The following is a 54,493-nucleotide window of genomic DNA, read 5'->3' as shown; positions in this document are numbered from 1 at the left end:
GCAAGAAACCCGTCCCGCTGGCGAAAGGCGTCACCGCCTCGCTTTCGGGCCAGACCATCGAAGTGAAGGGCCCCAAGGGCACCCGCAGTTTCACCGCGACCGACGATGTCACCATCGCGATCGAGGGCGAAGAGGTGAAGGTGACCCCGCGCGGCCTCTCGAAGCGCGCGCGCCAGCAATGGGGCATGACCCGCTCGATGATCGAGAACCTCGTGACCGGCGTCACCACCGGTTTCAAGAAAGAGATGGAAATCTCGGGCGTCGGCTATCGTGCCGCCGTTCAGGGCAATGTCCTGAAGCTTTCGCTTGGCTTCTCGCATGAAGTGAACTTCGAAGTTCCCAAAGGCGTCACCGTGACCTCGGCCAAACCGACCGAGATCACCGTCGAGGGGATCGACGAGCAACAGGTCGGCCAGGTCGCGGCGAATATCCGCGAATGGCGGCGCCCCGAGCCCTACAAGGGCAAGGGGATCCGCTACAAGGGCGAGTTCATCTTCCGCAAGGAAGGCAAGAAGAAGTAAGGGGCGCAACAATGGCTTTGAACAAAAGAGAGCTGTTCCTGAAGCGCCGCCTGCGCGTTCGGAACAAGATCAAGGCGGCGAATGCCGGGCGTCTGCGCCTGTCGGTCCACCGCTCGTCGAAGAACATCAGCGTCCAGCTGATCGACGATGTGAAGGGCGTGACGGTCGCGGCGGCTTCGACCTTGGAAAAAGAACTTGGTGTGGTCGGCAAGAACAATGTCGAGGCCGCAGCCAAGGTGGGTTCGGCCATCGCCGAACGCGCCAAGGCGGCCGGTGTCGAGAGCGTCTATTTCGACCGTGGCGGCTTCCTCTTCCACGGGAAGATCAAGGCGCTTGCCGATGCCGCCCGTGAAGGCGGCCTGAAGTTCTGATCCCTGCGGGTGGCGCGGCTGGTCCGCGTCGCCCCGATGATCCGGGGGCGGGTTTTCGGACCTGCCCACCAGGATTGGCCAATACGGGCGCGGATGCGTCCCCACGAAAGGAATGCCTCATGGCAGAACGTGAAAACCGCCGGGATCGCCGCGAAAGCCGCGAAGAGACCCCGGAATTCGCCGATCGTCTCGTTGCGATCAACCGCGTCTCGAAAACCGTGAAGGGCGGCAAGCGTTTCGGCTTTGCGGCGCTTGTCGTGGTGGGGGACCAGCGCGGCAAGGTCGGCTTCGGCAAGGGCAAGGCCAAGGAAGTGCCGGAGGCCGTCCGCAAGGCCACCGAACAGGCCAAGCGCTCGATGATCAAGGTGCCGCTGAAGGATTCGCGCACCGTTCACCACGATATCGAGGGCCGTCACGGCGCCGGCAAGGTGGTGATGCGGACCGCCGTCCCGGGGACCGGCATCATCGCCGGCGGCCCGATGCGCGCCGTCTTCGAGATGGTGGGCATCCAGGATATCGTGGCGAAGTCGATCGGGTCGCAAAACCCCTACAACATGATCCGTGCGACCTTCGAGGGTCTCAAGAAGGAAGCCTCGCCCCGCTCCGTGGCCTCGCGCCGCGGCAAGAAGGTGGCCGAGATCCTGAAGAAGCCCGAGGCTGAAGCCGCGCCGACCGAAACTCCGGCAGAGGGTTGATCCATGTCGAAAAAAACCATCGTCGTGAAGCAGGTGGCTTCGGCCGCCCGTCGCCCCGAGATCCAGACCAAGACCCTGATCGGTCTGGGCCTGAACAAGATGAACCGCACCCGTGAGCTGGAGGATACCCCTTCGGTGCGCGGCATGGTCGCCAAGATCCCGCATCTGGTGAAGATCATCGAAGAGCGCGGCTGAGATCGGCCCGCTTTTGCGAAAACCAGACGCCCCGGTTCCGCCGGGGCGTTTTGCTTTGGGCGGCGCCAAGAATGTTGCGGCCTTGCCCCGCTGCCGTTAACCTTTCGTTAAGGATTTTGACGGGAGAATGGTGATGCGGAATATGCGCGTTCTTTGGATCGGGGCCTTGGCTTGGGCGCTGTCGGTCGCGACTGTGGCACAAGTCGCGGCGCATGGCGGGGGCTGCCGGAAAAGCTCGCCCCCGGGCCAATGCTGCCACATGGACAATTCGGTCGGGCGGGTCCATTGCCACTGATCCGGCTGCGCGCGGTCTTGCCGGGGTGAGGCCCCGGCTTCTCCCGGCGAGTGCGGTCGCGCGGCCCTTGCCCGCGCCTCGGGCTCAGGGCGCGGTGCTGCCGGGGCGTTGCAGGTTCAGCATTCTGATCTCGACCGTATAGCGGCGCGGCGCCTCGCCCATGTCGGGTGAAAAGGCCGGACCGGGCGAGGCGGCGCGGAACTGCTCGATCGCGATGCCGTCGGCCACCGGATTGCCGGAGCTTCCCGCCACGCGGACCTCGGAGATCGTGCCGTCGCGGGCGATGGCGAAGCTGACGAGCACGCTGAAATCGCCGAGGATGCCGTAACGCTCCAGCGCCGCGCGGTGGTCGGGCTGGGCGGCGATCCAGGCAAGCAGCGCTGCCTGGTATTCCGTCTCGTTCGCCGCATCCGCAGGGGCGGGGGCTTCGGGAACAGGGGCCTCGGGAACAGGGGCCTCGGGGGGCAGATCCTGCGCCCGCAGCGCGGGGGAGGCCAGCAGCGCGAGGCCGGTGAGGAGAACGGCCGAAAGGCGGGCTCGGGGCAGGGGTGCGGCGGCAAGCCGGAACGCGGACATGGTCGGACCTTGATCAGGGGAAGGGGGCGGCTTGCCAGAGGGGTGGCCGTGGTCTATAGGCCCAAGGTGGCCCAAAGGGCCGCGACTCACAATCAAGAAATGCCGTGTTGGCCCCATCCGTCGCAGGCGGGGTCGTTCCGGCCAAGGAGATGCGACATGAAACTGAATGAATTGCGCGACAACGCCGGCGCGGCGAAGAAGCAAAAGCGCGTTGCGCGCGGCCCGGGTTCGGGCAAGGGCAAGACCGCCGGGCGCGGGATCAAGGGCCAGAAGTCGCGCTCGGGCGTGGCGCTGAACGGTTATGAGGGTGGCCAGATGCCGCTCTACCGCCGCCTGCCCAAGCGCGGCTTCACCAAGCCGAACCGCAAGGAATACGCGGTCGTCAACCTGGGCCTGATCGAGAAGTTCATCGGCCTGGGCAAGCTGGACGCGAAGGCCGAGATCACCGAGGATCTGCTGGTCGAAGCGGGCCTGACCTCGAACAAGCGCGACGGCATCCGCGTGCTGGCCAAGGGCGAGATCACCACGGCGGTCACGCTGAAGGTCACCGGCGCCTCGGCTTCGGCGGTGGAAGCGGTGCAGAAGGCCGGTGGCACCCTCACCGTCGCGGCCTGAACTTGAAGAACCGGGTTGTGGGCGGCGCCCCCGTCGCTTACATCACCTGAGCAGTTTTTCCTGCGCCGCCGGACCGGAAAACGGGTCCGGCGGCGCTGTCCATGAAAGAGACCGGAAATGGCTTCTGCCGCAGAGCAAATGGCCGCGAACCTCTCCTGGGGTGCGCTGGCCAAGGCGACCGACCTTCGCCAACGCATCTTCTTCACGATCGGCCTGCTGATCGTCTATCGCATCGGCACCTATATTCCGGTGCCGGGCATCGACGGCGACGCGCTGCGGGAGTTCATGCGCCAGGCGGGGCAGGGCATCGGCGGCATGCTGAACATGTTCACCGGCGGCGCGATTTCCCGGATGGGGATCTTCGCCCTTGGGATCATGCCCTATATTTCGGCCTCGATCATCGTGCAGCTTCTGGGCACGATGTACGAGCCCTGGAAGAACCTCAAGAAAGAGGGCGAGCTGGGGCGCAAGAAGCTCAACCAATACACCCGCTACGGCACGGTGCTTCTGGCGATCTTCCAGGCCTACGGGATCGCGGTCTCGCTTCAGGCGGGCGACATGGCGCATGAGCCGGGGCTTTTCTTCATCGCCAGCGCGGTGATCACTCTGGTCGGCGGCACGATGTTCCTGATGTGGCTGGGCGAGCAGATCACCGGGCGCGGCATCGGCAACGGCATTTCGCTGATCATCTTCGTCGGCATCGTGGCCGAGATCCCGGCGGCGATGGCGCAGTTCCTGGCCCAGGGCCGGTCCGGCGCGATCTCGACCCCGCTGATCCTGGGGATCATGGTGCTGGTCGTGGCGGTGATCATGTTCGTCGTCTTCATGGAACGCGCGCTGCGCAAGATCCATATCCAGTATCCGCGCCGCCAGGTGGGGATGAAGGTCTATGACGGCGGCTCGTCGCACCTGCCGATCAAGGTCAACCCGGCGGGCGTCATCCCGGCGATCTTCGCCAGCTCGATCCTGCTGCTGCCGACCACGCTGGGAACCTTCTCGGGGTCCTCGACCAATCCGGTGATCTCGACCATCACCGCCTATCTGGGATATGGCCAGCCGCTGCATGCGCTTCTGCTTGCGGTCATGATCGTCTTCTTCAGCTATTTCTACACCCAGAACGTCAGCTTCAAGGTCGACGACGTGGCCGAGAACCTGAAGAACCAGAATGGCTTCATCCCCGGCATCCGCCCCGGCAAGAAGACCGAGGACTACCTTTCCTATGTGGTGAACCGCATCCTGGTGCTCGGCTCGGCCTATCTGTCGCTGGTCTGCCTTCTGCCCGAATTCCTGATCGCCCGCCTGGGCCTGCCGTTCTACTTCGGCGGCACCTCGGTCCTGATCGTGGTCTCGGTCACGATGGATACGATCAACCAGGTGCAGTCGCATCTTCTGGCGCATCAGTATGAATCGCTGATCGAAAAGTCGCAGCTTCGCGGCAAGCGCAAGTCGGGGCCGCGCGCTCCGGCCCGGCGCTGATCATTCTGGCATCCCCGGGGACAGGGAAACATGGCAAAGAACATCATCCTGCTGGGGCCTCCCGGCGCGGGCAAGGGCACCCAGGCGAAGCGTCTTGAAGACGACCGAGGCATGGTCCAGCTTTCCACCGGCGACATGTTGCGCGAGGCCAGAAGCTCGGGCTCCGAGATGGGGCGGCGCGTGGCCGAGATCATGGACAAGGGCCAGCTTGTCACCGACGAGATCGTGATCGGCCTGATCGCCGAGAAGATCGAGGCCGGATCCGAGGGTGGCTTCATCTTCGACGGCTTCCCCCGCACGCTGAAACAGGCCGATGCGCTTGGCGCGCTTCTGGCCTCGAAGGGCACGACGCTGGATGCGGTGATCGAGATGCGGGTCGATGACGCCGTGCTCGTGAAGCGGATCACCGGGCGCTACACCTGCGGCCAATGCGGCGCGGTCTATCACGACGAGACCCGCCCGACCAAGGTCGCGGGCACCTGCGACGCCTGCGGCAGCCACGACCTGCGCCGCCGCGCCGACGATACCGAAGAGGCGCTGACCACGCGGCTGATGGAATATTACAAGAAGACCTCGCCCCTGATCGGCTATTACTATGCCAAGGGCGATCTGTATCCCGTCGACGCCCTGGCCGAGATGGACAGCGTGGCCCGGGCCATCGCTGCGGTCCTGGACGGCGAAACCGCTTGACAAGGCCCGAATTCCTGCCGGTCGCCCTTGACGGGCAGGTCAAATCCCCATATGGCACGGCGTCCCGGCATGGAATCGGTGTTTTCCGGTTCCGGCCTGGTTTCCCCCGCGGGGAAGATCGTGTTCAGGGCGTTCGCCCTGGACGGTTGTGAGAAAAGGTTCCGGCGCTACGGAATCGCAACGAAAGGAAGATGCGCGTGGCACGTATTGCTGGCGTCAACATCCCTACCCAGAAGCGCGTTCCCATCGCGCTGACCTACATCACCGGCATCGGCCAGCACACCGCTGGCCTGATCTGCGAGGCCCTGAAGATCGAGCCCGCCCGCCGCGTGAACCAGCTTTCCGACGCCGAAGTGCTGGCGATCCGTGAATATATCGACGCGAATTTCACCGTCGAGGGCGATCTGCGTCGCGAAACCTCGATGAACATCAAGCGCCTGATGGACCTTGGCTGCTATCGCGGCCTGCGTCACCGCAAGGGCCTGCCGGTCCGCGGTCAGCGCACCCATACCAACGCCCGCACCCGCAAGGGCCCGGCGAAGCCCATCGCCGGCAAGAAGAAGTAAGGGAGGGCGCTAGACATGGCACGTGATCCGAAAGCCGCTTCGCGCGTGAAGCGCAAGGAACGCAAGAACATCGCCACCGGCGTGGCGCATGTGAATTCGTCCTTCAACAACACCAAGATCCTGATTTCGGACGTTCAGGGCAATGCCATCTCCTGGTCGTCGGCCGGGACCATGGGTTTCAAGGGCTCGCGCAAGTCGACGCCCTATGCCGCCCAGATGGCCGCCGAGGATGCCGGCCGCAAGGCGCAGGAACATGGCGTCCGCACGCTGGAAGTCGAAGTCCAGGGCCCCGGCTCGGGCCGTGAATCGGCTTTGCGCGCGCTGGCGGCGGTGGGCTTCACCATCACCTCGATCCGCGATGTGACGCCGCTTGCCCACAACGGCTGCCGTCCGCCCAAGCGCCGCCGCGTCTGAGGCGACAAGATCAAGGCCGGGCCATGCGTTCCGCATGGTCCGGTTCGCGCGTTTTTCGGTTCGCGCCACTGCAATGAACCGCATGATGACCCTCGGGCGCCCCGTTTCTTCTGGACCATGGAGACGGCGGCAGGAATGGAGGAAATCCATGATCCACAAGAACTGGCAGGAACTGATCAAGCCGACGCAGCTTGTCGTGAAGCCGGGGGCCGATGCCGCGCGTGTCGCCACCGTCATCGCCGAACCGCTGGAGCGCGGCTTCGGCCTGACCCTGGGCAATGCGCTGCGCCGGGTGCTGCTGTCGTCGCTGCAGGGCGCCGCGATCACCTCGGTGCAGATCGACAACGTGCTGCATGAGTTTTCCTCGGTGCCCGGCGTGCGCGAGGACGTGACCGACATCATCCTCAACCTCAAGGGCGTCAGCCTGAAGATGGATGTGGAGGGGCCCAAGCGCATCTCGATCTCGGCCAAGGGGCCGGGCGTGGTGACCGCGGGCGCGATCTCGGAGACCCACGGGATCGAGGTCCTGAACAAGGAACATGTCATCTGCCACCTCGACGATGGCGCCGACGTGTTCATGGAGCTGACGGTCAATATCGGCAAGGGCTATGTCTCGGCCGACAAGAACCGCCCCGAGGATGCGCCGATCGGCCTGATCCCGATCGATGCGATCTATTCGCCGGTCAAGAAGGTCAGCTATGAGGTCCAGCCCACCCGCGAGGGCCAGGTGCTCGACTATGACAAGCTGACCATGAAGGTCGAGACCGACGGCTCGCTGACCCCCGACGATGCCGTGGCCTATGCCGCGCGCATCCTGCAGGACCAGCTTTCGATCTTCGTCAACTTCGACGAGCCGGAAGCGGCCAAGGGCGTCGAGGCCGATTCGGGCCTTGAGTTCAACCCGCTGCTGCTCAAGAAGGTCGACGAGCTGGAATTGTCGGTCCGTTCGGCCAACTGCCTCAAGAACGACAATATCGTCTATATCGGCGATCTGATCCAGAAGACCGAGGCCGAGATGCTGCGCACGCCGAACTTCGGCCGCAAGTCGCTGAACGAGATCAAGGAAGTGCTTTCCGGCATGGGCCTGCACCTCGGCATGGAGGTCGAGGACTGGCCGCCGGAGAACATCGAGGACCTCGCCAAGCGCTTCGAAGACCAGTTCTGAGCCGCCAAGGCTTGACGATTCCGGGGGGCGTGGCTACACGCCCCCCATTCAATGCCCCGGTTGCGGGGGAATCCCTGGGCAATCCCGCCCCAACGACGCCGGTCCAACGCAGGTCGGCAACACAAAGCATAACGATAGGAGACCATCATGCGTCACGCCCGCGGCTACCGCCGTCTGAACCGCACCCATGAGCACCGCAAGGCGCTCTGGGCCAATATGGCCGGCTCGCTCATCGAGCACGAACAGATCAAGACCACGCTGCCCAAGGCCAAGGAACTGCGCCCGGTGGTGGAAAAGCTGATCACGCTGGCCAAGCGCGGCGATCTGCACGCCCGCCGCCAGGCCGCCGCGCAACTGCGCGAGGACAAGGACGTGGCCAAGCTGTTCGACATCCTCGGCCCGCGCTACAAGGATCGTCAGGGCGGCTATATCCGCGTCCTGAAGGCCGGTTTCCGCTATGGCGACATGGCGCCGATGGCGATCATCGAATTCGTCGACCGCGACCCCTCGGCCAAGGGCGCCGCCGACCTCGCGCGTGAGAACGCCGAAGACTGAGAACGCAGCAGTCCGGGGCTTCGATCCCGATGCGATCTTTTCCGAAAAGGCCCGCCCCCGAAAGGCGGGCCTTTTTGTCTTTCCCGCTGCCGCAGCCCATCCCCTTGCGCCAATCTCCTGTCGCGGTCCGAAAAAGAGAATTGAGCTTGCGCTCCCGCCTCCGGGCGCAAACACTCAATCCTGAGTAGAATCGCCCGATTCTGGATCAATCAGCATGTCGGAACGGAAGGCCATCACCTTGCTTCTGGAACAGCTCGCAGTGCTTGCGCCCATGGGTTACACGGTCGGGCTTCATATCCGTTTCGCGACCCCGTTGGTCTATACCAGCTCCTACCCGACCGCCTGGGTGGAGCATTACAACTCGCATTCCTATTATCTGAGAGATCCGCTTGTCTTCTGGGGGGTCGGTGTGGAGGGCACCACCCGCTGGAGCGACATTCCCCTGCCTGACCCATTCGGTGTGATGAAGAAGGCCGCTGCCCACGGCCTGAATTTCGGTGCCGTCAGCTCTTATGGCCCGATCACCTCGCGCTCCATCGTCGGCATCGCCCATGCCGAGCGCGAATTCACCGATGGAGAGCTTGGCCAGCTTCGGGAACTGACGGTGCGGCTTCATATCGAAGCCAAGCCGCCCTCGGAACTGACCAGGGCGCAGATCGAGGCGCTGCGATGCGTCGCGAACGGGGATCGGCATTCGGCGGCGGCGGAAAAGCTCGGCATCACGGAAAGCGCCTTCAAGGCAAGGCTTCAGTCGGCCCGGATCCGGCTGGAGGCGCGGACGACCTCCGAGGCGGTCCGTAAGGCAAGGGAATACCGCCTGCTCTAAGAAACCGTTCCCCTTCTATAGGTTAACCCAACCTCCAGAAGGAGAACCACCATGGAAGTCACCACCCTTTCCTACCAGAATCTGCATGTCCACGGCCAGCTTTTCGCCAATATGTTCCGGGCGCGGCACCGCACGTTCATCCAGCAGGCGAAATGGGAATTGCCCCAGGCCGACGGGATGGAATTCGACCAATACGACACCCCCGCCAGCCGCTGGGTCGCGGTCCATCGCCATGGCGAGGTGATGGCCGGGGTGCGGCTGACGCCGACCACGCATCGTTGCGGCATCTACAGCTACATGATCCGCGACGCCCAGCTTGGCCTTTTGCAGACCATCCCCTCCAATCTTCTGCAATTCGAGGCCCCGGTTGATCCCAATATCTGGGAATCGAGCCGTGTCTTCGTCTCGGATCTTGTCCCGGCGGCCGAGCGGCTGCGGGTGCAGATGCAGTTGATCCACGAGATGGTCGTCTCGGCGCGCGAGCTTGGCGCGACCACGCTTCTGGGCATCATCCCGGAAAACAGCCCCCGGCTGGCGCGCCGCGTCGGGCTGGATTGCGTCCCGGTCGGTCCGGTGATGGATTTCGGGGGGGCGGGTTCGGTCTGCGTGTCGATCAGCATGGCGACCAAGCTGCACTGACGCATTTCAGGGGTGGGGTGTGATCTTTGCTGCGATCGGGGCCTCCCCTGCCGGGGGGCCCCTTCCCTTTGGCGCAAAGGCTTGGGGACAAGGCGGCGCTTTTGCTTTTCCGCGGCACAAGGTAATCTGCCGCCATGGCCGATCTTTTCGACACGCCCGATGCCTCGCGCGGCCCCGCGAAAGGGGACAACGCGCCGCGCCCGCTGGCCGACCGGCTGCGGCCGAAGGCGCTGGACGAGGTGATCGGGCAAGAGGCGGTGCTGTCCGCAGACGGCCCCCTGGGCGCGATGCTGGCGGCGGGAAGCCTGTCCTCGCTGATCCTCTGGGGGCCGCCGGGCGTCGGCAAGACCACCATCGCGCGGCTGCTCGCGGCCCGCACCGATCTGGCCTTCGTGCAGATCTCGGCGATCTTCACGGGCGTCCCGGACCTGCGCAAGGTCTTCGAGGCGGCGAAGATCCGGCGCGCGAACGGGCAGGGGACGCTGCTTTTCGTCGATGAGATCCACCGCTTCAACAAGGCCCAGCAGGACGGTTTCCTGCCGCATATGGAGGATGGCACCGTGCTTCTGGTCGGCGCCACCACCGAAAACCCGTCGTTCGAACTGAACGCCGCGCTGCTGTCGCGCGCCCAGGTCATCGTGCTGGAGCGGCTGTCGCCCGCCGATCTGGAGCGGCTGGCCCAGCGGGCCGAGCGCGAACTGGGCCGGGCGCTTCCCTTGCGGGCCGAGGCGCGCGAGGCGCTTCTGGACATGGCCGACGGCGACGGGCGGGCGCTTTTGAACCTTGTCGAGCAGGTGGCGTCCTGGCGGCTCGACCATCCGCTCGACCGGGCGGAACTGTCCAGGCGGCTGATGCGGCGCGCGATGCGCTACGACAAATCCGGCGAGGAGCATTACAACCTGATCTCGGCCCTGCACAAATCGGTGCGCGGCTCGGACCCGGATGCGGCGCTTTACTGGTTCGCGCGGATGCTGGAGGGCGGCGAGGATCCCCGCTTCCTGGCCCGCCGCCTGACCCGGATGGCGGTCGAGGATATCGGGCTGGCGGATCCGCAGGCGCATACGGTCTGCCTCGACGCCTGGAACAGCTATGAGCGGCTCGGCTCGCCCGAGGGCGAGTTGGCGCTGGCCAATGCGCTGGTCTATCTCGCGCTGGCGCCGAAGTCGAACGGGGTTTACGCGGCCTACAAGGCCGCCCGGGCCTCGGCGCGCGAAACCGGCAGCCTGATGCCGCCGCGCCATATCCTGAACGCGCCGACCCGGCTGATGAAGGACATCGGCTATGGCGCGGGCTATGCTTATGACCACGATGCCGAGGACGGCTTCTCCGGCCAGGACTATTTCCCCGAGGGCATGAAGCGCCCGGTGTTCTACGCCCCGCCCGAGCGCGGCTTCGAGCGCGAATTGCGCAAGCGCATCGATTATTTCGCCAAGCTGCGCGCCCGCCGCCAGGGGCCGGGTCAGGGTCAGGGGCCTGGGCCGGGACGGGAGGGTGAATGAGCGGGGGCTTTCGCCCGGGCCCCGCTTCGTGCGATAGGGGGAAACCCGCCTTCCGGTCTGATCTCGCCCAAGACTGGCCCGCCCGAATGCCGCCCCACCCGAAGACTCGAGCCCGCCGCCAGAGGCCATCCGATGCTTGACGACGAACTTTCCGACGACATCCATCCGCTGTTCCACGGCGCCCCGAAATCGACCGAGTTCCGCAAGCTGCGCAAGCGGCTGGTCCAGAACGTGCGCGAGGCGATCGACAGCTACGGCATGATCCGCCCGGGCGAGCGGTGGCTGATCTGCCTCTCGGGCGGCAAGGACAGCTATACGCTGCTTGCCGTGCTGACCGAGCTGAAATGGCGCGGCCTTCTGCCGGTGGATCTTCTGGCCTGCAATCTCGACCAGGGCCAGCCCGGCTTTCCGGCGACCGTCCTGCCCGATTTCCTGACCCGGATGGGGGTGCCGCACCGGATCGAATATCAGGACACCTATTCGGTGGTGACCTCGAAGATCAAGCCGGGCGGCACGATGTGCAGCCTGTGCTCGCGGCTGCGGCGCGGCAATCTTTACCGGATCGCGCGGGAAGAGGGCTGTTCGACCGTGGTCCTTGGCCATCACCGCGATGATATCCTTGAGACATTCTTCATGAATCTCTTCCATGGTGGCCGGTTGGCCAGCATGCCGCCCAAGCTTTTGAACGAAGAGGGCGACCTGATCCTGTGCCGCCCTCTGGCCTTCGTCGCCGAGGCCGATTGCGAGCGTTTCGCCCGCGCCATGGCCTATCCGATCATCCCCTGCGACCTGTGCGGCAGCCAGGAGGGGTTGCAGCGCGCCCAGGTCAAGAAGCTTCTCGACGAATGGGAGGCGCGCAACCCCGGCCGCCGCCAGGTGATGTTCCGCGCGCTGATGAATGTGCGGCCCTCGCATCTGGCCGACCCCGGGCTGTTCGATTTCGCCAGCCTGGTGCCGGGCCTGATCCCGGGCCTGGCGCCTGCGCAATCGAGCGCCGGAAATCACCTAGAAGTTGAGCAAAATCCCCCGCAACTTCGCCTGCCGGATTAACGAAGCGATCACCTCTGCCAGCCTTAATCCTGTCCGATGCGGTGCGCTTGCGCCACGGATTGCGAAAGGTTGAAGCGATGTCGTTGATCAGCAGGTCGCCGGGGCTGCGCCGGATCCTGGGCCGTCTTGCCCTGGTGCGGCGGCCGGAATTCCTGATCTTCCTGCCCGCGATCACCCTTGCCGGGTTCTGGGCGGGGGGGGAGCTGGTGCTCCTTGGCCTTGCCATCGGCCTGCCGCTGCTCTTCGCCCTGACCGGCCCGGCGCCGCGTCGCGCGGCCGGGCCCGCGGGGGGCGAGGAGCTGTCGGTGATCGGTCGCGCCATCGCGGTGATGAACCATATCCTGCCGGGGATCGAGCAATCGGGCCGAAACACCGCCTGTATCGTCGTGCAATTCGACGAACTCGACCGCCTTCTGCGCCGCTGCGGCCGCGCGGCCCAGGACGAGGTGCTGTCGCGCTCGGCCGAGCGGATCAAGGGCATCCTGCGGACCGAGGATTTCGTCTCGCATCTGCAGGGCGGCGGCATCGCCATCGTGCTGACGCCGGTGCAAAGGCTGGATCTGGAAACCATGATCCAGCTTGCGGCGCGCCTGCAGGCGGCGGTGGCCGAGCCGCTGTCGCTGGGGGGCGGCCATATCCATGTCACCTGTTCGGTGGGCTTTTGCATCGGCGGGCGGTCGGATGCGCGCACCGGACGCTCGCTTCTCGATGCCGCCCAGGCGGCGGCGGATGAGGCGCTGCGCCACGGACCCGGCGCGATCCGGGCCTATTCCGCCGATATGGCGCGCCGCCGCGCCGCGCGCGACGCCCTGCGCGACCGGCTGGAGGCGGCGCTTGGCGCGGGTGAGATCCGGGCGCATTTCCAGCCCCAGGTCTCGACCGACAGCGGCGAGATTTCGGGGATGGAGGCGCTGGCGCGCTGGTATCACCCCGAGCGGGGCCTGCTCTCGCCGGGAGAGTTCCTGCCCGCGATCGAAAGCAGCGACATGCTCGACCGGCTGGGCGGGGTGATGCTGGTCAATGCCTTGGCCGCGCTGGCGGAATGGGATGCGGCGGGGCTGCATGTGCCCTCGGCCTCGGTGAATTTCTCGGCCTCGGAACTGCGCAATCCGCGCCTGCCCGAACGCATCCGCTGCGAGCTGGAGCGGTTCGACCTCGCGCCCGCGCGGCTGACCATCGAGATTCTGGAAACCGTGATCGCCCAGACCGACAATGACGTGATCGTCTCGAACATCGCGCAACTGGCGCGGATGGGCTGCGGCGTCGATCTGGACGACTTCGGCACCGGCCATGCCTCGATCGCCGCCATCCGCCGGTTCACCGTGCGCCGCCTGAAGATCGACCGCAGCTTCGTCACGCGCTGCGACACCGACCGCGAGCAGCAGCGCATGGTCGCGGGGATCGTCGCGCTGGCCGAGCAGCTCGGCCTCGCCACACTTGCCGAAGGGGTGGAGACCGCGCCCGAAAACGCCATGCTGTGCCAGATCGGTTGCGGCCATCTGCAAGGCTATGGCATCGCGCGCCCGATGCCGCTGAAAGAGGCGGGCCAGTGGATCTCGCGGCATCAAACCCGCCCCGACCGCATCCCCCGGATCGGAAGGCGGGGGCCCTGAGCGAGGTGGCCAGGAGCTGCAGGGGGGAGCGATTGCGACGGCAGCTTCGAGGCTGCCGGTTCGAAGACGCGGCCAGGAGCCGCACGGCGGCCCGACTGCAACCGGATCGGAGGGCGGCGTGTCTAGGCGGGTCGCGGGAAAGTGTTCTTCGGCCTCTATCGCGTGGACATTCCGCCTCGATGGGGCGAACGGGCCGGAAACCCGCCGATTTCCATTTGTTTTCGGATCGTTCCTCCGCTTGCCAACACGAAGCCATGCCGCCCCCAATTTCTGGCGGCCTGTCGGCGCAATGTCTGCCACTCGACAGTGTGCGGCCTGTTGGCGACGATGACACTGCCTTGGGGATATGGCCGGGTGTGCACCGCGAGGCGCGCGCCGCGGCCTGGCGGTGTGTCGCCCTGATGGTATGCCGGTCTTGCGGTGTGCCGACGTGGTGGGGGTGCGGGTCTGCTGGACTTCTCGCCCCGCCGGGCGATCTGGCCGGTCGCCCGCTGCCGCGATCCTGCACCGGCCGGGCCGAGGCCTCCGGCGCGGCCGGAGACCGGCATGGGTCGCGGGCGGGGCAGGGCGGAACGCCTCCGGCGGCGGCGGCGGGCGGGCCCTTCCGGCCTCGTGCAAAGCGCGGCCCGGGGCCGATCGGGGGGATTCCGCTTGACCTTTCACGCCCCCTTCTGTTGAAGACCGCTGATCCCTTCCCAAGTTTCGGCGGCTGCGCAGATGGACGACAACAACAACAAGAACCTGATCCTTGCCATGGTTCTCAGCTCCATGGTTCTCGTGGTCTGGTTCCTGCTTTTCCCGCCGCCCGAGGCGCCCGTCCAGCTCGACACCACCGAGCTTGCGCTGCCCGAGACCCCGGGCGCCGCCACCCCCGGCAGCACCGCCGCCGCCGAGGCGCTGGCGGGCTTTGCCGAAAGTCCGCGCCTGCGCATCGACACGCCCGCGCTGGAAGGTTCCATCGCGCTGGTCGGCGGCCGCATCGACGACCTGTCGCTGAAGAACTACCGCGAGACCATCGAGGACGGCGCGCCCATCGTGCGCCTGCTCTCGCCCGAGCTTCAGGCCGATCCGTTCTACGCCCTGTTCGGCTGGACGCCGCGCGGCTCGCTCGGCCAGGCCGACGTGCCCGGCCCGGACACCGAATGGACCACGGCGAGCGCCCGGCTCGCCCCGGGCCATCCCGTCACGCTGAGCTGGGACAACGGCAAGGGCCTGATCTTCACCCGCGAAATCGCGGTGGACGAGGAATATATGTTCTCGGTCACCGACAGCGTGCAGAACACCACCGGCGGCGACGTGACCCTGGCGCCCTATGGCCAGATCCGCCGCCATGGCCTGCCGCAGGACCTGAAAGGCTTCTTCATCCTGCACGAGGGCGCGATCTCGCGCCTGGACGGCACGCTGAGCGAGACCTCCTACAGCAATATCGAGGATCTTCCCGAGGTGGCGGGCGAGGGCAATGCCGAACTCGTCCAGACCTCGACCGGCGGCTGGACCGGCTTTACCGACCATTACTGGATGTCGATCCTGATCCCGCAGGCCGGGCCCTTCACCGCCGTCACCCGCTATGTGCCGGGCGCCTCGGTCTATCTGGCCGAGGTGCGCCAGCCCGATCTGGTGGTGCCCGCCGGGGGCACGGCCTCCAGCACCAACCAGCTTTTCGCCGGCGCCAAGGAATGGGAGACCATCCGCGGCTACCAGAACGAGCCGGGCTGGTTCTCGCGCCTTCTGGGCGAGCGCGCCGATCCCGACCGCGCGCCGATCCCCGGTTTCGTCGAATCGATCGACTGGGGGTGGTTCTCCTTCCTGACAAAGCCGATCTTCGCCATGCTGCACTGGATCCACGGGCTGATCGGCAACATGGGTCTTGCGATCATCGCGCTGACCTTCGTCCTGAAGCTGATCGTGCTGCCGCTGGCCTACAAGAGCTATGTCTCGATGGCGCGGATGAAAGAGCTTCAGCCCGAGATGGAGGCGCTGAAAGAGCGCGCCGGCGACGACCGCCAGAAGCTGCAAAAGGAAATGATGCAGCTTTACCGCGACAAGAAGGTCAATCCGGCGGCGGGCTGCCTGCCGATCCTGATCCAGATCCCGATCTTCTTCTCGCTCTACAAGGTGATCTTCGTCACCATCGAATTGCGCCATGCGCCGTTCTTCGGCTGGCTGCGCGACCTGTCGGCGCCGGATCCGTCGTCGCTGTTCAACCTTTTCGGCCTGCTGCCCTGGGCCGCGCCCGAAACCGGCAGCCTGATGCATCTGATCTTCATCGGCATCCTGCCGATCCTGCTGGGCGTCAGCATGTGGCTGCAACAGAAGCTGAACCCGGCGCCCGCCGACCCGACCCAGGCCACGATCTTTGCCTGGATGCCCTGGGTCTTCATGTTCATGCTGGGCGGCTTCGCCTCGGGCCTCGTGGTCTACTGGATCACCAACAACGTGATCACCTTCGCGCAGCAATATGTCATCATGCGCAGCCATGGCCACAAGCCGGACCTGTTCGGCAACATCAGGTCGGGGTTCAGGAAGAAGCAAAAGGCGCTGGCCGCCAATTCCGACCAGGCCCCTGCCGCCAAGACGCCCGCCGCGAAGACCCCCGCCGCCAAGGGTCCGGCGAAAAAGAAATGACCGGAGCGCTGGCGCATATCTACCGCCATCCGATCAAGGCCCACGGACGCGAGGAACTCGCGTCCGTTGTGCTTTGCGAAGGCCGCGCTCTGCTCTGGGACCGGCATTGGGCGGTGGCGCATGAGCTGTCGAAATTCGATCCCGCCGCCCCGGCCTGGGCAGCTTGCGCGAATTTCCAGCGCGGCGCGCGCACGCCCGCGGTGATGGCGATCACCGCCCGCTGGCGGCCCGAGGAATCGCGTCTGACCCTGTCGCATCCCGAATTGCCGGATCTGGACTTCGACCCCGAGGTCGAGGGCGCGCGGCTGATCGACTGGCTGGCGCCGATCAGCCCGCAGGAAAGGTTCCGCCCGGTGGCGCTGGTCCGCGCGCCCGGCCGGGCGATGACCGACAGCGCCTATCCATCGGTCTCGATCAAGAATCATGCCTCGAATGCCGCGCTTTCGGCCCATATGGGGCTGGATCTGTCGCCGCATCGCTGGCGCGGCAACCTGTGGCTGTCAGGCTTCGCGCCCTGGGCGGAATTCGACTGGATCGGGCGCAGGCTGCGCATCGGGGCCGCCGTGCTTGAAGTGACCGAGCGGGTGGGGCGCTGCAAGGCGACCACCGCCAACCCCGAGACGGGGCGTGTCGATGCCGATACATTGGCTGCGCTGCGCGAGACGGTCGGGGCGCAGGATTTCGGAGTTTTCGCCACCGTGATCGAGCCCGGCCCGATCGCGCGCGGCGACAGGGTGGAGCTTTTGCCATGACCATGACCTTCACGCTTGCCCCCGAGGCCGAAGAGCCCGCCCGCGAGGCCGGGCGGCTGCTGTTCGCCGGGCCGGTGGATTTCGTCAAGGGCGTGACCACGATGGCCGCGTTGCCGCCCGACGACCGGCCCGAGGTCTGTTTCGCGGGCCGCTCGAATGTCGGGAAATCCAGCCTGATCAATGCGCTGACCGGGCGCAAGAACCTCGCGCGCTCGTCTAACACGCCGGGCCGGACGCAGGAGATCAACTATTTCGCCCTGGGCGAGGCGCGCTTCCTCGTCGACCTGCCCGGTTATGGTTTCGCCGAGGCGCCGGTGGCGGTTGTGCGGCAATGGCAGGCGCTTTTGAAAAGCTACCTCGCCGGGCGGGCCAGCCTGCGCCGCGCCTTCGTGCTGATCGACACCCGCCATGGCGTGAAATCGGTGGATGAAGAGATCATGGCGCTGCTCGACCGCTCGGCCGTGACCTTCCAGGTGGTGATGACCAAGGCCGACAAGGTGAACCAAGCCACGCGCGAGGCCAATATCGCCCAGACCATGGCCGCGCTGCAAAAGCACCCCGCCGCCTATCCCGAGATCGTGGTGACCAGTTCCGAGAAGGGCGAGGGGATCGAGACCCTGCGCGCGATCATCGCCACGCTGGAGTAGCCGACCACGCTGGAATGACCGGCCCGGCCTCAGGCCGCGATTTCGCGCGGCACCACGAAATCGACGGTGATGCCCTGGCCGAAGCGCACCTCGTCCCAGCTTTCGACCGAGAAATCCACCACCAGCGTCGCCCCGGTGGGATAGCGGGTGAACTGGCTTGAGATCGGCGTCTTCGCCACCAGCCGATGCGCGAATTCCGCGATGCCCGGATTGTGGCCGATCATCATCACCACATCGGCCGTGCCGCGCCGCAGGACGGCCAGCATGACATCGGGCCCGGCGTGATAGAGCACGGGCTTCAGCTCCAGCACCGGCGGGCTGGGCAGGGCGGGGGCAAGGCCCGAAAAGGTCTTGCGGGTGCGCAGGCTGTCCGAGCAGAGCACCTCCTGCGGGACATGCCCGCGCGAGGCCAGCCATTGCCCGAGATCGGCGGCGGCGGCCTTGCCTCTTTCGTTCAGGGGCCTGTCGTGATCCGGGGTGGTGGGATCGTCCCAGCTTGATTTGGCATGCCGGGTCAGAATCAGGCGCTTCATCGGTGGGGCTGCCTCATGTGATGGGCCGATTGTCGGGCCATCCTTGCATATCATTCCAAGAGCGGGCAAGCGCGTCGCATGTGGTCTCCGCACCCCCCGGGGGGGGCGCAGCGATTACCGCCTGACGCGGGGTTTCACCCTGGGCTCGGTCGAGCGGATCTGGCTGCCCGCGCCGTGGTCGGTGAAAAGCTCGACCAGCGCGGCATTGGGCAGGCGGCCGTCCAGGATGGTCACGGCGCGCACCCCCTCTTCGATGGCCTTCAGCGCGGTCTCGGTCTTGGGGATCATGCCGCCCGAGATCACGCCCTCGTCGGTCATGCGGCGGATCTCGTCGGGGGTGATCTGGGTCATCACCTGGCCCGAGGCGTCCTTGACCCCCGCCACATCGGTCAAAAGCAGCAGCCGGTCGGCCCGCAGCGCCCCGGCGATGGCGCCCGCCGCCGTGTCGCCGTTGACGTTGAAGGTCTCGTTGTCCCGCATGCCGGTCGCGACAGGGGCCACCACCGGGATGATCCCGGCCGAGTAGAGATCGCGCAGCACCTGCACGTTCATCTCGACCGGGCGGCCGACATAGCCCAGTTCCGGGTCGTCGGCCTCGCAGACCATGAGGTCGTCGTCCTTGCCCGAGATGCCGACCGCGCGCCCGCCCGCGTCCATGATCGCCTGCACGATGCGCTTGTTCACCAGGCCCGAGAGAATCATCTCGACCACCTCGACCGTGGCCTTGTCGGTCACCCGCTTGCCGCGCACGAATTCCGACTTGATGCCCAGCTTCGTCAGCATCTCGTTGATCATCGGCCCGCCGCCATGGACCACCACGGGATGCACGCCGACCTGTTTCATCAACACGATGTCGCGGGCGAATTCGGCCATTGCCTCGTCGTCGCCCATGGCATTGCCGCCGAATTTCACCACCACCACCGCATCGCCGTAGCGCTGCAGATAGGGCAGGGCCTCGGAAAGCATTTTCGCGGTGTTCTGGGCGTCTTGCATGGTCAGGGTCTGCTGCTTCATGGGGGCCTCCGGCGTCTTGCGCCGCATAAGGCTTTTGCGCCCGCATGCCAAGTCTTTCGCCGCGACGCCATGGGCGATTGCGCCGGGGCGGGGTTTTGGGTGTTATCGGGGTCCAGTGCCGCGCCGCCGCGCGGGCCGGATTCGCGGCCCGGCCTGCCGGGGCCCGGCGAAAAGATCGGAGCGGATCATGTCTGAGCAGAAGACCCTTGTCCTGACCGGCGCCTCGCGCGGGATCGGACATGCCACGGTCAAGCGGTTTTCCCGCGAGGGCTGGCGCGTGCTGACCTGTTCGCGCCAGCCCTTCGACCTGCGCTGCCCCTGGCCGGGTGGCGAGGAGAATCACATCGAGATCGACCTGGCCGATCCCAACATGACCATCGCCGCCATCGAGACCATCAAGTCGCGGGTCGAGGGCAAGGTCCATGCCCTGGTCAACAACGCCGGGATCAGCCCCAAGGGGCCGGGCGGCAAGCGGCTGAACACGATGGAGACCGACCTGCGCACCTGGGGTCATGTCTTCCACGTCAATTTCTTCGCCAGCGTCATCCTGGCGCGCGGGCTGAGGGACGAATTGACCGCCGCCCGGGGCTCGATCGTCAATGTCACCTCGGTCGCGGGGGCAAGGGTGCATCCTTTCGCGGGCGCGGCCTATGCCACGTCGAAGGCCGCGCTGGCGGCGCTGACGCGCGAGATGGCGCATGATTTCGGCCCGCTCGGAGTGCGGGTGAACGCCATCGCGCCGGGCGAGGTCGAGACCTCGATCCTGTCGCCGGGCACCGAGAAGATCGTCGAGAAACTGCCGCTCCAGCGGCTTGGCCAGCCGAGCGAGGTGGCCGATGTGATCTGGTTCCTGTGCTCGGACCAGTCGAGCTATATCTCGGGCGCCGAGATCGAGGTGAACGGCGCACAGCACGTCTGACCCCTTGCGGGGCACCGGGCGAAGGAACGGCCACGGAAAAGCCCCCGCAGGCGCGTCCCGCGGGGGCTTTCGGTTTCCGGCGGCCCGGGAGGGCGCGCTTAGTGGCCGAGGATCTGGCTGAGGAAAAGCTTGGTGCGCTCGCTCTGCGGGTTGTTGAAGAACTCCTTCGGCTCGTTCTGCTCGACGATCTGGCCCTGGTCCATGAACACGACCCGGTTCGCCACCGCCTGCGCGAAGCCCATCTCATGGGTGACGCAGAGCATGGTCATGCCCTCTTCCGCCAGTTCGATCATGGTGTCGAGCACCTCCTTGATCATCTCGGGGTCGAGCGCCGAGGTCGGCTCGTCGAAGAGCATGATCCGCGGCTTCATGCACAGGGAGCGCGCGATGGCGACCCGCTGCTGCTGGCCGCCCGAAAGCTGGCCCGGGTATTTAAGGGCCTGTTCGGGGATCTTGACCTTGCGCAGGAAGTGCATCGCCACCTCCTCGGCCTCTTTCTTCGGGGTCTTGCGGACCCAGATCGGCGCCAGGGTGCAGTTCTCCAGGATCGTCAGATGCGGGAAGAGGTTGAAATGCTGGAACACCATGCCGACTTCCGAGCGCACCTTGTCGATGTTCTTCAGATCCGAGGTCAGTTCGGTGCCATCGACGACGATATTGCCGGACTGATGCTCTTCCAGCCGGTTGATGCAGCGGATCAGCGTCGATTTCCCCGACCCCGAAGGGCCGCAGATCACGATCCGCTCGCCGCGCATGACGGTCATGTTGACGTCGCGCAGAACGTGGAACTGGCCATACCACTTGTTCATGTTGCGGATTTCGATGGCGACCTCGTCAGAGACCTGCATCTTGGTTTGGGCTTGTGCCATGATTTTCGGTCTCCTTAACGGTGGTCGGTCTTCAGCTTGCGCTCAAGATACATCGAATAGCGCGACATGCCGAAGCAAATCAGGAAGAAGAGCGTGCCGACAAAGATATAGGGCTCCCAGTAGATGCCCTTCCAGTTGATGTCGGCCCGCACGATCTGGGTGACGCCGCGCAGGGGATCCATCAGCCCGACGAAGCTGACCAGCGTGGTGTCCTTGAACAGCCCGATGAAGGTCGACACGATCCCCGGGATCGAGATCTTAAGCGCCTGCGGCATCACGATCAGCCGCTGCGCCTGCCAATAGTCGAGGCCGAGCGCATCCGCCGCCTCGTATTGCCCGCGCGGCAGAGCGGCGAGGCCGCCCCGGATCACCTCGGCCAGATAGGCGGCCGAGAACAGCGTGGACAGGATGATGACGCGCATGATGAGGTCGAAATTGGTGCGCGGCGGCAGGAAATACTGCAAGAGCAGCGAGGCGGTGAACAGCAGCGTGATCAGCGGCACGCCCCGGATGAACTCGATGAACCCGACCGAGAGCCATTTGATCAGCGGCATGTCCGAGCGCCGCCCGAGCGCCAGCAGGATGCCGAGCGGCAGCGAGGCCGAGATCGCGGTGACCCCGATCACGAAGGCCAGAAGGAAGCCGCCGAACTGGTCGGAGTTGATCGGGATCAGCCCGATATTGGCGATGCCGGTCAGCGCCGCCGTGACATAGCCTTGCAGCACGATCCAGTAGAACACCGCCGCGACAAAGCCCAGGCCGGTGGCGACGACGACGCCGAGCCGGGCCTTCAACAGGCTGTAGACCACCGCCAGCAGGCCGAAGCCCGCAAGCGTGGCGACCGACTTCCAGATCGGGCCGCCCCAGAGCAGGAAGAAGCCGACGAAGGGAAAGAGCAGCGTCACATAGATCAGATGTTTCGGCGCCCGCCAGGCCAGGACGGCAAGCCCCGCCAGGATCACGGTCGAGGCAAGCAGCGGCGCCACCGGCGCGCCGATCAGCAGCAGCGCGACCAGCGTCAGCCCGCCCGCGACGGCGGTCATGATCGCGCCCTTGCGGTCGTTCCAGTAAAGCACCGGCGCCAGGGCCACGAACATCAGCCCGAAGGTCAGCACCGGGCGCCAGTAAAGCGCGTTCGGGTAGAAGCCGAACAGATACTGGTGCCAGCGCGCCTTGATCACCGCCCAGCAGGCGCCGCTTTCGGCGCCCCTCGCCGCGACGATCTCGCGGCATTCGCCAAGCGAATTGGCGTTCCAGACCGAATTCCACCACCAGGGGAAGGCGGTCACGACCAGCCAGATCACGATGGCCAGCGCCGCCAGCGTCAGCAGCGTGTTGACCGGGCCCGAGAACAGGTTCTCGCGCAGCCATTTCACCGCGCCGCGTTCGCCTGCGGGCGGCAGTTCGGGGGTCTGCATCGTCTCGCGCACATAGGGACGAAGCGCCTTTTCGATTGCGGGGGCTCGTGCCATATCAGCGCTCCTTCAGTTTCACGGCGGCGTTGAACGCGTTCATCAAGGCCGAGATGATCAGGCTGATGGTCAGGTAGATGAGCATCATCAAGAGCATCGCCTCAAGTTCGCGCCCGGTCTGGTTCAGCGTGATGCCGCCCAGCGTGCCGCGCAGGTCGAGGTAGGAGACAGCGATCCCCAGCGAGGTGTTCTTCGTGAGGTTCAGGAATTGCGAGATCAGCGGCGGAATGATCACCCGGAGAGCCTGGGGCAGGATCACCAGCTTCATGGTGCGGCCCGGGCGCAGGCCAAGCGCGGCCGCCGCCTCGGACTGCCCGCGGGAGATCGCCATGATGCCCGAGCGCACGATCTCGGCGATGAAGGCGCCGGTGTAGAGCGACAGCGCGATCAGAAGCGCGGTGAAGGAATGCATAACCTGGATGCCGCCGCGGAAGTTGAAGCCTTGCAGCGTGGGATATTCCAGATGGAAGCCCATGACGGCCAGCACGATCACCGCCGGGCCGAACAGGATCAGCAGCGATTTCCACCAGGTCGCCGGGCGGACGCCGGTCTCCTCCTGCACGCGGGTCACATGGCCCAGGAAGCGCCGGTTGGCCCAGATCGAGACGAGGAGGACCGCGATCACCAGCACGGCGGAGAGGTTGACCGGAACGGTGGCGATGTCGATCGTGGGCAGGCCGCGTTCCAGACGCGGGGCGGGGATATTGGTGCCCCGGTTGGTCATGGCCACGGAATCGTTGAGCCACATGCTCGCCTTGGGCTCTATCCCCTGTTCCTGCATCTCGGGCGTCACGCGGAAATCGTTCGGCGCGGGCCGGATCTCGGTGGTGACGACGAAGACGAGGATGATCCACAACAGCAGGGGCACGTTGCGGAAGGCCTCGACATAGACCGTCATCAACCGGCTCACCAGCCAGTTCTTCGACAGGCGCAGCACGCCGACCAGAACGCCGATGACGGTGGCGAAGATGCAGCCGAAAAAGGCGATGACCAGGGTGTTCAGAAGCCCGATGATCGCGGCGCGGCCATGGCTGGAGTCGTTGGTGTAGGGGATCAGCGTCTGCTCGATGTCGTAGCCGGCACGCACCCAGAGAAAGCCGAAATTGATGTCCTTGCCCTTGGCCGCAAGGTTCGAGACCACATTGCCGGTCAGCCAGCTGATGAACAGCAAGACAAGGGCCAGCACGACGACCTGGATGGTGACCGAGCGGAACCTTGTGTCGTAGATAAGCATCGATAGGCGGAAGCCGTCCTTGGACGACTCCACCGCGCCATTGGCAAATGCCATGTTTTGACCCCCTGAGCCGCCCGGCTCCGGCTTTATGCCGGATTGTCCCGGCTCTCCGATGCGGAGAGCGAATGCGACCACGATTGTTTAATGGAAACCACGATAGAGGAAGGGCGCGCCTTTCGGCGCGCCCCTTGTTCACTCAGCGGAAGGGCGCGGCGTATTGCAGCCCGCCCTGGGTCCAGAGCGCGTTCAGCCCGCGCGCCAGCCCGATCGGGGTCGAGGAGCCGATGTTGGCCTCGAAGATCTCGCCATAGTTGCCGGTCGCGGAAATGGCGTTCTTGAAGGCTTCGGCCTCAAGGCCCAGCATCGCGGGCAAGTCGCCGTCCAGGCCCAGCAGGCGGCGGATTTCCGGGTCGGTCGAGGTCGAGGCGACTTCCTCGATATTGGCCTTGGTGATGCCCTTTTCCTCGGCGATCAGCAGGGCGTTGAAGGTCCAGCGGACCACATCGCCCCAGACGTCGTCGCCATGGCGGACCAGCGGGCCGAGCGGCTCTTTCGAGATGATTTCCGGCAGGATGACGTGGTTCTCGCTGTCGGCCATCGTCGCGCGCGAGGCCGCGAGGCCCGAGGCGTCGGTGGTGTAGGTGTCGCAGGCCCCGGCCAGATACTGACGCTGGGCTTCCGAATCGTCCTGCACGGTGACGGCGGTGTAGGAGATGTTGTTGAACTTGAAGAAGTCGGCCAGGTTCAGCTCGGTCGTGGTGCCGGTCTGGATGCAGACGGTGGCGCCGTCGAGTTCCTTGGCCGAGGAGACGCCGAGGTCCTTCTTCACCATGAAGCCCTGGCCGTCGTAGTAGTTCACGCCGACGAAGGTGAATTTCAGGTCGACGTCGCGGGTATAGGTCCAGGTGGTGTTGCGCACCAGAAGGTCGACTTCGCCCGAGGCCAGGGCGGTGAAGCGGGTTTCGCCGGTGGTGGGAACGAATTTCACCTTGGATGCGTCGCCGAAGATGGCGGCGGCGACGGCACGGCAGACATCGACGTCGAAGCCGATCCAGGTCCCGTTCGCATCGGGAATGGCGAAGCCGGTCAGGCCGACATTGGTGCCGCAGATCAGCTCGCCCCGGGCTTTCACATCCGACAGCGTGTCGGCGGTGGCCGCACCCGCAAGCATGGTGCTGGCGGCGAGAGCGCCGAACAGGACTGATTTTTTCATTCTAACCTCTTCCTGAGCTGCCCCCGCAGGGATTGCGGCGGCTGTTGTGCCCCACGTTGCCGCAGGTGCGTTTTGGCTTGGAGCGCCGGGGTTTGCCGATGCTCCATGGAGCGTATTTTCCGCGAAAGCAATTTGGATGGTCAAGAGCGCATCTGGCGCTTCGGGAAAAATGCCCGTTTCCTTGGCATTATGTATGGAATCTGATGCTTTAGCGGGCAAGTCCGTGCCCGGGGGGGCGGATTGTCACCGGCACAATGCAAAGAATCGGTCGGCCTGAAGAAAAGCCTCGCGGCGCAGCGCCTCGGCGGCCTCGGCCTCGTCGTCGCGGCCCCATTGCTCGGACTGCCAGTTTTCGTCAAGCCGCGACAGCGCGAAGGCCTCCGGCGCCGAAAGCCGGCCCCGGATCACCGCGAGGGCGAGGACGAGCGAGCCGGAAATCGCCACGAGGTCGTGGAAGGCGGCGAGTTCGAAATCCGACAGCGCCGCCATCGGCGCGGCAAGGCGCGCCACGGCCTCGTGGTCCTGCGCCACCGGCATCAGGCCGACGGTGACGGACAGCCTCGCGCCCAGTTCCGCCTCCGCCCAGTCGAGCTGCGGGTCCCAGGCCCGGGCCTGCCGCGCCGCCAGCGCGGCGGGGGCCTCGACGCGGTAGCACAAAAGGTCCGAGCCGCCGTATTCCGCCAGCATCGCCCGGACCTCGGGCGCCTGCAGCGACAGCTTGTCGATGGCGGAATTGGCGGCGCGGGTGGCGGGCATGGTCTCGGGCCGGATCGGGCCCTCTTGCGCCTCCCATTCGCGGGCCACCGCCTCGGCCATGGCGCGGGTCGGCAGCAGCAGCGCCGCCTTGGCCGGGGTCTTGACCGGGCGGCCGTCGAGACGGACGGTGAACCGGCCCGGCGCCTCGGCAGGCTCGGTCACCTCGACCGCGCTCCAGAACCGTTTCGGTGCCCAATCTGCCATGCCCGGCGCCCTTTCCGTGATCTTCTTTGCGTCTGGGGACGCCCATTGTTCCGGCGACGTCCGCTTCTGCGTCACGCCTGTTCTTCCGCCGAAGCCCGTGCCCTTTGCCGAAAGCCCCTGCCCGGTGTCGCGCGTCCTGACACCCGCGGCAACGCCCACCGCAACGCTTCCCTCAGCGCCCGCCGAAGGCTTCGAACGGATCCTCGGGCACATCGCCCTCCTTCCAGTCGAGCGCCTTCCACGTCCGTGCCATATGTTCGGGCAGGGGGGCGGTGAAAACCATCGGCTTCTTGGTGATCGGATGTTCGAACCCGATGCGGCGGGCGTGAAGGTGCAGCTTTTTCGAGATGTCGCCGCCGATCGCCGCGCCCCAGCCGTCGCCCTGGTTCTCGGCCCCGCCGCCGCCGTATTTGCCGTCGCCGAGGATCGGATGGCCGATCTCGGCCATATGGGCGCGCAACTGGTGGGTGCGGCCGGTCACCGGCTCCAGCGCCATCCAGGACAGCCGGGTGCCAAGGAACCACAGCGTGAAGAAATCTGTCTGGCTGCGCTTGGCCTCGGGGTGGTCCTTGGCCTTGGCGGGATGGATGCAGACCATCTTCTCGCCTTCGCCGCCGCGCCCGTGGCCGGGGGCCTTCATCAGGTGGAACTTCACCGAGCCCTGCCTGGGATGGGGCACGCCCGCCACCACCGCCCAGTAGATCTTGCGCGTCAGCCGGTGGCGCAGCGCCTCGGAGAGCGCGCGGGCGATCCGGTCGGTGCGGGCCAGCAGCAGGATGCCCGAGGTGTCCTTGTCCAGCCGGTGGACCAGCTTGGGCCGGTCCTTGTAGCCGAATTTCAGCGCCTCGGTCAGGCCGTCGACATGGCGGTCGCCCTGGCCCGAGCCGCCCTGGCTGGGCAGGCCCGGGGGCTTGTTCAGGACGATGATATGCTCGTCCTTCCACAGGACGCAGTCCTGGATCATCTTGGCATCCGCCGGGCGGATCCCTTCGGCGCGGGCGGGCGCGGGGGCCTCGGCATCGGGCAGGGGGGGGATGCGCACCGTCTCGCCGGGGGCGATGCGGTCGGCGGCCTTGGCGCGGGCGCCCTCGACCCGGATCTGGCCGGTGCGGCACATCTTCTCGATCTGGCCCTGGGTCAGTTGCGGAAAGCGGCGCTTGAGCCAGCGGTCGAGCCGGCTTTCGCCTTCGTCTTCCGAAACGGTCAGGATCTGGACGCCGCTCATGGCAGGCTCCTTGCGATTGCGACGCCAAGGGTGACGGCGACCAGGGACAGGGCGACCGATCCGCCCGCGTAAAGGGTGGCGGCCAGCGGGCGGCCCGCCTCCCACAGCCGCAGGCTGTCGAGGGAAAAGGCCGAGAAGGTGGTGAACCCGCCCAGAAGGCCGGTCATCAGCAGCGGCGAAAGCCCCGGTCGGCCGGAAAGCGGCACCAAGAGTATGCCGATGGCGAAACTGCCGCTGACGTTGATCGCTATTACCGCCCAGGGGGCGCCGAAGGCCGAGACGGCCAGATGGCGCAGGACCGAGCCGATGGCTCCGCCGAGGGCGACCTGAAGGAAGGGGGCGATCGTGGACATGGCGCCGGACCTATGCAGCCGGGGGCTTGCTGTCAACGGCAGCGGTTGCGGCAGCGGTCGCTGGGCCGTGGGGCGCGCGGGGACCGCCCGCTCGCGGCTGCGCCGCCGCCGTGGCGGCCGGGGGCGGGGCGTCGGCCTTCGGCAGGGGCGCGGCGCGGGCGGCGTCATGCGCCGGGTCGGCGCCCGGAACCGGGTCATAGCCATGGCCGCCCCAGGGGTGGCAGCGGCAGAGCCGATGCGCCGCCAGCGCGCCGCCGCGCAGCCCGCCGTGACGCTCCAGCGCCTCAAGCGCATAGGCCGAACAGGTGGGCTGGAACCGGCAGCCATGGCCGACCCAGGGCGAAAGCAGCAGCCGGTAGGCCCGCACCGGCAGGGCAAGCAACCGGGCGAGCGGGCTCATGCCTTGGCCTCGGCGCCGGGGGGCGTGGCGACGGGCGCGCGTGTGGCGTTCCCGCCGGGCGCCTCGGCGCGGTTCGGGGGCGTGCCGCCGGATGCGGTGGCGCCGTGGGGACCGCCGCCGCCGCCCTGCCTGCCGCGTGGCCCGCCGGATTTCGGCCCGCCCTCGCGGTGGACCGAGGCCAGGGCCAGCGCCAGATCGGCCAGCAATTCGGCGAAGGGCCGGGTGACCGTCGCGCCGGGCCGGGCCACCAGCACATAATCCCAGCCGGGCCGTGCGAGGCCCGGCAGCACCGCCCGGGCCACCTCGCGGAGGCGACGACGGGCGCGGTTGCGCATGACCGAATTGCCGACCTTCTTCGAGGCGGTGAAGCCCATGCGGATCCCGGCGGAGCCGTCCTGGCGGTCGCGCCCCTGCAACAGGAAAGAGCCGGTGCCCTGTCTGCGCGCCGAGGCGGCCTTGAGGAAATCGGCCCGTTTGGGAATCACCGGAATGCGGGGGCGGGCGGCTTGAGGGCCCGGGGACGCGGCTGTCGAGGCCCGGTGGGATTCGCATCCCGCCCCTGAAGCCGTCCCCGTGCCCGTCCCGGACTCCGGATCCCTGAGAGGGCCGGATCCGGCGCCGGATACCGGACCGGAGTCGCGGCCGGTTTCAGGGCTGGAATCTGAGGCGGTATTAAGATCGGGAACAGGCCCTCCGGCCAGACACGTCGCATCTGTCCCGGTCGCCGCCGTTCCCGTCCGCGCGGCCTTGGCCATCGGCCCCTCACTCGCCGTCGCTTCGCCCGCCCGTTCCCCGGCGCGCGCGCAAACGGAAACCGCCGGAGGCCCCGGGGGCGCTTCGGCGGTCTGCCTGTCGCTCCTGGCTTCCGGCGGCGTCATATCGGTCTCGCCATGACGGGGCGCGCGTATCTGGCCCGCGTCCGCAGGCCGGTCGGTCGCGCCCGAAAGCTCAGGCCGAGAGAACCTTGCGGCCCTTGGCGCGGCGCGCGGCCAGCACGAGGCGGCCGCCTTTGGTCGCCATGCGGGCACGGAAGCCGTGACGCCGCTTGCGGACCAGCTTCGAGGGTTGGTAGGTGCGCTTCATCGCGGCATTCCTTCTTGGTTTCGGGGGCCGGAGACTCCGGCCGTCTTCTGGGCGACCGGTCTTGCGACCGGCCCTAATCCGGCTGCCCGAAACCCATGCCGAAGGACCGGCCGGACTCGAGGGCGTTGATCTGAAGCCCGCCCTATAGGGGCAGGCGCCGCGCAAGTCAACGTATCGCGATTGCGCGGAAGGCGGAAAACCGACCGGGGCGGGACGGTGGCCTCGGCAGGCCGGGCGGAGCCGCCCTGGATCCGGTTCCCATCCGGGCCGCGGCGCATTCCCGGCCCGAACCCCGGACAGACGAACCCGGACAGACGGACCCCGGACGGACGGGCCCCGGACGGACGGGCCCCGCACGGCACAGGCATCGAGGCCCGACCGCCGCGTGCGGCCTGCGGCGCGGATGGGCGGGATCGGCGAAAATCCGGCGGGTTGGGGATGTTTCGGCCCGGGTTGCGCTGTCCTTTCCTCTCGGCCCTGTGATAAGTCGGGGGAGGGCGATCGGTCGCGCCTGCGGGCGGGCCGGGCGAGGGCGCCGGGCCGAGCTTTCGATGGATTCGGATTCGGGTGGCGAGCGACGGAAACCGCGACGGGCGACGTTGATCCCCACCGGGCCCACTCTCTCCGGCCTGGCCGGTGGCAGTCCGGAATCGGGGCGGGAACCGGAGGCCGGTGCGCGGCGTTGCTGGTTCCGGGCCGAGAGCCGGAGGGGCCGGATCTCGGGTGCCGGACCTTCGGGGCGAGGCGCGCGGACAGGTGCTGATAAAGGGACGGAAGGGTGCCACAGACGACCGACCCGAAAACGCCGACCCGGCTGGGAAGTCTGGACCGGCCCGAAGGTTTGGACCGGCCAGAAGGTTCGGACCTGACCGAAAGCCCGGCCCGGCCCGCAGGTGGACAGGCGACCTCGGGCCGCGCTCCCAGGCCGCCGGGCCCGGGCCCTTCAGTGGCCGTTTCCTCCTCCTCGGCCCAGCCCGCTTCCGGCCCTGCCGCCCCTGGCCCTGCCGCTTCGGGCCCCTCTGCTTCCGGCCGCGCCGACCCCGGGCACAGGGCGCCAGGCCGCCGCTTCCTGCGCACCCTCTCGGGCCGGTTGCTGTTGCTTGTCGTCGCCTTCGTCCTGCTGGCCGACGTGCTGATCGTCGTCCCCTCGATCGCGCGCTACCGGGCGGATTTCCTGCTTGAGCGGCTGCGCCAGGCGCAGATCGCCGCGCTGGTCCAACTTGCCTCCGAGACCGGCGTCACCCCCGCGCTGGAGGCCGAGCTTCTCGCCAATGCCGAGGTCTACAACATCGTCCTGCGCCGCGACGACATTCGCGAACTGGTGCTGTCCTCGCCCGTGCCCGCGCCGGTGCATGCCGATTACGACCTGCGGCTGGCCGGGCCCTGGCAGTTGATCCGCGATGCGGTCGCCACGCTGGTCGACCCCGAAAACCGGGTGGTCCGGGTGATCGGCAGCCCGGTGCAGGAGGGCGGGCAACTGATCGAGGTCACCATGCAGACCGAGCCCCTGCGCCGCGCCATGCTGCAATACGGCTCTCGCATCGTGATCTTCTCGGCGCTGATCTCGGCGGTGATGGCGGTGCTGCTGTTTCTGGTGGTGCAACGGCTGATCGTGGTGCCGATCCGCCGCGTGGTCCTGCATATGAACGCCTTTGCCGATGCGCCCGAGGATGCGCGCAGCCTGATCCGCCCCTCGGCCCGGGTGGAGGAACTGCGCCAGGCCGAAGAGGTGCTGGCCTCGATGCAGACCCAGCTTGCCGGGGCGCTGCGCCAGCGCGAACGGCTGGCGCAGCTTGGCGGCGCGGTGGCCAAGATCAGCCATGATCTGCGCAACATCCTGACCACCGCCCAGCTTTTCGCCGACCGGATCGAGGGTAGCGCGGATCCGGCGGTGGCGCGGGCGGCGCCCAAGCTGGTCGGTTCGATCTCGCGCGCGGTCAGCCTGTGCGAGGCGACGCTGGCCTTCGGCAAGGCCGAGGAGCCGCCGCCGCGCCTGACCCGATTCGCGCTGGCCGCGCTGGTGGGCGAGGTGGCCGAGGGCGAAGGGCTGGACAGCCCCGATTCCGGTGCCGCGCATGATCCCGTCACCTGCCTGATCGACATCGCGCCGAACCTGTGGGTGCGCGCCGATCGCGAACAGCTTTACCGTGTGCTGTCGAACCTTCTGCGCAATGCCCGCCAGGCCATCGCCGCCACCGGCCAGCCCGGGGTGATCGAGGTCTCGGCAGGCGAGGACGAGGGCGGCTGGTGGATCCGTGTCGGCGACACCGGCCCGGGCCTGCCCGCGCGGGCGCGCGAGCATCTCTTCGCCGCCTTCCAGGGCGGCGCGCGCAAGGGGGGGACGGGGCTTGGCCTCGCGATCTCGGCCGAACTGGTGCGCGGCCATGGCGGGCGGCTGGAGCTTTTGCGCTCGGACGGCGAGGGCACGGAGTTCCTGATCCACCTGCCCAAGGGCGCGATCCGCACCGAAGAGCGCGAGGGCTGAGCGGGGCGGGGCGCAGGTGCCGGCAAGCCGCCTCAGAAGCCATGCGGATCGTTCCCGGCCGAGCTGGCGCGCGGCCCCGACCTGTCGGATGCGATCTCGAAGCGGTCGACTGTTCGGGCTGGGGATAAAGGAGCCGCACTCGCCGTCGGCGTCGTCGCACCGGGTTGGAAACGGTCTCCCACCCGAGCACCGACAACATTTCGCGGATCGTTCCCGAATGCCACGGAGAGCATACATGACGGGAAATCCGTTCGGTCTTGCGCCGAAAGATGCGGTTTCGGTGGGGTTTCCTTCGATGCCGGGGAAGATTTCCGTCCCAAGGCAACCGCAAGATGCTTTTTCAGCAACATGTTAGGGGGCAGGCCGTGACATCCGGGGCGAGGCCGGGCGCATTGTCGTCTTGTCGGCGTAGCCCGCATGGAAGGCTTTGCCGCCGCGTCCCGGGCCCTGGCGGAGACGGATGGCTGGGAACAGGCGGGCCGAACCGGTGAGGGCCACAGGAAAGATCCCCGAACGAAAGGCCCGCATAGAGGCCCACCTGAGGAGGGTTTCGAAAGTTTTGCCGCCTCGCGTTCTTTCGCCCTTGCAAACCCCGGCGGGCGCCGCTACATCGCCCCCACGACGGACCCGTAGCTCAGCTGGATAGAGCATCAGACTACGAATCTGAGGGTCGGGCGTTCGAATCGCTCCGGGTCCGCCACTTCAGTCCCTGAGTGGGCACTGAGTTTACGCCACCTCCCGCCACAAGCGTCTGTAGCAGTCGGGACTTCGATCCCATGATGCGAACCTCGCCGTCTGCGACCTCGACACGCTGCGCGAGCGCGCGCAGGTGGTCGCGGCGATAGCCGCCGCCTTCCAGCCGGATACGTTCGCGGGCGGTCGTGGCGAATTTGCGCAGCATTTGCGGCGTCACCGCCTTCTGCCCCGAGTTCTGGAGCATCGCCTGCGCCCGGTCTGCATCGGCCTTGGCCTGATCGCGGATGGCCTTGAGGCCGTCGATGCGGTCTTTCAGCGCCGGGTCGTCCAGATCGGCAACACCTGCCTCGATGGCGTCATAGAGCCGCTTGAGGCGCAATTCCGATTCAGCGGCGCGCTTGTTCAACTCCGCGATATGCTCGCGGCGGCGCTCTGAATGTTCTTCCCTGCGGTCGAGCGCGGCGGCAAGAACGGTCTCCAGCCGCTCGGGCTGGAGAAGCTGACTCTCAAGGTGATCGGCGACCAGATCGTCCAGCTTCTCCATCGGCACGGCCATGCCCTCGCAGGCGGTCGGCCCCTGTCGCGCTTTCATTGAGCAAGCGTAATAGCGATAGCGCCCGCCCTTGCCGGTGCGGATGGTCATGGCCCCGCCACACTTGGCGCAATGGATCAGCCCGGTCAGCATGGACGGGCCGCTGATGACGCGCGAAGGCATGACCTTGGGATTACGGGCCTTGAGCAGCTTCTGAACTGCCTCGAACGTCTCCCTGTCGATGATCGGCGGAACCGGGACGGTGACGATCTCGGTCTTGGGTTTGAGTTCCTTGGTCTTGGTCCGCTTGTTGAACTCGTGCTCGCCCATGTAGGTGCGGCGGGTCAGGATGCGGTGGACCTGCCCGATGCCCCAGCGCCCGCCGTCGCGGGTGAAGATACGGCGGCTGTTGAGATATGAGACGATGTTCTTGACGCCCATCTGGCCGGTGGTGCCGTCGCCTTCCAAGGCAAGGCGATAGATCAGCCGCACCGTGTCGGCGTGGAGCGGGTCGATCTCCAGCTTCTTCTTGGTCTTGGCTCCGCGCTGCTCGGCGGCGACTGTGCGATAGCCGATAGGAGGAAGCGAGCCGTTCCAGAAACCTTGCCGGGCGTTCTCCTTCAAGGCCCGCATGACGTGCTTGGCGTTTTCCTTGGACTGGTATTCATCGAACAACGCCATGATCTGTCGCATCATGACGTGCATGGGGTCATCCCCCATTTCCTGTGTGATCGAGACCAGCTTGACGCCGTTCTTCGCCAGCTTGCGGACATAGAACTCAAGCTCGAAGTGATCGCGGAAGAACCGGCTGAACGAATGGACCACGACCACATCGAAGGGCGCAGGCTTGCTGGTCCCAGCCTCGATCATGCGCTGGAACTCGGGGCGGCGGTCATTGGTGGCCGATGCGCCGGGTTCGATAAAGGTTTCGACCAATTGCAGGTTTCGGGCCTCGCAATAGGCTTCGCCCTGCCGCTTCTGATCGGGGATGGAAACGTCATGCTCGGCCTGCCGCGCCGTCGAGACACGCAGGTAAAGGGCGGCGCGCTGCATCACCCGATGCTGAGATTCGCCATTGCTCGAAGTTGTCATGGGGCTTCTCCCGACAAAAGGCGCTGTGCGGTCGCAACAGGCAGATACAGGGTATTGGGCCGGTCAGTCAGCGGCGTGAAGCCGAAGGCCGCGTAGAAGGCTGCGGCCTTCCCGTCGATGGCGTCGGCGAATATGGCGTGAGCGCCTATCGGCGCTTCGGCGACGGTCCTGATCGCGTCGAACAGCAGCGCCTCGCCTAGCCCAAGCCCGGCATAGGACTGGTCGCGACCAAGCCAGCCGACCAACACCGCCGGGACAGTCGGGTAGCGCGGCAACCGGCTCGCCAGCGGCTCGGGCACAGCCATGAGCGGGACGTTGCTCGATGACAGTGTATAGAACCCTGCGATCCGGTCCCCTTCAAGGTCACGGGCGACAAAACAGGTCGCGTATCGGCGCTTGATATCCTGCGTGACCGCCTCGCGGAAATAGCGGTCTATCCGCTCGTTGCCGCACGAGAACGTCTTGCGCTGGTGGGCCTTGGTCAGCGCCTCTATCGCGAACCTTGCACTCACCGGGGAGTGATCAGGTCTGCATGGCGCTTCGCTGCGCGGGCCAGACGGGCGTTGGGCGCGGGCGGGTCGATCAACGCCTTGGCAAAGCGCACCTGATCCTCGGCAGCCAGACGCAGCACGTCGGCTTCCTCGACCGTGCGGCGGGCGTCCTCGCCTGCCGTGGCGATGAGATAGCCGGTCAGCGTCATGCCGCGCAGCCGTGCGGCGCGCTGCATCTGCTCATAGACGTTGACAGGGACGCGCGCCTCAAGGCGGGCGGTTTCCACTTCACTTGCGGGTCTGGGCATGGCCGAACTCCTTTTCTTCGTTACATACGGCATATTGCCGGATTTATCAAGGATCGGATGAGCCGAACAATTCATCGAACAGGTCGCCGAACCATCGCTCGAACACCTCGATCTCGGCTTGTGTGACAGGAACGGGATCGGGCCAGTCGTCGGTGACGGTCCATGTGCTGAGGTCATGCTTGGGGGGCCTGCCGGGGAAGGGCCACGGATAGCCCAACAATTCCTCAAGCTGCTCCGACGCCGTGGGCGGTCGTTTGGCGTGCCGGGGACGAGATGCCGCCTCCGGCTTGTCGTCGTCCCTGCGGTCAGAAGTCATCGAGGAAGTCGAATTCGTTAAATGAACGTTGCCGCCATCCGGCAGGGTTGGCGACCCAGCGGTTGATGTCGGATTCCTTCCATCCCGCGCCGTTGGTGCTGATCTTGATCTGGGCCGGGAACGTGCCTTCGGCGATCTTGCGGTAGATGGTGGACCGGGACAGGCCGGTGCGGGCGAGAACGGTTTTCAGGCGGACGATACGATCTGGTTGACGCATGGCTGCGCTGCCTTCTGCTGGTTGTTTCTGACGATTGCAGGAACCAGACAAGGCAACGATTTATCGTTTTGTAACAATTATTTAAGTGCCGTAGTAGTATGGCGTAGAAACGGCGGTAAATAGGATGGTTCTACGTCCTACAACCCGATGCCTCGGCCTCTGCCAAGGCCGTGACTGAGGGCGAGTTGCCGCCCGAGCCTCATCCCTGAGTCGAACTCCATGCTGATGCCGAGTTGCTTCTTTCGGCCTTCGAGCAGGGATTCCATCTGCGGATCGCGTTCGAGGCTCATCGCCATGTTGCCCATCTCCGCGCGCGCTGACCTGTAGCCGGAATAGTTGCCCGCCGCATATTGGCGCTCGCCGGTCTGTTTGAGGTCGCGAAAGCGTTCGACAAAGCGGTCGGCTCGGCGCTCCGGGCTGGTGCGAATCTCGGTTTCCAGTTGCAGGGCGCGGATGGCGCGATTGACCTTGCCCGATCCCGCCTCATGGGCAAGGCTCTCATCCTTGGCATAGGCCGCTTCCGCGTCCTGCCAGCCAAAGGGGCGCACCTCATCGAACGCCTTACGGGAATCGACCAGTTCTTCCCATTGTGCGGGGCTTGCCTTGCTCCCGGCATCCTCGGCGTTGAAGACCTGGCCAACGGCATGGGCATGACGGATGAGCGCCATTCTGCGGGCGTGGCGCAAGGCATCCTCCGAATCTATTCCGGCGTCCCGCGCCACCGCCTCGATCTCCTGCTTTATCTCCCTGCCGGTCGTCTCTCTTTCCGGCCCTTCTGCACCGTCACGAGACTCGCGCACGCTGAAGATGATGTCGCCGATCCGGTCAACGGCATTGTCCGGGACGTGCTTCTGTTCAACGGCAGCATCACGGGCATGGGCGGTAATGCCGCGCCGCTCGGCATAGTCCTGCGCCGGGTCAATCTGCTGGTCGTAGTCCGATGCCATGTCCTTGGCCCGGTCGCGCGACAGGGTATTCACCAGCCTGCCCTGACTGGCGAAGTCATCACGGCCATAGTGCAGGTCCATACCGTCGCGGTGCCGCGACAGGGCGACATAGCTGCCGTGCGCGTCCATGCCCGGCGTTGCCAGCACATGCGTCCGATCCACCGTCATGCCTTGCGCCTTGTGGAAGCATCAGCAGATGCACCATTCGTAGCATGTTGTTCGCAGCGGCGGGCGTTGCCGCCTTGTCGCTGACCAGCTTTTGCAGGTGCTTGCGTTCCATGTGGGCGACTCTCTTGTCACCATGTTCAGCTCGGAAGCGTTCGATGATGCCGCGATATGTCGCCTTCGTGGAGTCGCTCAGATTGGTGAAATCGCTGGTCTTGTAGAAGCTGACCACAAGCGCAGACACACTGCCTGCAATGGTTTGCTTCACGCCGATTTCCAGCTTCTCACCATTTGCGGCCTTCTCATACGCTGCCATAAACTCTGGCGTCCAAGGCAGGCCCGGCAGTGCGCACCGGGGAAAGCCGGGGCGGCGATAATACCAGCGGAAAGTGCCGTGGCGATCTTCGAAGCCCTGACAGTACCGGGGCGGTTTGCGTAAGAGTTTCATCCTTTCAGTCCCAGTCATTGGTTTCGGGGGCTGAATCGTCCCCGGAAGGGCATCAAACGCCAGATCCAAAGCGCGCACGTCCCAGATTGTCCGGGCATATACGCGCTTGGGGGCGGGCATTTCGCCGGGGCGTTCGGCAAGCTCCCGCGTTAAGCCCATGCCGAAGGACAACTCGGCCCACCATGGCCCTGCCTGGCGGTCGCCGGGGTCTCGGTCGGCGGGCACAGGTCGCATGCCCCCGCATGCCGGGCGATTCCACCCGGGAGGCCACCGCTTTCCCGGGCGCCGCGGGTCGTCCTGCCGCCGTATCCGGCGCGGGCGCCGCAGGGGCGGGCTTTCTCACGATCATTTGTGTCAAGGCGGCTTTTGGCATTTGTGGTCCGCCCGGGATTTCGCTCTAATGCCCCCGGACCACAGAAGCAGGGAGCCCTCAGATGGCCAGTTCCGCCGCCGCCGACACCGCACTCGTGGCCGAGATCGAGGCCCTGGGAGAGCGGCTGGCCGAGGCCCGCGCCTCGATCTCGCGCCGTTTCATCGGGCAGGAGAAGGTCGTCGACCTGGTGCTTTCGGCGATGCTTTGCGGCGGGCATGCGCTGCTGGTGGGGCTGCCGGGCTTGGGCAAGACCCGGCTGGTCGATACGCTGGGCACGGTGATGGGGCTGGACGCCAGCCGCATCCAGTTCACCCCCGACCTGATGCCCGCCGACATCCTCGGCTCGGAAGTGCTTGAAACCGCGGGCGATGGCGGGCGCGCCTTCCGCTTTCTCGAAGGGCCGATCTTCTGCCAGCTCCTGCTCGCGGATGAGATCAACCGCGCCTCGCCGCGCACGCAGTCGGCGCTGTTGCAGGCGATGCAGGAGAAAGAGGTCACCATCGGCGGCCGACACCGCCCGCTGGGGCGGCCGTTCCACGTCCTCGCCACCCAGAACCCCATCGAGCAGGAGGGCACCTATCCGCTGCCCGAGGCCCAGCTCGACCGTTTCCTGGTCCAGGTCGATGTCGACTACCCCTCGCGCGATGTCGAGCGCGCGATCCTGATCGCCACCACCGGCGCCGACGAGGCCGAGGCGGCGCAGGTCTTCGACGCCGGGGCGCTGATCGCGGCGCAATCGGTGATCCGGCGCATGCCGGTGGGCGAGAAGGTGGTCGAATCGATCCTCGACCTTGTCCGCGCCTGCCGCCCGGGCGAGGCCGAGGGGCGCGACCTGGAGGGAAGCCTGGCCTGGGGGCCGGGGCCGCGCGCGGCGCAGGCGCTGATGCTGACGGTCAGGGCGCGCGCGCTGCTGCACGGCCGCCTCGCCCCTTCGACCGAGGATGTCGCGGCGCTGGCGCTGGCCACGCTGGAACACCGCATGGCGCTGTCCTTCGCCGCCCGGGCGCGCGGCGAGACGCTTTCGGACGTGATCGGCCGGGTGACCGAGCGCGTCCTCGGGCTTGAGGCGGCGGCGTGACGCTTGACCTTCAGGCCCGGGCCGAGGCGCTTGGCCAGACCCTGCCGCCGCTGCTGGCCGAGGCCGAGATGCTGGCCGCTACGGTGATGCTGGGCGAGCACGGCCGCCGCCGCGCCGGGCTGGGCGACGAATTCTGGCAATATCGCGCCGCCCATCCGGGCGATCCGGCGCGGCTGATCGACTGGCGCCGCTCGGCGCGCTCGGACCAGCATTTCGTGCGCGAGCGCGAATGGCAGGCGGCGCAATCGGTGACGCTCTGGGTCGATCCCTCGCGTTCGATGGCGTTTTCCGGCAGCCGCGACCGCGCGCCCAAGGCGGATCGGGCGCGGCTTCTGGCGCTCGCGCTGGCGGTCTTGCTCTTGCGCGGCGGCGAGAGGGTCGGGCTTGCGGGCGCGGCGCCGCCGCGCGGCGGGCGCGGCCAGATCCTGCGGCTGGCGGCAAGGCTGGCGGGCGAGGGCGAGGATCCCGCCGATTTCGGCGCCCCCGCGACCGAGGGCATGACCGGCCACGGCCGCGCGGTGTTCCTGTCGGATTTCCTCGGCCCGCTTGAGGCGGTGGAGGCGGCGCTTTCGCGCGCGGCCGACCGGGGCGTGCGCGGCGCCCTGTGCCAGGTGCTGGACCCGGCCGAGGAGGAGTTTCCCTTCGACGGCCGCGTGGTCTTCGAATCCATGGCGGGCGGCCTGCGGCACGAGACGAAACAGGCGGGCCAGTTGCGCGACCGCTATCTTTCCCGCCTGGCCGAGCGCAAGGACCGGCTTTCTACCCTGGCCCGCGCCGTCGGCTGGCAATTCTCGACCCATCACACCGGCAGCCCGGTGCAATCCGCGCTGCTCTGGCTGTTCCGCGCGCTGGAGGGCGGGCGCTGATGTTCATGCTTGGGCCCCTGGGCTTCCTGACCCCCTGGCTTCTCTGGGCGCTGGTGATCCTGCCGGTGCTGTGGCTTTTGCTGCGCGCGGTGCCGCCCGCGCCGGTGCGCCGCCGCTTTCCCGGCGTCGCGCTGCTGCTGGGCCTGAAGGATGAGGACAGCGAGACCGACAAGACGCCCTGGTGGCTGCTCGCATTGCGCATGGCGGCGGTGGCGGCGCTGATCTTCGCCTTCGCCGGGCCGATCCTGAACCCCGAGCCGAAGCAGGAGGGGCGGGGGCCGCTGCTGGTGGCGCTCGACGGTGGATGGGCCGATGCGCGCGACTGGCCGCGCCGGGTGGAGCGCGCGGCGCAGGTGGTGGAAGAGGCGGGCCGCGACGGCCGTCCGGTGGCGCTTTTGCGCCTGACCGAGGATCCGCAGGACGTGGTCTTCCAGACCGCCGATGCGCTGGCCGGGCGGCTTTCGGTGATGGAGCCCAGCCCCTGGGCCCCCGCGCGCCTGGCCGACTGGGCCGAGAAACTGCCCGCCGAGGCGTTCGACACGCTCTGGCTGTCGGACGGCATCGCCCATGACGGGCGCGAGGCGCTGGCCGCCGTCTTCGCCGACAAGGGCGCGCTGACCGTGGTCGAAAGCCCGGCGCCGGTGCTGGCGCTGCATCCGGCGGTGTTCGAATCGGGCCGGATCCGGGTCGCGGTCAGCCGGTTGCACCGCGGCGCCGAGGCCGAGGTCGAGGTTCTGGGCCGCGGCCCCGATCCGGCCGGGATCGAGCGCGAACTGGCGCGCGCCACCGTGACCTTCGCCCCGGGCGAGGCGCGGGCCGAGGCGGTGATGGATCTGCCGCCCGAGTTGCGCAACCGCGTGACGCGGTTCGAGATCGCGGGCCTGCGCTCGGTCGGCGCGGTCAGCCTGACCGACGACAGCCTCAAGCGGCGCAAGGTGGCGCTGGTCGCGGCGGGCCCGGCGGATGAGGGGCTGCAACTGCTGTCCCCGCTGCATTACCTGCGCCAGGCGCTGGAGCCGGTGGCCGATCTGGTCGAGGGCCCGGTCGCCGATGTGCTGGCCGCCTCGCCCGATGCGGTGATCCTTGCCGACGTGGCCCGGCTGGGCGAGGCCGAACATGCCGCGCTGACCGAATGGGTCGAGGCGGGCGGGCTGCTTCTGCGCTTTGCCGGGCGGCGCCTGGCCGCAAGCGAGATCGGGCTTTACGATGAGGATCCGCTCTTGCCGGTGCGCCTGCGCGAGGGCGGCCGCCAGGTCGGCGGCGCGATGAGCTGGGGCGAGCCGAAGGGCCTTGCCCCCTTCCCCGAGGGCGGCCCGTTCTTCGGCCTTGCCGTGCCCGGCGATGTCGAGGTGCGCCAGCAGGTGCTGGCCCAGCCCGACCCCGAACTGTCGGCCCGCACCATCGCGGCGCTTGAGGACGGCACGCCGCTGGTCACCCGCAAGGCGCTTGGCGAGGGATCGGTGGTGCTGGTCCATGTCACCGCCAATGCCGAATGGTCGAACCTGCCGCTTTCGGGGCTGTTCGTGCAGATGCTGGAGCGGCTTGCGGTTTCCACCCGCGCCGCGCGGCCCGGGGCCGCCGATCTGGCGGGCCAGACCTGGGTGCCCGAGGTCCTGCTCGACGCCTGGGGGGCCGAGCGCGATGCGGGCGGCATGGCTGGCGTCGCGGGCGAGGCTTTGGCCGAGGCCTTCGAGGCCGGGCCCGGCCCGGCGCAGCCGCCGGGGCTTTATGCCGGGCAGGACCGGCGCGTCGCGCTGAACGTGATCGGGGCCGCGACCACGCTTTCCCCGGCCGAATGGCCCTCGGGCGCGACGGTCGAGGGGCTGGCGGTGGCGCCGGAACGCTCGCTGGTCGGGCCGGTGCTGGTGCTGGGCGCCGCGCTCCTGCTGCTCGACATCCTGGCGGCGCTGCTCGTCGCCGGGCGGCTGGGGCTGCGGCGGGGCGTGGCGATGCTGGCGCCGGTGGCGATCGCGGCGGCGCTGGCGGGCGGCCTGGCCGCGCCCGCGCCCGCGCAAGAGGCGCCGCAGCCCCAGTCGGCCGGTGACGAATTCGGCATCCGCGCCACCGAGGGCGTGGTCCTGGCCTTCGTCAGGACCGGCGATGCGCAGGTGGACGAGATTTCGGAATACGGTCTTCTGGGACTTGGCGACATGCTTTGGGCGCGCACCGCGGTCGAGCCGGTGATGCCGCTCGGCGTCGATATCGAGGCCGACGAGTTGGCGTTCTTCCCGTTCCTCTACTGGCCGGTGACGGCGGATGCGGCCACGCCCTCGGCGGCGGCCTATGCGAAGCTGAACCAGTTCCTGCGCACCGGCGGCATGATCCTGTTCGACACCCGCGATTCCGACCGGGCGGCCTTCGGCGGCCAGACCCCCGAGGGCGCGGCGCTGCAGCGGATCGCCGCCGGGCTGGACATTCCGCCGCTGTCGCCGATCCCGGCCGACCATGTGCTGACCCGCACCTTCTACCTGCTTCAGGAATTCCCCGGCCGCCAGAACGGCGGCACCATCTGGGTCGAGGCCGCGCCGGAAGAGGCCGAGGCCGAAGAGGGCATGCCGTTCCGCACCCTCAACGACGGGGTGACGCCGGTGGTGATCGGCGGCAACGACTGGGCCTCGGCCTGGGCCACCGACGACAACGGCGTGCCGATGCTGCCGGTGGGGCGGGGCGCGGCGGGCGACCGCCAGCGCGAGATCGCCTGGCGCTTCGGGGTCAACCTGATCATGCATGTGCTGACCGGCAACTACAAATCCGACCAGGTCCATGTGCCTGCGCTGCTGGAAAGGCTGGGTCAATGATCGCGCAACTGGTGTTCAGCCCGCTGGTGGCCTGGCCGGTGCTTTGGGCGCTGGCCGGGGCGGCGCTTCTGTTCCTGGCGCTGGCCTCGTGGCGCGGCCTGCCGGGCTGGGGGCTGCGCGGGCTGGCGGCCGGGGCGCTGCTGGCCGCGCTCTCGGGCCCTTCCTGGCAGGAGGAGGAGCGTCAGCCGCTTTCCGACATCGTCATCCTGCTGGTCGACGAAAGCGCCAGCCAGACCCTGGGCGAACGCGCGGCCCAAAGCGCCCGCGCCGTCGCCCGGGTCGAGGCCGAGGTCGCCGCGCGCGACAATACCGAATTGCGCCTCCACCGTTTCAGCGACGGCAATGATGCCGGGACGCTGGCCATGGCCGCCATGGCCGAGGCCCTGGCCGAAGAGCCGCGCGCCCGCGTCTCGGGCGTGATCCTGGTGACGGACGGCCGCGCCCATGACCTCGATCTCGCGCCCGAAAGCCCGGCGCCGTTCCATGTGCTCCTGACCGGGGCGCGCGACGACTGGGACCGCCGCCTCGTGGTTCGGAACGCCCCCGCCTTCGCCATCATCGGCGAGGAATTCACCCTGGGCCTGATGGTCGAGGATCAGGGCGCGGTGCCCGCCTCGGCCGGGACCGAGGTCGAATTGACCATCTCGGTCGATGCCGATCCGCCGCAAAGCTTCCGGGTGCCGGTGGGGGTGGAGCTGGAACTGCCGGTCACCTTGCCCCATGGCGGCATGAACGTGCTGCGCTTCGAGATCGCCGCCACGGCGGATGAGCTGACCACCCGCAACAATGCCGCCGTGGTCCAGATCAACGGCGTGCGCGACCGGCTGCGGGTGCTCTTGGTCTCGGGCGAGCCGCATGCGGGCGAAAGGGTCTGGCGCAACCTGCTGAAATCCGACGCCTCGGTCGATCTGGTGCATTTCACCATCCTGCGCCCGCCCGAAAAGCAGGACGGCGTGCCGGTCGACGAGATGAGCCTGATCGCCTTCCCGACGCGCGAGCTTTTCGTCGAGAAGATCGAGGAATTCGACCTGATCATCTTCGACCGCTACCGGATGCGGGGCATCCTGCCGATGAGCTACATCGACAATGTGGTCGAATATGTCAAAGGCGGCGGCACGGTCCTGGTGGCCTCGGGGCCGGAATTCGGCGCGGTGGATTCGCTCTACCGCTCGCCCCTGGCCGAGATCCTGCCGGTCGCCCCCACCGCCCAGGTGGTCGAAGGCGGCTTCACCCCCCTGATCACCGAACTGGGCCGCCGCCATCCGGTGACCGAGGGGCTGGAGCGTTTCGCCCCCGCCTCGGAAGACGACACCCCCGGCTGGGGCCGCTGGTTCCGGGCCATCGAGGTGGAGCAGCTCTCCGGCCAGACCGTGATGGAGGGGCCGCAGGGCCTGCCGCTTCTGGTGCTGGACCGGGTGGAAGAGGGGCGGGTGGCGGTGCTGGCCTCGGACCACGCCTGGCTTTGGGCGCGCGGCTACGAGGGCGGCGGCCCGCAACTTGAGCTGCTGCGGCGGCTGGCGCATTGGATGCTCAAGGAGCCCGAGCTTGAGGAAGAGACCCTGACCGCCACGGCGAGGGGCGATGTCCTGACCATCACCCGCCGCAGCGTCGAGGAGGTGCCGCCGGGCCCGCTGACCATCACCGGCCCCGACGGGACCGAGACGGTCCTCGGTATGACCGAGGTCTCGCCCGGCCGCCATGAGGTGATCTGGGAGGCGCCGGAACAGGGGCTTTACCGTCTGGAGCAGGACGAGCTTGCCCGGGTGATCGGGGTCGGCCCCGCCGCGCCGAAGGAATTCGAGGAGACCATCGCCTCGGCCGAGGCGATGGTCGCGGCGGCGCGCGCGCCCGGCGTCTCGGTCAGCCGGATCGAGGAGGGGCTGCCCGACATCCGCACGGTGGCCGAGGGCCGCCCGGTCGCGGGCCGGGGCTGGATCGGGGTGACCCCGCGCGAGGCCTATGTGACAACCGAGGTCCGCCAGGCGGCGCTCCTGCCCGGCTGGGCCTGGCTTTTGCTGGCGGCAGGCCTGTCGGTTCTGGCCTGGCTGATCGAGGGGCGGCGGGGCGCGAAGCTCTGAGGGCATTCACTTCCCCGACATTCCGGGCCCTAGATCCGGCGAAATCCGGGTCCGGGGTTGCACTTTTGGAACATTCCCACCTGAATGGCGCCTGTCGGCGCTGTGACGGCCAGCCCTGTGAAAGCCAGTCCAGTTCCGCTTGGCCCAAGTTCCGATTTGCCCGATGCCAGCCCGCCAGTGCCAGCCCGCCAGTGCCGGTCAGCCCTGTTCGGTGCATTGCGGCCAGGCCTTGGCCGATTCCTTCAGCAGGGTCACGAAGGCCTGCACCTTGCGGGTGCGGTGCAGGTCGACATGGGTCACCACCCACAGCGGCGAATCCCACTCCGGCCGCGGCGCCATCACCTCGACCAGATCGGGGTCGGCCATCGCCTCATAGGCCGACATGAAGCCGATGCCCGCGCCCTGGCGCAGGGCCTCGTTCCAGGCGGAAACCTCGGTGGCGCGGAAGGCGAGTTGTTCGGGCGCGACCCGCTCGCGCAGCCAGCGATAGAAGCCCGCCCGGCTGCCCTCGCTTTCGGCGACGATGAAGCGGTGGTCGGCGAATTCCGCTTCCGAGGCGGGGATGCCATGGGCCTCGATATAGCTGCGCGCGGCATAAAGCCCGGTGCGGATCCGGCTCAGTGGCTGGACCACGTTGTCGGGCTCTTCCGGCGCGGCCCCGGCGCGGATCGCGACATGGGCCTCGCCGTAATCCAGCCGGAAGATCCGCATGTCGGTCAGAAAGCGCACGATCACCGCCGGATGGCGGCGCTGGAATTCGGCAAGCACCGGCACCACCAGATCGGAGAAGCCCGAGACCGAGGTGATGACGAATTCGCCCTGCACCGTTTCGCCCTGGCCCTTGATGCGCGAGGACAATTGGGCGAACTGCTCTTCGGTGGTCTGGGCGACGGTCAGCAGGTCGCGCCCGGCCTCGGTCGCGGTATAGCCGCGGGCGTGGCGCTGGAACAGCTTGCTGCCCAGCCGACGCTCCAGCGCGTCGATATGGCGGATGACGGTGGCATGGTGGACGCCGAGCACCTCGGCCGCGCCCGATACGGTGCCAAGGCGCGCGACCTGATAGGCGGTGCGGATTTCGTCCCAGTTGTCCATGGTGGCAGCCCTTTCGCGGCTTCGCTTCGCGGCCAGAAAAGGCGCAAACGCCGCCGGGTTCAAGGCCGTCCGCGCGGTTTTTGCCGCGCCTGGCGGGTGTCGGGTTCGGGGTGGGGCGAAGGTTTCTGCGCGCTGGGGCCTGCGGTCCAGGCGGGGGCGGTGGCGCTACAGGTCCGCGCCGGTTCCGCCGCAACCGCGCGCCGCGACCGCAAACAGGTTTTGGTCGGGCGGAATTCTCTGCTAAGAAGGGCGCGCGTCTGTCCCGCGCCTGTCGAAACCCTCGCCTGCCGAGACCCCAGCCTGAGGCCCATCTCCGCCCCTTTCCGTAACCGACCCGCCGTGATCAACCTGCCGTGACCGCCAAGCCCCCGCATTCCCGCATCGCGAGCCAGATCCTTCGCCTGCGCCATTCGCGCGACCTGCCGCTGGCGGGGCGGCCATGCGCGCTCGGCCTGGTGCTGGGGGCGGTGTTCTTCGCCGCCTCGCTGACGCCTTCGATGATTCCCCGCGCGGGCCTGATGCAAGGCGTTCTGGGCGGGATCTGCTTCGCCGCGGGCTATCTGATCGCCCATCTGGCGCTTTCGCTGTGGAACTGGATGACCGAGGCCCCGCCGCCCGCGCCCCGGAAGCTGACGCGCAACCTGCGCTGGTCGGTGCTGATCGCGGTGTTGACGGCGGGCTGGGGGCTGTGGAACGCCACCGGCTGGCAGGCGGGGATCCATGCGGTGATGCAACTGCCGCCGGTCGAAAGCGCGCGGCCCTGGACCATCCTCATGGTGGCCTCGGCGGTGGCGGTGGCGCTGGTCCTGCTGGGGCGGATCTTCCGGCGGCTGATGCGGCTGGTGGCGGCGCAGCTTGAGGTCGTGGTGCCGCGCCGGGTGGCGGCGGTGGCGGGGATCTTCGCCGCGGCGCTGCTGTTCTGGTCGATCGGCAACGACGTGGTGCTGGGGCGGCTTCTGGCGCTGATGGACGACACCTATGCCGCGCTGGACGATCTGATCCCGGCCGAACAGGCCGCGCCCTCGGATCCGCTGAAATCGGGCAGCGCGCAATCGCTGGTGGCCTGGGACGACCTGGGCGCGGCGGGGCGCGACTGGGTGCTGTCTTTGCCCGATGCCGGGGATATCGCCGCCATCTCGGGGCAGGGGATGGAGCCGCTGCGCATCTATGTCGGCCTGAATGCCGCGCCCGATGCCGAGGCGCGCGCGGCGCTGGCGCTGGAAGAGGCGATCCGCGTCGGCGCCTTCGAGCGCGAGGTTCTGGTGATCGCCACCCCCACCGGCACCGGCTGGATGGACCCGGCGGCGTTCCGGCCGCTCGACCATCTGACCGGTGGCGATGTGGCCACGGTGGCGGTGCAATATTCCTATCTGCCAAGCTGGCTTTCGCTGTGGGTCCAGCCCGAATACGGCGCCGACAGCGCCCGGGCGCTGTTCCACGCCATCCACGGCCACTGGCGCGAACTGCCCGAGGACAGCCGCCCCCGGCTTTACCTCTTCGGCCTCTCGCTGGGCGCGCGCAACGGCGAGATCTCGGCCACGCTGCCCGATCTGGTGGCGGCGCCGCCGCAGGGCGCGCTCTGGGTCGGGGCGCCCTTCGCCTCGTCGAGCTGGCAGCAGGTGATGGAGCTTCGGCGCATGGACAGCCCGGTCTGGGCGCCGCTGGTGGGCGACGGCTCGATGATCCGCGTCACCACGCAGGAGAACCGGCTGGACCGCGCCGCCGCGCCCTGGGGACCGATGCGGGTGGTCTATCTGGAATATCCCTCGGATCCGATCGTCTATTTCTCGCCCTCGGTGCTGTGGCGTGCGCCGCAATGGCTTGCGCCGCCGCGGGCGCCTGATGTCTCGCCGGGGCTGCGCTGGTTTCCGGTGGTCACCTTCCTGCAACTGGCCTTCGACATGGCGACCGCGACCTCGGCCCCGCCGGGCTATGGCCATGTCTATGCCGCGCGCGACTACCTGACAGCCTGGGACGAGGTTCTGGGCAGCGAGACCCCGCCCGAGCGGCTGGAGCGGCTGCGCCGCATGCTGGACGCCGACGGGATCTGAAGGCGCCGCAGGGGCCGTGCGGACCCCTGTCGGCTTTCGCCTTGTTTCATTGGCTCTTCGTTGAGTCAAACTGAACCGTTTGGTTTTACTGCTGCGGCGATCACGAGAAAGGCAAGGCCTCGTCACATCTTTTTGCTGTTCACAAGCGCACATAAACCGACCGTTTGGGCGAGTTTAACGGTTTTATGAATGGGCTTAGCTTCCTCCCTACAGACGGCGCAGAACCAAGGGCCGTCGCAATCATCTCGCCGGGAAAGGCCCGGCGACCTTTCGGAGGAAGACGTCATGTCCATCAAAAATATCGGTTTCGCTGCCCTGATCACCATCGCCTCGGTGGGCTCCGCCATCGCCGCAGGCGCCGGTTCGGACGGCAAGGATCAACTGGCCCGCATCCTGGGGGTCGATGCCGATCAGTTCACCACCGCACAACTTCTCCAACTGCAGGACGCCCGCCGCGAGAACGACGCCGAGCGGTTCAACTTCATCCTTTCGCAAGCCGGTGGCGCCACCGCTTCGGCCGGTGCGTCGACCTCGGCGGGCAATGTGCAGCGCGCCCTGGCGCTCGGGGTGGAGCCGGGCCGCTTCACCGCCGCCGAACTCTCGCAGCTTGAGGTCGCCCGTCGCAACGGCGACACCGAGGTGGTGAAATTCATCCTCTCGGGCGACAATCGCAAGCCCGCCGCCGAGGCCGGCGTCGTGACCGCGGGCAAGGCCCAACTGGCGGCGAGCCTGGGCGTGAACCCCGCCGATTACACCCTGGCCGAACTGACCCGCCTGGACGCCGACCGCCAGGGCGCCGACAACTGAGCCCGGCGGGCTTGGCGTGATCGCGGGCGGGGGATCTCCTGCTGCCCGCCCGCGGTCGCAATCCGCAAGACTGTCCTGCCGTCCCGCCGCCCGAGAGCTTGACTCCCGGGCGGCTTCCTTTTATGCGCGTCGGGAATTCCCCGGAGGCTGAAGGCTTCCGGTCCCATGGGCAAGTCCCGGGATCGCCATCCGTCAGCGCGTCGCGCCCACGGGTGCCTTTCCCCATTGTCCATCGCCGCCGCCTTCCCATATCGGAAAGGCCCCCGCCAGTCCGCGACCCGAAGGAGCGCGCCGATGTTTGAAAGCCTGTCAGAACGCCTTGGCGGCGTCTTCGACCGCCTGACGAAACAGGGCGCACTGACCGATGCCGATGTGGTCGCGGCGCTGCGCGAGGTGCGGGTGGCGCTGCTCGAGGCCGATGTCTCGCTGCCCGTCGCGCGCGATTTCATCAAACGGGTGCAGGAAAAGGCGACCGGCACCGCGGTGACGAAATCGGTCACGCCCGGGCAGATGGTGGTCAAGTTCGTCCATGACGAGCTGGTGCGCGTGCTGGCGGGCGAAGGCCCGGCCGAGGCGCTGAAGATCGACAACCCCCCCGCCGCCATCCTGATGGTCGGCCTCCAGGGCTCGGGCAAGACCACCACCACGGCCAAGCTGGCCCGCCGCCTGAAAGAGCGCAACCACAAGCGCGTGCTGATGGCCTCGCTCGACACCAACCGCCCGGCGGCGATGGAGCAGTTGCAGATCCTCGGCGCCCAGATCGGCGTCGACACCCTGCCCATCGTCAAGGGCGAAAGCGCCACCGCCATCGCCAAGCGGGCCAAGACCCAGGCCGCATTGGGCGGCTATGACGTGCTGTTTCTGGACACCGCCGGCCGCCTGCATATCGACGAAATGCTGATGGACGAGGTCCAGGCCGTGCGCGACATCGCGCAGCCGCGCGAGACGCTGCTGGTCGTCGACGGGCTGACCGGGCAGGATGCCGTCAACGTGGCCTCGGAATTCGAGGCCAAGGTCGGGATCTCGGGCGTGGTGCTGACCCGGATGGACGGCGACGGGCGCGGCGGCGCGGCGCTGTCGATGCGCGCGGTCACCGGCAAGCCGATCCGCTTCGTGGGCCTGGGCGAGAAGATGGAGGCGCTGGAGCCCTTCGAGGCCGAGCGCGTCGCGGGCCGCATCCTTGGCATGGGCGACATCGTGGCCCTGGTCGAGAAGGCGCAGGAGACTTTCGAGGCCGAACAGGCCGAGCGGATGGCCAAACGCTTCGCCAAGGGCCTGTTCAACATGAACGACCTGCGCAGCCAGCTTGAGCAGATGCTGAAGATGGGCGGCATGCAGGGGCTGATGGGGATGCTTCCCGGCATGGCCAAGCACCAGGCGGCGGCGGCCGAGGCCGGGCTGGACGACAGGATGCTGCGGCGCCAGATCGCCCTGATCAATTCCATGACCAAGCGCGAGCGCGCCAATCCCGACATGCTGCAGGCCAGCCGCAAGAAGCGCATCGCCCAGGGGGCGGGGCTTGAGGTGCAGGAGCTGAACCGGCTTCTGAAGCAGCACAAGCAGATGGCCGACATGATGAAGAAGATGGGCAAGGGCGGCATGATGAAGAACATGATCCGCCAGTTCATGGGCAAGGGCGGCCTGCCCGACCCGTCGAAAATGTCGCCCGAGCAACTGGCCGAGGCGGCGAAAGGCATGGGGCAGGGCATGGGTGGCTTGCCGGGCCTGGGCGGCCCGATGGCGGGCCTGCCGCGCGGCGTGACCCTGCCCGCCGGGCTTTCGGGGATGATGAGGAAGAAATGACCGCCTCGCTTCGCCATTCCCCGACCGGCGTCCCGCCTGTTTCCGGCCCGCGCGCGCCCGCCCCGCATCTGGCCGGGGCGGCGCTGTGGCATTTCGATCTGGGGCGTTTCGATCCGGCGGCGGGGCTTTCGGGCGCCCGCCTCCCGGCAGAGGAGAGGGTGCAATGACCGACAGCGCATCGCGCGCGGCCGAACTGCTGGCCGAACATCGCGAATCGATCGACCGGCTGGATGCGATCCTGGTCTTCACCCTGGCCGAACGCTTCAAGCACACCCAGGGGGTGGGGCGGCTCAAGGCCCGCCACGGCCTGCCGCCCTCGGATCCCGCGCGTGAGGCGCGCCAGATCGAACGGCTGGAGAGACTGGCCGAAGAGGCGAAGCTAGATCCAGAATTCGCCAGGAAATTCCTGAACTTCGTCATCAGCGAAGTCATCAGGCACCACGAGAAGCTGCAAGAATAACCCCAAACACCCGAACCACGAACACCCGGGCTCCGGCCCGGATCACAGCCATTCCGAAGGAGAAACCAAAATGGCCATGAAAATCCGTCTCGCCCGTGGCGGCTCGAAAAAGCGTCCGTTCTACGCCGTCGTCGCCTCTGATTCGCGCTCGCCCCGCGACGGGCGCTTCATCGAGAAGCTGGGCACCTACAACCCGCTTCTGGCCAAGGACGACGAAAAGCGCGTCGTGCTGAATGTCGAGCGGATCCAGCACTGGATCGCGCAGGGCGCCCAGCCGACCGACCGCGTCGCGCGCTTCCTCGAAGCCGCGGGCCTGCGCGAGAAGGCCGCCCGCAGCAATCCGAAATCCGCCGTCCCCGGCAAGGCCATGGCCGAGCGCGCCGCCAAGAAGGCCGCCCGCTCCGCGGCCCCGGCCGAAGAAGCGGCGGCCGAGTAATTTTCGGCCTCGTGAAACTGCTGGCGATCCCCCTCGGGGTCGCCGGTCTGCCGGGCTTCGGGCTTTTGCGCCGCCTGGTCACGGTGGGGCTTTGCGCCGGATCCTTCTGGGGCGGAATGCAGGTGCAGCGCCTGCTTGACGTCGCGATATGCCCCGGGCCCGAGGGGCATCTTTCCTCTGCGGCCTGCAAGGGGGGCCAGCCATGACCGCATCCGACCGGATCTGCATCGGCGCCATCGCGGGCGCTTTCGGCGTTCAGGGCGAGGTGCGGCTGAAAAGCTACTGCGCCGAGCCGACCGACATCGCCGCCTATGGCCCTTTGCACACCGGGGACGGCCGCCGCAGCTTTTCGGTGCGGCTGACGCGCCCGGTGGCGGGGGGGCTTGGCGCGCGGCTTTCGGGCGTGACGACCAAGGAAGAGGCCGATGCGCTGAAGGGGGTGGAGCTGTTCATCGACCGCGCCCGCCTGCCGCGCCTGCCCGACGACGAATTCTACCACAGCGACCTGATCGGGCTTGAGGCCCGCGACCCGGGCGGCGCGGCGGTCGGCTCGGTTTCGGCGGTGCTGAACCATGGCGCCGGAGACCTGCTGGAGATCCGCGCCCCGGGCCGGGCGCAGGCGCTGCTGCTGCCCTTCACCCTGGCGAATGTGCCGCTGGTCGATCTGTCGGCCGGGGTGCTGGTGGTCGATCTGCCCGAGGGGCTGGACTGATCGCGGGTCCGGCCGGGCCCTGGGCCGAGGCGGCGTGAAACCCCGAAGGGACACCGAACCTGGTTCTTCGATGTGCGGGGTGCCCCGGCGGCTTCCCCTCGGCGTCGCCGCAGGGGGAAGATTCTTGCGCGCAGGGCTTGGAATCCGGGAAGATGCCGACTCCGGGAAGATGCCGACATGGCTCGACCGGCGACCGATGCGGAAGATCCTCTCGGGCAAGGCCCGGAAACCGGGTTTCCACATTGCTTCGGCCTGTTCGGAGGGGTCTCCCTCGGGGTTGGCGGTCCCGGCCGCGCGCCCCGGTCCGGGCCAGCGCGAGGGGCAGGGCGTTGAGCGGATTGCCTTTTCCGCTCTTGCCGCCACCACGCCATTTTTCCGCCATCCTGATGCGGAACATCCTTTCCGTGGGGTGCGGCCCGCCGGAAGCGGGCGGCCCGGTTGGAAAGGTGCAGGATATGCGGCTTCGGGGTTTACTGGTCCGCGCGGCGATGGCGCTGCTTTACATGGGGCCGCTGCTGGCCGGCATGGCGGGATCCGGCTGGGCGATGGTTCTGCCCTTCGTGCTGCTCTTTTCGCTCTGGCTCTCGGTCGCGCGACCGGGGGAGTGGCCGGAGCGCGGGGAATGGCGCGCGCCCCGGGCCTTTCTGGTGGCGGCGACGCTGATCCTCAGCCAGACCCTGCTGGTCGCCATCTTCTTCGGCATCGGGCGCGGCATCGGCGGCGTGACCGGCCATTTGCCGCTGTTGCATCCCGTGCTGCCGTTGGCGATGTCCGGCCTGGCCATCCCGCTGCTGCGGATGATCTGGGACCCGAGGGCGGACTTGCGCGTCGGCACCGTAACGCCCGCCGCGCAGGGCGATCCGGGCGGGGGGGCCGCTGGCGAGGCCCTCGACAGGCTTCTCGCGCTTTCCGCGCGGCAGGACGAAGGCGCGGATCCGGGTCGGGCGGCGGTCCGGCTGGACCAGGCGATCGGCGTGGTCGGCGCATGGGGCCTGCTGCCCGAACTTTCGACGCTGCTGGCGACGCTGCCCGCCGCGCAGCATGGCGGCCTGCGCCGGGCGCTGATCCGGCGGCTGGGGGCCGAAGCCTCGGGCGCGGCCCCGGCCATCCCGGGCCTGCCGCGCGCGGCCTTCGCCGCCGCCGGGCAGGAGGGCGCGCTTCTGCGCGGGCTCTTGCCGCGCGCCATCGACCTGGCGCTGGCCGAGCCCGCCCGTCGCGCCGAATTCCCGGCGGCGAAGGTGCTGGAGGATCTGGCGAATCGCCTCGCCCCCGCGGGCGGAGAGGGGGATCCGGCCGGGGAGCTGCGGCTGCTCGCCATGCTGTTGCGCGCCGCGCCGGGGCAGGGCGCCGGTGCCCGCGCGCCCTTCCCGGGTGCTGTCTCGCGTTCGGCCGCACTGCGAGGCGCGTGATGCGCCCAGGGGTGACGGCGGGGCTTTCGCGGCCCGCGCCTTGCCGCTAGACCTGCGGCATGAGCGATACCCCCGAAGGCACCCCCCTTTCCCCCCCGGCCGGCCACCCCGAGACTGGTGGCCCTGATGCCGCACCCCCCGATACCGGGCTAGGCAAAAGCCACGGCCGCCTGACCGCGCGGCCCTCGCTGCGCCCGCGCGACCTGATGGAGGAACCTCGCATCCTTCGCGGCTCCTTCGCGGCCAAGGTGGTGACGCTGTTCCCCGATGCCTTTCCCGGCACGCTCGGCCTGTCCCTGACCGGGCGGGCGCTTGATCTGGGGCTCTGGCGGCTGGAGACGGTGGACCTGCGCCCCTTCGGCGAGGGGCGGCACCGCAATGTCGATGACACGCCCTCGGGCGGGGGCGCGGGCATGGTGTTGCGCCCCGATGTGGTGGACCGCGCGCTGCGCGCCGCGATGGCCGAGGCCGCACCCGACCGCGCCCGCTGGCCGGTGGTCTATCTTTCGCCGCGCGGGCGGCCCTTCGATCAGGCCATGGCGCGCCGCTTCGCGGGTTGCGAGGGGATCACGCTGCTGTGCGGGCGGTTCGAGGGCGTGGACCAGCGCGTGCTCGACCATTGGCAGGTCGAGGAGGTGAGCCTTGGCGATTTCGTCATGACCGGGGGCGAGATCGCGGCCCAGGCCGTCCTGGACGCGACGGTGCGGCTTCTGCCCGGGGTGCTGGGCAATGCGGAATCGGCGGTGGAGGAAAGCTTTTCCGACGGCCTGCTCGAACATCCGCAATATACCCGGCCCCCGGTCTGGGAGGGACGCGAGATCCCGCCGGTCCTGACCTCGGGCAATCACGGCGAGATCGCGAAATGGCGCCGCGCGGAGGCCGAGCGGATCACCCGCGCACGCCGCCCCGATCTCTGGGAGGCGTTCCGCGCGCGCCAAGGCCAGTGAGAGGGGGCTCTGCCCCCGGCTCCTGCGGAGCCTCCCCCGGGATATTTGGACAAAGAAGAAAGCGGAAATCCCGCGCCTGCGGCTTTCTTCTTTGCCTAAATATCCCCACCGGAGGGGAAAGAAGAGTGATGCTAAGACATTGAAATCATGTATTCTGCAAGCGCGAGTGCCGCGTGCGATGTTACAGTTGCGCGCCACATGATGCACTGGATTTTGCTGGACTGGCGCACTCGTGGCAAGTGGGTATTTCCGGCGAGCCCGGCCTAGCTCAAATTGGCGTTTAAGAACAAGCTACCTCATGCACCTTCCAGCTTTCGGGCGGGTCACCGGGAATGCCGATTACCTGGCGCACCGACGTGGCAGCCAAGATCATGAAGAAGGTTGGCATGGAGAAGGTCATGTTTGAAGCTGCCGACCCGGAAGTGTTCTCGTGGTACATCAAGAACTACGGGATCGACGTGAACCTCTTCATCGACCACAGTCAGATCACCCAGCTCGAATGTCTGCGTCGCGGCATCTGGGGCGCCAATCCACCTTCGGCAGGATTACCACGTACGGGTAATGACGTTTCCCGCTGTGGCTAATCCAGTTTGAGTTAGACACTGGCCCAACCGCGAGGACCAGAGATGACGCGCGGCAGATTCACCGAAGATCAGATCATCGGCATTCTGAAAGAGCACGAGGCGGGCGTTTCCGTCGGCGATCTGTGCCGCAAGCACGGCGCCAGCGATGCGACAGTCTATAAATGGCAGGCCAAATATGGCGGCATGGATGTCAGCGAGGCCAAGCGGCTGAAGGGTTTGGAAGACGAGAACGCCCGCCTGAA

Annotated in this window: 56 protein-coding genes, 1 tRNA gene and 3 pseudogenes (1 of these 60 cut by a window edge); 39 read left to right on the top strand and 21 right to left on the bottom strand. The window is 67.6% G+C overall.

What is annotated here, in order from left to right:
* The 4 genes from rplF to rpmD form a co-directional block, all read left to right on the top strand.
* A protein-coding gene (gene rplF, locus ABNX41_RS14995) for a 50S ribosomal protein L6 (RefSeq protein WP_438670537.1) crosses the window boundary here: on the top strand, positions 1–521 show its 3' portion. The gene continues 13 nt to the left of window position 1, outside the view; only the last 521 of its 534 coding nucleotides appear in the window; the start codon falls outside the window, past its left edge; the stop codon is at positions 519–521.
* Between the two features lie 11 nt (positions 522–532).
* On the top strand, positions 533–892 hold the full coding sequence (gene rplR, locus ABNX41_RS14990; protein ID WP_438670536.1) for a 50S ribosomal protein L18: 360 nt from the start codon (positions 533–535) through the stop codon (positions 890–892).
* A 119-nt stretch (positions 893–1,011) separates the two neighbouring features.
* A complete protein-coding gene (gene rpsE, locus ABNX41_RS14985; protein WP_438670535.1) occupies positions 1,012–1,587 on the top strand; it encodes a 30S ribosomal protein S5 in 576 nt (191 codons plus the stop codon).
* A 3-nt stretch (positions 1,588–1,590) separates the two neighbouring features.
* A complete protein-coding gene (gene rpmD / locus ABNX41_RS14980; protein WP_438670534.1) occupies positions 1,591–1,782 on the top strand; it encodes a 50S ribosomal protein L30 in 192 nt (63 codons plus the stop codon).
* Positions 1,783–2,161: 379 nt separating this feature from the next.
* Here rpmD and ABNX41_RS14975 read toward each other — a convergent pair whose 3' ends face one another.
* Positions 2,162–2,653, bottom strand: coding sequence for an energy transducer TonB (locus tag ABNX41_RS14975; RefSeq protein ID WP_438670533.1), 492 nt, complete (start codon positions 2,651–2,653; stop codon positions 2,162–2,164).
* Positions 2,654–2,809: 156 nt separating this feature from the next.
* Between ABNX41_RS14975 and rplO the strand changes: the two genes are divergently transcribed.
* From rplO to yihA, 15 genes are all read left to right on the top strand, one after another.
* A complete protein-coding gene (rplO, locus tag ABNX41_RS14970) occupies positions 2,810–3,268 on the top strand; it encodes a 50S ribosomal protein L15 (RefSeq protein ID WP_438670532.1) in 459 nt (152 codons plus the stop codon).
* Positions 3,269–3,385: 117 nt separating this feature from the next.
* The gene (gene secY / locus ABNX41_RS14965) at positions 3,386–4,744 is read left to right on the top strand and encodes a preprotein translocase subunit SecY (protein ID WP_438670531.1); all 1,359 of its coding nucleotides are present in this window, start codon (positions 3,386–3,388) and stop codon (positions 4,742–4,744) included.
* A 30-nt stretch (positions 4,745–4,774) separates the two neighbouring features.
* A complete protein-coding gene (locus ABNX41_RS14960) occupies positions 4,775–5,434 on the top strand; it encodes an adenylate kinase (protein WP_438670530.1) in 660 nt (219 codons plus the stop codon).
* A gap of 197 nt (positions 5,435–5,631) precedes the next feature.
* Positions 5,632–6,000: a 30S ribosomal protein S13 gene (rpsM, locus tag ABNX41_RS14955; RefSeq protein WP_438670529.1), complete on the top strand. Its 369-nt coding sequence runs from the start codon at positions 5,632–5,634 to the stop codon at positions 5,998–6,000.
* A 15-nt stretch (positions 6,001–6,015) separates the two neighbouring features.
* A complete protein-coding gene (gene rpsK, locus ABNX41_RS14950; RefSeq protein WP_438670528.1) occupies positions 6,016–6,414 on the top strand; it encodes a 30S ribosomal protein S11 in 399 nt (132 codons plus the stop codon).
* 148 nt (positions 6,415–6,562) lie between these two features.
* Positions 6,563–7,579 carry a DNA-directed RNA polymerase subunit alpha gene (locus ABNX41_RS14945; protein ID WP_438670527.1) on the top strand — a complete coding sequence of 339 codons (1,017 nt, stop codon included), beginning with the start codon at positions 6,563–6,565 and terminating at the stop codon, positions 7,577–7,579.
* A 147-nt stretch (positions 7,580–7,726) separates the two neighbouring features.
* The gene (rplQ, locus tag ABNX41_RS14940; protein ID WP_438670526.1) at positions 7,727–8,134 is read left to right on the top strand and encodes a 50S ribosomal protein L17; all 408 of its coding nucleotides are present in this window, start codon (positions 7,727–7,729) and stop codon (positions 8,132–8,134) included.
* Positions 8,135–8,348: 214 nt separating this feature from the next.
* Entirely contained in the window at positions 8,349–8,960 is a 612-nt protein-coding gene (locus ABNX41_RS14935; protein ID WP_438670525.1) for a helix-turn-helix transcriptional regulator, read from the top strand.
* 51 nt (positions 8,961–9,011) lie between these two features.
* A complete protein-coding gene (locus tag ABNX41_RS14930; protein WP_438670524.1) occupies positions 9,012–9,599 on the top strand; it encodes an acyl-homoserine-lactone synthase in 588 nt (195 codons plus the stop codon).
* A gap of 134 nt (positions 9,600–9,733) precedes the next feature.
* The gene (locus tag ABNX41_RS14925) at positions 9,734–11,098 is read left to right on the top strand and encodes a replication-associated recombination protein A (RefSeq protein ID WP_438670523.1); all 1,365 of its coding nucleotides are present in this window, start codon (positions 9,734–9,736) and stop codon (positions 11,096–11,098) included.
* Positions 11,099–11,230: 132 nt separating this feature from the next.
* Entirely contained in the window at positions 11,231–12,148 is a 918-nt protein-coding gene (ttcA, locus tag ABNX41_RS14920; RefSeq protein WP_438670522.1) for a tRNA 2-thiocytidine(32) synthetase TtcA, read from the top strand.
* A 77-nt stretch (positions 12,149–12,225) separates the two neighbouring features.
* Positions 12,226–13,761: a putative bifunctional diguanylate cyclase/phosphodiesterase gene (locus tag ABNX41_RS14915; RefSeq protein WP_438670521.1), complete on the top strand. Its 1,536-nt coding sequence runs from the start codon at positions 12,226–12,228 to the stop codon at positions 13,759–13,761.
* Positions 13,762–14,478: 717 nt separating this feature from the next.
* On the top strand, positions 14,479–16,386 hold the full coding sequence (gene yidC / locus ABNX41_RS14910; RefSeq protein ID WP_438670520.1) for a membrane protein insertase YidC: 1,908 nt from the start codon (positions 14,479–14,481) through the stop codon (positions 16,384–16,386).
* The gene (locus ABNX41_RS14905; RefSeq protein WP_438670519.1) at positions 16,383–17,138 is read left to right on the top strand and encodes an MOSC domain-containing protein; all 756 of its coding nucleotides are present in this window, start codon (positions 16,383–16,385) and stop codon (positions 17,136–17,138) included. The genes yidC and ABNX41_RS14905 overlap by 4 nt, the downstream gene beginning before the upstream one ends.
* Complete coding sequence (yihA, locus tag ABNX41_RS14900; RefSeq protein WP_438670518.1) at positions 17,135–17,785, top strand: ribosome biogenesis GTP-binding protein YihA/YsxC; 651 nt, start codon at positions 17,135–17,137, stop codon at positions 17,783–17,785. The genes ABNX41_RS14905 and yihA overlap by 4 nt, the downstream gene beginning before the upstream one ends.
* A 29-nt stretch (positions 17,786–17,814) precedes the next feature.
* On the opposite strand, the gene ABNX41_RS14895 is transcribed toward yihA, so the two are convergent.
* Together ABNX41_RS14895 and argB are read right to left on the bottom strand one after the other, a co-directional pair.
* On the bottom strand, positions 17,815–18,318 hold the full coding sequence (locus tag ABNX41_RS14895) for a SixA phosphatase family protein (RefSeq protein ID WP_438670517.1): 504 nt from the start codon (positions 18,316–18,318) through the stop codon (positions 17,815–17,817).
* Between the two features lie 114 nt (positions 18,319–18,432).
* A complete protein-coding gene (gene argB / locus ABNX41_RS14890) occupies positions 18,433–19,311 on the bottom strand; it encodes an acetylglutamate kinase (RefSeq protein ID WP_438670556.1) in 879 nt (292 codons plus the stop codon).
* A gap of 208 nt (positions 19,312–19,519) precedes the next feature.
* Between argB and ABNX41_RS14885 the strand changes: the two genes are divergently transcribed.
* Positions 19,520–20,251: an SDR family oxidoreductase gene (locus ABNX41_RS14885; RefSeq protein ID WP_438670516.1), complete on the top strand. Its 732-nt coding sequence runs from the start codon at positions 19,520–19,522 to the stop codon at positions 20,249–20,251.
* 98 nt (positions 20,252–20,349) lie between these two features.
* On the opposite strand, the gene ABNX41_RS14880 is transcribed toward ABNX41_RS14885, so the two are convergent.
* From ABNX41_RS14880 to rpmH, 10 genes and pseudogenes are all read right to left on the bottom strand, one after another.
* Entirely contained in the window at positions 20,350–21,120 is a 771-nt protein-coding gene (locus tag ABNX41_RS14880; protein ID WP_438670515.1) for an amino acid ABC transporter ATP-binding protein, read from the bottom strand.
* Positions 21,121–21,134: 14 nt separating this feature from the next.
* Entirely contained in the window at positions 21,135–22,592 is a 1,458-nt protein-coding gene (locus tag ABNX41_RS14875) for an amino acid ABC transporter permease (protein ID WP_438670514.1), read from the bottom strand.
* Between the two features lies 1 nt (position 22,593).
* Positions 22,594–23,880, bottom strand: a complete 1,287-nt coding sequence (locus ABNX41_RS14870; RefSeq protein WP_438670513.1) for an amino acid ABC transporter permease — start codon at positions 23,878–23,880, stop codon at positions 22,594–22,596.
* A 142-nt stretch (positions 23,881–24,022) separates the two neighbouring features.
* Positions 24,023–25,039, bottom strand: coding sequence for an amino acid ABC transporter substrate-binding protein (locus ABNX41_RS14865; protein ID WP_438670512.1), 1,017 nt, complete (start codon positions 25,037–25,039; stop codon positions 24,023–24,025).
* A gap of 243 nt (positions 25,040–25,282) precedes the next feature.
* The gene (locus tag ABNX41_RS14860) at positions 25,283–25,999 is read right to left on the bottom strand and encodes an ATP12 family chaperone protein (protein ID WP_438670511.1); all 717 of its coding nucleotides are present in this window, start codon (positions 25,997–25,999) and stop codon (positions 25,283–25,285) included.
* A gap of 172 nt (positions 26,000–26,171) precedes the next feature.
* Entirely contained in the window at positions 26,172–27,224 is a 1,053-nt protein-coding gene (locus ABNX41_RS14855) for an RluA family pseudouridine synthase (RefSeq protein ID WP_438670510.1), read from the bottom strand.
* Entirely contained in the window at positions 27,221–27,577 is a 357-nt protein-coding gene (locus ABNX41_RS14850; protein ID WP_438670509.1) for a fluoride efflux transporter FluC, read from the bottom strand. Before ABNX41_RS14850 ends, ABNX41_RS14855 begins: the two co-directional genes overlap by 4 nt.
* A gap of 163 nt (positions 27,578–27,740) precedes the next feature.
* Positions 27,741–27,977 (bottom strand): annotated as a pseudogene (yidD, locus tag ABNX41_RS14845) (membrane protein insertion efficiency factor YidD); the annotation flags it as partial.
* Between the two features lie 155 nt (positions 27,978–28,132).
* A pseudogene (gene rnpA, locus ABNX41_RS14840) lies at positions 28,133–28,546 on the bottom strand (ribonuclease P protein component); the annotation flags it as partial.
* 379 nt (positions 28,547–28,925) lie between these two features.
* A complete protein-coding gene (gene rpmH, locus ABNX41_RS14835) occupies positions 28,926–29,060 on the bottom strand; it encodes a 50S ribosomal protein L34 (protein WP_438670508.1) in 135 nt (44 codons plus the stop codon).
* Between the two features lie 1,096 nt (positions 29,061–30,156).
* Here rpmH and ABNX41_RS14830 point away from each other — a divergent pair.
* The 4 genes from ABNX41_RS14830 (at position 30,157) to ABNX41_RS14815 (ending at position 32,836) form a co-directional block, all read left to right on the top strand.
* Positions 30,157–31,545 (top strand): sensor histidine kinase, encoded by a 1,389-nt coding sequence (locus tag ABNX41_RS14830; RefSeq protein ID WP_438670507.1) that lies wholly within the window; start codon positions 30,157–30,159, stop codon positions 31,543–31,545.
* Between the two features lie 623 nt (positions 31,546–32,168).
* Positions 32,169–32,245: transfer RNA gene (locus ABNX41_RS14825), tRNA-Arg, on the top strand.
* Positions 32,246–32,374: 129 nt separating this feature from the next.
* Positions 32,375–32,677 (top strand): hypothetical protein, encoded by a 303-nt coding sequence (locus ABNX41_RS14820; RefSeq protein ID WP_438670506.1) that lies wholly within the window; start codon positions 32,375–32,377, stop codon positions 32,675–32,677.
* Positions 32,678–32,836 carry a hypothetical protein gene (locus tag ABNX41_RS14815; protein ID WP_438670505.1) on the top strand — a complete coding sequence of 53 codons (159 nt, stop codon included), beginning with the start codon at positions 32,678–32,680 and terminating at the stop codon, positions 32,834–32,836.
* Here the strand turns inward: ABNX41_RS14815 and ABNX41_RS14810 are convergent.
* The 7 genes and pseudogenes from ABNX41_RS14810 to ABNX41_RS14780 all read right to left on the bottom strand — a co-directional run.
* Positions 32,810–33,826 (bottom strand): annotated as a pseudogene (locus tag ABNX41_RS14810) (recombinase family protein); the annotation flags it as partial. The gene ABNX41_RS14815 and the pseudogene ABNX41_RS14810 sit on opposite strands and share 27 nt — an antisense overlap.
* A gap of 35 nt (positions 33,827–33,861) precedes the next feature.
* Positions 33,862–34,377, bottom strand: a complete 516-nt coding sequence (locus ABNX41_RS14805) for a GNAT family N-acetyltransferase (RefSeq protein WP_438670504.1) — start codon at positions 34,375–34,377, stop codon at positions 33,862–33,864.
* Positions 34,374–34,664: a type II toxin-antitoxin system TacA family antitoxin gene (locus ABNX41_RS14800; protein ID WP_438670503.1), complete on the bottom strand. Its 291-nt coding sequence runs from the start codon at positions 34,662–34,664 to the stop codon at positions 34,374–34,376. The genes ABNX41_RS14805 and ABNX41_RS14800 overlap by 4 nt, the downstream gene beginning before the upstream one ends.
* A 46-nt stretch (positions 34,665–34,710) precedes the next feature.
* Positions 34,711–34,980 (bottom strand): hypothetical protein, encoded by a 270-nt coding sequence (locus ABNX41_RS14795; RefSeq protein ID WP_438670502.1) that lies wholly within the window; start codon positions 34,978–34,980, stop codon positions 34,711–34,713.
* A complete protein-coding gene (locus ABNX41_RS14790; RefSeq protein WP_018631404.1) occupies positions 34,970–35,197 on the bottom strand; it encodes a helix-turn-helix transcriptional regulator in 228 nt (75 codons plus the stop codon). The genes ABNX41_RS14795 and ABNX41_RS14790 overlap by 11 nt, the downstream gene beginning before the upstream one ends.
* Positions 35,198–35,334: 137 nt before the next feature.
* On the bottom strand, positions 35,335–36,312 hold the full coding sequence (locus tag ABNX41_RS14785; protein WP_438670501.1) for a hypothetical protein: 978 nt from the start codon (positions 36,310–36,312) through the stop codon (positions 35,335–35,337).
* Entirely contained in the window at positions 36,203–36,928 is a 726-nt protein-coding gene (locus ABNX41_RS14780) for a hypothetical protein (RefSeq protein WP_438670500.1), read from the bottom strand. Before ABNX41_RS14780 ends, ABNX41_RS14785 begins: the two co-directional genes overlap by 110 nt.
* A gap of 263 nt (positions 36,929–37,191) precedes the next feature.
* On the opposite strand from ABNX41_RS14780, the gene ABNX41_RS14775 reads away from it, so the two are divergent.
* From ABNX41_RS14775 to ABNX41_RS14760, 4 genes are read left to right on the top strand one after another with little or no spacing between them, the layout of a single operon-like run.
* On the top strand, positions 37,192–38,208 hold the full coding sequence (locus tag ABNX41_RS14775; protein ID WP_438670499.1) for an AAA family ATPase: 1,017 nt from the start codon (positions 37,192–37,194) through the stop codon (positions 38,206–38,208).
* Positions 38,205–39,074, top strand: coding sequence for a DUF58 domain-containing protein (locus ABNX41_RS14770; RefSeq protein WP_438670498.1), 870 nt, complete (start codon positions 38,205–38,207; stop codon positions 39,072–39,074). Before ABNX41_RS14775 ends, ABNX41_RS14770 begins: the two co-directional genes overlap by 4 nt.
* Positions 39,074–41,872 carry a DUF4159 domain-containing protein gene (locus ABNX41_RS14765; RefSeq protein WP_438670497.1) on the top strand — a complete coding sequence of 933 codons (2,799 nt, stop codon included), beginning with the start codon at positions 39,074–39,076 and terminating at the stop codon, positions 41,870–41,872. The genes ABNX41_RS14770 and ABNX41_RS14765 overlap by 1 nt, the downstream gene beginning before the upstream one ends.
* Complete coding sequence (locus ABNX41_RS14760; protein ID WP_438670496.1) at positions 41,869–43,950, top strand: hypothetical protein; 2,082 nt, start codon at positions 41,869–41,871, stop codon at positions 43,948–43,950. The genes ABNX41_RS14765 and ABNX41_RS14760 overlap by 4 nt, the downstream gene beginning before the upstream one ends.
* 198 nt (positions 43,951–44,148) lie before the next feature.
* On the opposite strand, the gene ABNX41_RS14755 is transcribed toward ABNX41_RS14760, so the two are convergent.
* Positions 44,149–45,042, bottom strand: coding sequence for a LysR family transcriptional regulator (locus ABNX41_RS14755; RefSeq protein WP_438670495.1), 894 nt, complete (start codon positions 45,040–45,042; stop codon positions 44,149–44,151).
* A gap of 353 nt (positions 45,043–45,395) precedes the next feature.
* On the opposite strand from ABNX41_RS14755, the gene ABNX41_RS14750 reads away from it, so the two are divergent.
* The 11 genes from ABNX41_RS14750 to ABNX41_RS14700 form a co-directional block, all read left to right on the top strand.
* Positions 45,396–47,093 (top strand): alpha/beta hydrolase, encoded by a 1,698-nt coding sequence (locus ABNX41_RS14750; protein ID WP_438670494.1) that lies wholly within the window; start codon positions 45,396–45,398, stop codon positions 47,091–47,093.
* 285 nt (positions 47,094–47,378) lie between these two features.
* On the top strand, positions 47,379–47,900 hold the full coding sequence (locus ABNX41_RS14745; protein WP_438670493.1) for a hypothetical protein: 522 nt from the start codon (positions 47,379–47,381) through the stop codon (positions 47,898–47,900).
* Between the two features lie 294 nt (positions 47,901–48,194).
* The gene (ffh, locus tag ABNX41_RS14740; RefSeq protein WP_438670492.1) at positions 48,195–49,703 is read left to right on the top strand and encodes a signal recognition particle protein; all 1,509 of its coding nucleotides are present in this window, start codon (positions 48,195–48,197) and stop codon (positions 49,701–49,703) included.
* Positions 49,700–49,870, top strand: coding sequence for a hypothetical protein (locus ABNX41_RS14735; RefSeq protein WP_438670491.1), 171 nt, complete (start codon positions 49,700–49,702; stop codon positions 49,868–49,870). The genes ffh and ABNX41_RS14735 overlap by 4 nt, the downstream gene beginning before the upstream one ends.
* Positions 49,867–50,163 carry a chorismate mutase gene (locus ABNX41_RS14730; protein WP_438670490.1) on the top strand — a complete coding sequence of 99 codons (297 nt, stop codon included), beginning with the start codon at positions 49,867–49,869 and terminating at the stop codon, positions 50,161–50,163. The genes ABNX41_RS14735 and ABNX41_RS14730 overlap by 4 nt, the downstream gene beginning before the upstream one ends.
* Before the next feature lie 70 nt (positions 50,164–50,233).
* Positions 50,234–50,599: a 30S ribosomal protein S16 gene (gene rpsP / locus ABNX41_RS14725; RefSeq protein WP_438670489.1), complete on the top strand. Its 366-nt coding sequence runs from the start codon at positions 50,234–50,236 to the stop codon at positions 50,597–50,599.
* A 202-nt stretch (positions 50,600–50,801) separates the two neighbouring features.
* The gene (gene rimM, locus ABNX41_RS14720; RefSeq protein WP_438670488.1) at positions 50,802–51,311 is read left to right on the top strand and encodes a ribosome maturation factor RimM; all 510 of its coding nucleotides are present in this window, start codon (positions 50,802–50,804) and stop codon (positions 51,309–51,311) included.
* Between the two features lie 455 nt (positions 51,312–51,766).
* Positions 51,767–52,720 carry a hypothetical protein gene (locus tag ABNX41_RS14715; RefSeq protein ID WP_438670487.1) on the top strand — a complete coding sequence of 318 codons (954 nt, stop codon included), beginning with the start codon at positions 51,767–51,769 and terminating at the stop codon, positions 52,718–52,720.
* A gap of 206 nt (positions 52,721–52,926) precedes the next feature.
* The gene (trmD, locus tag ABNX41_RS14710) at positions 52,927–53,667 is read left to right on the top strand and encodes a tRNA (guanosine(37)-N1)-methyltransferase TrmD (protein ID WP_438670555.1); all 741 of its coding nucleotides are present in this window, start codon (positions 52,927–52,929) and stop codon (positions 53,665–53,667) included.
* Between the two features lie 332 nt (positions 53,668–53,999).
* Complete coding sequence (locus tag ABNX41_RS14705; protein ID WP_438670486.1) at positions 54,000–54,251, top strand: phosphosulfolactate synthase; 252 nt, start codon at positions 54,000–54,002, stop codon at positions 54,249–54,251.
* A gap of 42 nt (positions 54,252–54,293) precedes the next feature.
* On the top strand, positions 54,294–54,493 hold a 200-nt coding region (locus tag ABNX41_RS14700), incomplete at its 3' end, for a transposase (RefSeq protein ID WP_438670485.1).

Source organism: Pseudogemmobacter sonorensis (assembly GCF_042762395.1).
Lineage (GTDB): Bacteria > Pseudomonadota > Alphaproteobacteria > Rhodobacterales > Rhodobacteraceae > Pseudogemmobacter > Pseudogemmobacter sonorensis.
The sequence above is the reverse complement of the archived record's forward strand: the minus strand, read 5'-3'. Positions and strand labels throughout refer to the sequence as shown.

Coding starts and splice junctions, on each gene's coding strand:
- ABNX41_RS14865 (WP_438670512.1), bottom strand. CDS start 25,039: ATGAAAAAATCAGTCCTGTTCGGCGCTCTCGCCGCCAGCACCATGCTT.
- ABNX41_RS14850 (WP_438670509.1), bottom strand. CDS start 27,577: ATGTCCACGATCGCCCCCTTCCTTCAGGTCGCCCTCGGCGGAGCCATC.
- ffh (WP_438670492.1), top strand. CDS start 48,195: ATGTTTGAAAGCCTGTCAGAACGCCTTGGCGGCGTCTTCGACCGCCTG.
- ABNX41_RS14735 (WP_438670491.1), top strand. CDS start 49,700: ATGACCGCCTCGCTTCGCCATTCCCCGACCGGCGTCCCGCCTGTTTCC.
- ABNX41_RS14880 (WP_438670515.1), bottom strand. CDS start 21,120: ATGGCACAAGCCCAAACCAAGATGCAGGTCTCTGACGAGGTCGCCATC.
- yidC (WP_438670520.1), top strand. CDS start 14,479: ATGGACGACAACAACAACAAGAACCTGATCCTTGCCATGGTTCTCAGC.
- ABNX41_RS14715 (WP_438670487.1), top strand. CDS start 51,767: ATGCGGCTTCGGGGTTTACTGGTCCGCGCGGCGATGGCGCTGCTTTAC.
- ABNX41_RS14860 (WP_438670511.1), bottom strand. CDS start 25,999: ATGGCAGATTGGGCACCGAAACGGTTCTGGAGCGCGGTCGAGGTGACC.
- ABNX41_RS14775 (WP_438670499.1), top strand. CDS start 37,192: ATGGCCAGTTCCGCCGCCGCCGACACCGCACTCGTGGCCGAGATCGAG.
- secY (WP_438670531.1), top strand. CDS start 3,386: ATGGCTTCTGCCGCAGAGCAAATGGCCGCGAACCTCTCCTGGGGTGCG.
- rpsK (WP_438670528.1), top strand. CDS start 6,016: ATGGCACGTGATCCGAAAGCCGCTTCGCGCGTGAAGCGCAAGGAACGC.
- ABNX41_RS14705 (WP_438670486.1), top strand. CDS start 54,000: ATGCCGATTACCTGGCGCACCGACGTGGCAGCCAAGATCATGAAGAAG.
- rplO (WP_438670532.1), top strand. CDS start 2,810: ATGAAACTGAATGAATTGCGCGACAACGCCGGCGCGGCGAAGAAGCAA.
- ABNX41_RS14745 (WP_438670493.1), top strand. CDS start 47,379: ATGTCCATCAAAAATATCGGTTTCGCTGCCCTGATCACCATCGCCTCG.
- rimM (WP_438670488.1), top strand. CDS start 50,802: ATGACCGCATCCGACCGGATCTGCATCGGCGCCATCGCGGGCGCTTTC.
- rpsE (WP_438670535.1), top strand. CDS start 1,012: ATGGCAGAACGTGAAAACCGCCGGGATCGCCGCGAAAGCCGCGAAGAG.
- ABNX41_RS14795 (WP_438670502.1), bottom strand. CDS start 34,980: ATGACTTCTGACCGCAGGGACGACGACAAGCCGGAGGCGGCATCTCGT.
- ABNX41_RS14960 (WP_438670530.1), top strand. CDS start 4,775: ATGGCAAAGAACATCATCCTGCTGGGGCCTCCCGGCGCGGGCAAGGGC.
- ABNX41_RS14945 (WP_438670527.1), top strand. CDS start 6,563: ATGATCCACAAGAACTGGCAGGAACTGATCAAGCCGACGCAGCTTGTC.
- ABNX41_RS14925 (WP_438670523.1), top strand. CDS start 9,734: ATGGCCGATCTTTTCGACACGCCCGATGCCTCGCGCGGCCCCGCGAAA.
- ABNX41_RS14755 (WP_438670495.1), bottom strand. CDS start 45,042: ATGGACAACTGGGACGAAATCCGCACCGCCTATCAGGTCGCGCGCCTT.
- rpsP (WP_438670489.1), top strand. CDS start 50,234: ATGGCCATGAAAATCCGTCTCGCCCGTGGCGGCTCGAAAAAGCGTCCG.
- ABNX41_RS14785 (WP_438670501.1), bottom strand. CDS start 36,312: ATGACGGTGGATCGGACGCATGTGCTGGCAACGCCGGGCATGGACGCG.
- ABNX41_RS14855 (WP_438670510.1), bottom strand. CDS start 27,224: ATGAGCGGCGTCCAGATCCTGACCGTTTCGGAAGACGAAGGCGAAAGC.
- ttcA (WP_438670522.1), top strand. CDS start 11,231: ATGCTTGACGACGAACTTTCCGACGACATCCATCCGCTGTTCCACGGC.
- argB (WP_438670556.1), bottom strand. CDS start 19,311: ATGCAAGACGCCCAGAACACCGCGAAAATGCTTTCCGAGGCCCTGCCC.
- ABNX41_RS14905 (WP_438670519.1), top strand. CDS start 16,383: ATGACCGGAGCGCTGGCGCATATCTACCGCCATCCGATCAAGGCCCAC.
- ABNX41_RS14790 (WP_018631404.1), bottom strand. CDS start 35,197: ATGCGTCAACCAGATCGTATCGTCCGCCTGAAAACCGTTCTCGCCCGC.
- rpmD (WP_438670534.1), top strand. CDS start 1,591: ATGTCGAAAAAAACCATCGTCGTGAAGCAGGTGGCTTCGGCCGCCCGT.
- ABNX41_RS14935 (WP_438670525.1), top strand. CDS start 8,349: ATGTCGGAACGGAAGGCCATCACCTTGCTTCTGGAACAGCTCGCAGTG.
- ABNX41_RS14875 (WP_438670514.1), bottom strand. CDS start 22,592: ATGGCACGAGCCCCCGCAATCGAAAAGGCGCTTCGTCCCTATGTGCGC.
- ABNX41_RS14895 (WP_438670517.1), bottom strand. CDS start 18,318: ATGAAGCGCCTGATTCTGACCCGGCATGCCAAATCAAGCTGGGACGAT.
- rplR (WP_438670536.1), top strand. CDS start 533: ATGGCTTTGAACAAAAGAGAGCTGTTCCTGAAGCGCCGCCTGCGCGTT.
- ABNX41_RS14760 (WP_438670496.1), top strand. CDS start 41,869: ATGATCGCGCAACTGGTGTTCAGCCCGCTGGTGGCCTGGCCGGTGCTT.
- yihA (WP_438670518.1), top strand. CDS start 17,135: ATGACCATGACCTTCACGCTTGCCCCCGAGGCCGAAGAGCCCGCCCGC.
- rpmH (WP_438670508.1), bottom strand. CDS start 29,060: ATGAAGCGCACCTACCAACCCTCGAAGCTGGTCCGCAAGCGGCGTCAC.
- ABNX41_RS14765 (WP_438670497.1), top strand. CDS start 39,074: ATGTTCATGCTTGGGCCCCTGGGCTTCCTGACCCCCTGGCTTCTCTGG.
- ABNX41_RS14800 (WP_438670503.1), bottom strand. CDS start 34,664: ATGCCCAGACCCGCAAGTGAAGTGGAAACCGCCCGCCTTGAGGCGCGC.
- rplQ (WP_438670526.1), top strand. CDS start 7,727: ATGCGTCACGCCCGCGGCTACCGCCGTCTGAACCGCACCCATGAGCAC.
- ABNX41_RS14885 (WP_438670516.1), top strand. CDS start 19,520: ATGTCTGAGCAGAAGACCCTTGTCCTGACCGGCGCCTCGCGCGGGATC.
- trmD (WP_438670555.1), top strand. CDS start 52,927: ATGGAGGAACCTCGCATCCTTCGCGGCTCCTTCGCGGCCAAGGTGGTG.
- ABNX41_RS14915 (WP_438670521.1), top strand. CDS start 12,226: ATGTCGTTGATCAGCAGGTCGCCGGGGCTGCGCCGGATCCTGGGCCGT.
- ABNX41_RS14975 (WP_438670533.1), bottom strand. CDS start 2,653: ATGTCCGCGTTCCGGCTTGCCGCCGCACCCCTGCCCCGAGCCCGCCTT.
- ABNX41_RS14815 (WP_438670505.1), top strand. CDS start 32,678: ATGTTCTTCCCTGCGGTCGAGCGCGGCGGCAAGAACGGTCTCCAGCCG.
- ABNX41_RS14930 (WP_438670524.1), top strand. CDS start 9,012: ATGGAAGTCACCACCCTTTCCTACCAGAATCTGCATGTCCACGGCCAG.
- ABNX41_RS14730 (WP_438670490.1), top strand. CDS start 49,867: ATGACCGACAGCGCATCGCGCGCGGCCGAACTGCTGGCCGAACATCGC.
- ABNX41_RS14870 (WP_438670513.1), bottom strand. CDS start 23,880: ATGGCATTTGCCAATGGCGCGGTGGAGTCGTCCAAGGACGGCTTCCGC.